The 57,671-nt window shown below is 69.8% G+C and carries 32 protein-coding genes, 1 tRNA gene and 1 pseudogene (1 of these 34 only partly in view); 16 read left to right on the plus strand and 18 right to left on the minus strand.

The window, feature by feature from the left end; all coding sequences use genetic code 11:
• Positions 1–102: 102 nt before the first annotated feature.
• From ACFV0T_RS20540 to ACFV0T_RS20550, 3 genes are read right to left on the minus strand one after another with little or no spacing between them, the layout of a single operon-like run.
• A complete protein-coding gene (locus ACFV0T_RS20540) occupies positions 103–2,247 on the minus strand; it encodes an acetate--CoA ligase family protein (RefSeq protein ID WP_385781080.1) in 2,145 nt (714 codons plus the stop codon).
• 4 nt (positions 2,248–2,251) lie between these two features.
• A complete protein-coding gene (gene frc, locus ACFV0T_RS20545; protein WP_385780836.1) occupies positions 2,252–3,502 on the minus strand; it encodes a formyl-CoA transferase in 1,251 nt (416 codons plus the stop codon).
• A gap of 10 nt (positions 3,503–3,512) precedes the next feature.
• On the minus strand, positions 3,513–5,195 hold the full coding sequence (locus tag ACFV0T_RS20550) for a thiamine pyrophosphate-binding protein (protein ID WP_385780840.1): 1,683 nt from the start codon (positions 5,193–5,195) through the stop codon (positions 3,513–3,515).
• 142 nt (positions 5,196–5,337) lie between these two features.
• Between ACFV0T_RS20550 and sucC the strand changes: the two genes are divergently transcribed.
• The 5 genes from sucC (at position 5,338) to ACFV0T_RS20575 (ending at position 10,367) form a co-directional block, all read left to right on the plus strand.
• Positions 5,338–6,468, plus strand: a complete 1,131-nt coding sequence (sucC, locus tag ACFV0T_RS20555) for an ADP-forming succinate--CoA ligase subunit beta (RefSeq protein WP_385780843.1) — start codon at positions 5,338–5,340, stop codon at positions 6,466–6,468.
• Positions 6,469–6,482: 14 nt separating this feature from the next.
• Positions 6,483–7,424: a succinate--CoA ligase subunit alpha gene (gene sucD / locus ACFV0T_RS20560; protein WP_385780846.1), complete on the plus strand. Its 942-nt coding sequence runs from the start codon at positions 6,483–6,485 to the stop codon at positions 7,422–7,424.
• 294 nt (positions 7,425–7,718) lie between these two features.
• Positions 7,719–9,311 (plus strand): aldehyde dehydrogenase family protein, encoded by a 1,593-nt coding sequence (locus tag ACFV0T_RS20565; protein ID WP_385780849.1) that lies wholly within the window; start codon positions 7,719–7,721, stop codon positions 9,309–9,311.
• 282 nt (positions 9,312–9,593) lie between these two features.
• Positions 9,594–10,049, plus strand: a complete 456-nt coding sequence (locus ACFV0T_RS20570; RefSeq protein ID WP_385780853.1) for a MarR family winged helix-turn-helix transcriptional regulator — start codon at positions 9,594–9,596, stop codon at positions 10,047–10,049.
• Positions 10,050–10,279: 230 nt separating this feature from the next.
• Positions 10,280–10,367 (plus strand) — tRNA-Leu (locus ACFV0T_RS20575).
• Between the two features lie 344 nt (positions 10,368–10,711).
• Here the strand turns inward: ACFV0T_RS20575 and ACFV0T_RS20580 are convergent.
• On the minus strand, positions 10,712–11,443 hold the full coding sequence (locus ACFV0T_RS20580) for an EcsC family protein (protein WP_385780856.1): 732 nt from the start codon (positions 11,441–11,443) through the stop codon (positions 10,712–10,714).
• An 897-nt stretch (positions 11,444–12,340) separates the two neighbouring features.
• Between ACFV0T_RS20580 and ACFV0T_RS20585 the strand changes: the two genes are divergently transcribed.
• Together ACFV0T_RS20585 and ACFV0T_RS20590 are read left to right on the plus strand one after the other, a co-directional pair.
• Complete coding sequence (locus tag ACFV0T_RS20585; protein ID WP_385780859.1) at positions 12,341–14,266, plus strand: DUF262 domain-containing protein; 1,926 nt, start codon at positions 12,341–12,343, stop codon at positions 14,264–14,266.
• Between the two features lie 88 nt (positions 14,267–14,354).
• The gene (locus ACFV0T_RS20590) at positions 14,355–15,407 is read left to right on the plus strand and encodes a serine/threonine-protein kinase (protein ID WP_385780862.1); all 1,053 of its coding nucleotides are present in this window, start codon (positions 14,355–14,357) and stop codon (positions 15,405–15,407) included.
• A gap of 33 nt (positions 15,408–15,440) precedes the next feature.
• On the opposite strand, the gene ACFV0T_RS20595 is transcribed toward ACFV0T_RS20590, so the two are convergent.
• From ACFV0T_RS20595 to ACFV0T_RS20610, 4 genes are all read right to left on the minus strand, one after another.
• Positions 15,441–17,699 (minus strand): UvrD-helicase domain-containing protein, encoded by a 2,259-nt coding sequence (locus ACFV0T_RS20595; RefSeq protein WP_385780865.1) that lies wholly within the window; start codon positions 17,697–17,699, stop codon positions 15,441–15,443.
• Positions 17,696–24,580 (minus strand): DEAD/DEAH box helicase, encoded by a 6,885-nt coding sequence (locus tag ACFV0T_RS20600; protein WP_385780867.1) that lies wholly within the window; start codon positions 24,578–24,580, stop codon positions 17,696–17,698. Before ACFV0T_RS20600 ends, ACFV0T_RS20595 begins: the two co-directional genes overlap by 4 nt.
• Before the next feature lie 249 nt (positions 24,581–24,829).
• Complete coding sequence (locus ACFV0T_RS20605; RefSeq protein WP_385780869.1) at positions 24,830–25,501, minus strand: hypothetical protein; 672 nt, start codon at positions 25,499–25,501, stop codon at positions 24,830–24,832.
• Positions 25,498–26,733 carry an AAA family ATPase gene (locus tag ACFV0T_RS20610; RefSeq protein ID WP_385780871.1) on the minus strand — a complete coding sequence of 412 codons (1,236 nt, stop codon included), beginning with the start codon at positions 26,731–26,733 and terminating at the stop codon, positions 25,498–25,500. Before ACFV0T_RS20610 ends, ACFV0T_RS20605 begins: the two co-directional genes overlap by 4 nt.
• Positions 26,734–27,071: 338 nt before the next feature.
• Here ACFV0T_RS20610 and ACFV0T_RS20615 point away from each other — a divergent pair, with 338 nt between their 5' ends.
• Positions 27,072–29,336 (plus strand): hypothetical protein, encoded by a 2,265-nt coding sequence (locus ACFV0T_RS20615; RefSeq protein WP_385780874.1) that lies wholly within the window; start codon positions 27,072–27,074, stop codon positions 29,334–29,336.
• Between the two features lie 112 nt (positions 29,337–29,448).
• Here the strand turns inward: ACFV0T_RS20615 and ACFV0T_RS20620 are convergent, their stop codons facing one another.
• The 3 genes from ACFV0T_RS20620 to ACFV0T_RS20630 form a co-directional block, all read right to left on the minus strand.
• Positions 29,449–29,910 (minus strand): ATP-binding protein, encoded by a 462-nt coding sequence (locus ACFV0T_RS20620; RefSeq protein ID WP_385780877.1) that lies wholly within the window; start codon positions 29,908–29,910, stop codon positions 29,449–29,451.
• Between the two features lie 203 nt (positions 29,911–30,113).
• A complete protein-coding gene (locus ACFV0T_RS20625; protein WP_385780880.1) occupies positions 30,114–31,274 on the minus strand; it encodes a hypothetical protein in 1,161 nt (386 codons plus the stop codon).
• Between the two features lie 376 nt (positions 31,275–31,650).
• Positions 31,651–32,697 (minus strand): hypothetical protein, encoded by a 1,047-nt coding sequence (locus ACFV0T_RS20630; protein ID WP_385780883.1) that lies wholly within the window; start codon positions 32,695–32,697, stop codon positions 31,651–31,653.
• 352 nt (positions 32,698–33,049) lie between these two features.
• On the opposite strand from ACFV0T_RS20630, the gene ACFV0T_RS20635 reads away from it, so the two are divergent.
• Together ACFV0T_RS20635 and ACFV0T_RS20640 are read left to right on the plus strand one after the other, a co-directional pair.
• On the plus strand, positions 33,050–33,865 hold the full coding sequence (locus ACFV0T_RS20635; RefSeq protein WP_385780886.1) for a Scr1 family TA system antitoxin-like transcriptional regulator: 816 nt from the start codon (positions 33,050–33,052) through the stop codon (positions 33,863–33,865).
• On the plus strand, positions 33,862–34,068 hold the full coding sequence (locus ACFV0T_RS20640; RefSeq protein WP_385780889.1) for a DUF397 domain-containing protein: 207 nt from the start codon (positions 33,862–33,864) through the stop codon (positions 34,066–34,068). The genes ACFV0T_RS20635 and ACFV0T_RS20640 overlap by 4 nt, the downstream gene beginning before the upstream one ends.
• Before the next feature lie 117 nt (positions 34,069–34,185).
• On the opposite strand, the gene ACFV0T_RS20645 is transcribed toward ACFV0T_RS20640, so the two are convergent.
• From ACFV0T_RS20645 to ACFV0T_RS20660, 4 genes are all read right to left on the minus strand, one after another.
• Positions 34,186–39,273 (minus strand): class I SAM-dependent DNA methyltransferase, encoded by a 5,088-nt coding sequence (locus ACFV0T_RS20645; protein WP_385780891.1) that lies wholly within the window; start codon positions 39,271–39,273, stop codon positions 34,186–34,188.
• A gap of 22 nt (positions 39,274–39,295) precedes the next feature.
• Entirely contained in the window at positions 39,296–42,178 is a 2,883-nt protein-coding gene (locus tag ACFV0T_RS20650; RefSeq protein ID WP_385780894.1) for an SNF2-related protein, read from the minus strand.
• Positions 42,179–42,315: 137 nt separating this feature from the next.
• Entirely contained in the window at positions 42,316–43,569 is a 1,254-nt protein-coding gene (locus ACFV0T_RS20655) for a protein kinase (RefSeq protein WP_385780897.1), read from the minus strand.
• A gap of 233 nt (positions 43,570–43,802) precedes the next feature.
• Entirely contained in the window at positions 43,803–45,968 is a 2,166-nt protein-coding gene (locus tag ACFV0T_RS20660; protein WP_385780900.1) for an N-6 DNA methylase, read from the minus strand.
• Between the two features lie 272 nt (positions 45,969–46,240).
• Between ACFV0T_RS20660 and ACFV0T_RS20665 the strand changes: the two genes are divergently transcribed.
• From ACFV0T_RS20665 to ACFV0T_RS20690, 6 genes and pseudogenes are all read left to right on the plus strand, one after another.
• On the plus strand, positions 46,241–47,524 hold the full coding sequence (locus ACFV0T_RS20665) for a DNA sulfur modification protein DndB (RefSeq protein ID WP_385780903.1): 1,284 nt from the start codon (positions 46,241–46,243) through the stop codon (positions 47,522–47,524).
• A 158-nt stretch (positions 47,525–47,682) separates the two neighbouring features.
• Complete coding sequence (locus ACFV0T_RS20670) at positions 47,683–48,318, plus strand: ribonuclease HI (protein ID WP_385780906.1); 636 nt, start codon at positions 47,683–47,685, stop codon at positions 48,316–48,318.
• A 62-nt stretch (positions 48,319–48,380) separates the two neighbouring features.
• A complete protein-coding gene (locus tag ACFV0T_RS20675; protein WP_385780908.1) occupies positions 48,381–48,953 on the plus strand; it encodes a hypothetical protein in 573 nt (190 codons plus the stop codon).
• A 197-nt stretch (positions 48,954–49,150) separates the two neighbouring features.
• Positions 49,151–49,585: a hypothetical protein gene (locus ACFV0T_RS20680; protein ID WP_340370623.1), complete on the plus strand. Its 435-nt coding sequence runs from the start codon at positions 49,151–49,153 to the stop codon at positions 49,583–49,585.
• A 274-nt stretch (positions 49,586–49,859) separates the two neighbouring features.
• Positions 49,860–50,324: a hypothetical protein gene (locus ACFV0T_RS20685; protein WP_385780911.1), complete on the plus strand. Its 465-nt coding sequence runs from the start codon at positions 49,860–49,862 to the stop codon at positions 50,322–50,324.
• 170 nt (positions 50,325–50,494) lie between these two features.
• A pseudogene (locus ACFV0T_RS20690) lies at positions 50,495–50,632 on the plus strand (transposase); the annotation flags it as partial.
• A 1,236-nt stretch (positions 50,633–51,868) separates the two neighbouring features.
• Here the strand turns inward: ACFV0T_RS20690 and ACFV0T_RS20695 are convergent.
• The 3 genes from ACFV0T_RS20695 to ACFV0T_RS20705 all read right to left on the minus strand — a co-directional run.
• On the minus strand, positions 51,869–52,018 hold the full coding sequence (locus ACFV0T_RS20695) for a hypothetical protein (protein WP_385780914.1): 150 nt from the start codon (positions 52,016–52,018) through the stop codon (positions 51,869–51,871).
• Between the two features lie 227 nt (positions 52,019–52,245).
• Positions 52,246–56,916, minus strand: coding sequence for a PQQ-binding-like beta-propeller repeat protein (locus ACFV0T_RS20700; RefSeq protein WP_385780917.1), 4,671 nt, complete (start codon positions 56,914–56,916; stop codon positions 52,246–52,248).
• Between the two features lie 61 nt (positions 56,917–56,977).
• Positions 56,978–57,671 carry the 3' portion of a HupE/UreJ family protein gene (locus ACFV0T_RS20705; protein WP_385780920.1) on the minus strand. 437 nt of this gene lie beyond the right edge of the window, so only the last 694 of its 1,131 coding nucleotides appear in the window; its start codon lies off the right edge, out of view; it ends in the stop codon at positions 56,978–56,980.

A 57,671-nucleotide genomic window follows, 5' to 3' on the forward strand; every position in this document is an offset into this window, starting at 1 on the left:
CGAAAGTCCGGCCCACCCCCCCGTGTCCACGCCTCTCGGGGGCCGCACGGGCCCCGGGGGGGGGCCGCCGCGCCCCGTCGCCCGCCCCCGCGTCCAGTCACCTCATGACTCGCCCCCCAACAGGCCCGCGGCCCGCGCCCACCGGTACTTCGCGCCCAGTACCGCGACCGGCTTCTCGGTCGTGTACGGGTACGCCACGACCCCGCGCTCGTAGAGGTACTGGCAGGCCTCCTCGACCTCGACGTCGCCGGCGAGCGAGGCCACCACCGGCTTCTCGATGCCGCGTTCGCGGAATTCGGCCACCACGCGCGCGGTGAGTTCGGCGAAGACCATCGGAGGAGTGACGATGGTGTGCCAGTAGCCGAGCACGAGCGCGTGGATGCGCGGGTCCTCCAGACCCAGCCGGATCGTCGCCTCGTACGTCGACGGCGGCTCGCCGCCGGTGATGTCGACCGGGTTGCCCGCGGCCCCGAACGGCGGGATGAACTCCCGGAAGGACGCGTCCAGATCGGGCGGGATCTCCATCAGCGACAGACCGTTGTCGGTCACCGCGTCCGAGAGCAGTACGCCGCTGCCGCCGGCCCCCGTGATGATCACGACGTTGTCGCCCCTGGGGGTGGGCAGCACCGGCAGCCCGCGCGCGTACTCCAGCATGTCGTTGAGCCCCGGCGCCCGGATGACCCCCGCCTGCCGGAGGATGTCGTCGTACACGGCGTCGTCGCCCGCGAGCGCGCCCGTGTGCGAGCCGGCCGCCTTCGCGCCGGCCGCCGTACGGCCCGCCTTGAGGACGACGACGGGCTTCTTGGTGATGGTCTCGCGCGCCGCCCGGACGAAGGCGCGCCCGTCCTTGAGGTCCTCCAGGTGCATCGCGATGCACTCGGTGTGCGGGTCCTCGCCGAACCAGGTCAGCAGGTCGTCCTCGTCCAGGTCCGCCTTGTTGCCCAGGCCGACGATCGCCGACACGCCCGTCTTCGTGGTGCGGGCGAAGCCCAGGATGGCCATCCCGATGCCACCGGACTGCGAGGTGAGTGCCACCCCGCCCTTGACGTCGTACGGCGTGCAGAACGTGGCGCACAGGTCCTGCCACGTGGAGTAGTAGCCGTAGATGTTCGGGCCGAGCAGCCGGACGCCGTGCCGTTCGGCGATCGCCACGATCTCGTCCTGGAGTTCGTGCTCGCCGGTCTCGGCGAACCCGGAGGGGATCAGCACGGCGTTGGGGATCCCCTTGCGTCCCACCTCCTCCAGGGCCGAGGCCACGAACTTGGCGGGGATCGCGAAGACCGCCACATCCACCTCACCGGGAACGTCGGTGACACTCTTGTACGCCTTGCGGCCCAGAATGTCATCGGCCCGGGGGTTCACCGGATGGATCTCTCCGGCGAAGCCGCCGTCGACCAGGTTGCGCATCACCGAGTTGCCGATCTTGCCCTGCTCGTTGGAGGCGCCGATCACGGCCACGGAGGCCGGCTGCATCAGCCGGCGCATGCTGGTCAGGATCTCCTCGCGGGTGTAGCGCCGGCGAGGCGGCGGCTGCGACTCGGCGAGGATCACCCGGATGTCGGCGGCGACCGCGCCCTGGGGGGTCGCGATCACCGGGTTGAGGTCCACCTCCGCGATCTCCGGGAAGTCCGCCACCAGTCGGGACACCCGGCGGATCTGCTCGGCGACCGCCCACCGGTCCACGGCCGGGGCGCCGCGCACCCCGCGCAGGATCTCCGCCGCGCGGATCGAGTCCAGCATGGACAGCGCCTCGTCGGCGTCCACCGGCGCCAGCCGGAACGTCACGTCCTTGAGCACCTCGACGAGCACCCCGCCGAGCCCGAACGCCACGACCTTCCCGAACGTCGGATCGGTCACCGCGCCGACGATGACCTCCTGCCCCTGCGGAAGCAGTTCCTGCACCTGAACGCCCTCGATACGCGCCTGGGGCGCGTACGCCCGCGCGTTCTCGACGATCCGGTGGAACGCCGCCCGTACGTCCGCCGCCCCCTCCACCCCGACGACCACACCGCCGGCGTCGGTCTTGTGCAGGATGTCCGGGGAGACGATCTTCATCACGACGGGCCCGCCGAAGCGTGCCGCGAACGCCACCGCCTCGTCCACGTCGGTCGCCAGCTCCTCGCCCGGTACGGCGATCCCGTACGCGTCGGCGATCACCTTGCCCTCGGGCGCGGTGAGCGCGGTGCGCCCCTGCGCCCGCACGGACTCCAGGAGCGTGCGTACCCTGAGCAGCCGGTCCTCGGCCATCACGTCAGATCACTCCGTTCGACTTGAGCAGCCGCAGCTCCTCGTCACCGAGCCCGAGCTCGCCGACGTAGACCTCTTCGTTGTGCTCCCCGAGCAGGGGTGAACTCCGCACGTCCACAGGGGAGTCGGAGAGCTTGAGCGGGCTTCCGACGGTCACGAACTCGCCGCGCTCGGGATGGGGCACGGTGACCACCATCTCGTTGGCGACCAGCGAGTCGTCCTCGATGATCTCCCGGGTGGACAGGATCGGCCCGCACGGGATGTTGTGGGCGTTGAGCCGCTCCAGCACCTCCCACTTGGGCAGGGTCGAGGACCACTCCTCGATCAGCTGGAACATCTTGCCCAGCTTCGGCAGCCGGGCCTGAGGCGTCGCCCACTCGGGGTCGTCGGCGAGTTCGGGCCGGCCGACGAGCTCGCTGAGCGGACGCCAGCCGACGGGCTGCACGATGACGTACACGTAGTCGTTCGGGCCGCCCGGCGCGCACTTGACCGCCCAGCCGGGCTGGCCGCCGCCGGACGCGTTCCCGGACCGGGGAACCTCGGTGCCGAAGTCGTCGTTGGGATATTCGGCGAGCGGCCCGTGTGCCAGGCGTTGCTGGTCCCGAAGCTTCACCCGGCACAGGTTGAGTACGGCGTGCTGCATGGCCACGTTGACCCGCTGCCCACGCCCGGTGTGCTCCCGCTGGTACAGGGCGGCGAGTATCCCCGCCACGGCGTGCACACCCGTTCCCGAGTCCCCGATCTGGGCTCCCGTCGCGAGCGGCGGCCCGTCCTCGAAACCGGTGGTCGACATCGACCCGCCCATGGCCTGCGCCACGACCTCGTACGCCTTGAAATCGGTGTACGGGCCGTCGCCGAACCCCTTGATGGAGGCATAGACGATCCGCGGGTTGATCTCCTTGACGCGGTCCCAGGTGAAGCCCATCCGGTCGACCGCGCCGGGGCCGAAGTTCTCGACCATGACGTCGGAGCGCCGGATCAGCTCGGTGAGGATCTCCTTGCCGCGCTCGGTCTTGGTGTTGAGGGTGATGCTCCGCTTGTTGCAGTTGAGCATCGTGAAGTAGAGGGAGTCGACGTCCGGGAGGTCGCGCAGCTGCCCGCGCGTGATGTCCCCGGTCGGGGCCTCCAGTTTGACGACGTCCGCGCCGAGCCAGGCGAGCAGCTGGGTCGCGGAGGGCCCGGACTGCACATGGGTCATGTCCAGGACGCGGATGCCGTCGAGGGCCTTGGGCGGCGTTCCGGTCGTTGCGGTCATGAAGGCCACCTCACTTGTACATGGTCTGGTTCATGGTTCCGGGGGCGTACGCGTCCGGGTCGACCCAGACGTTGACCAGCGACGGCTTGCCGGACTCGCGGGCCCGGCGCAGCGCCGGCCCGATGTCGGCGGGGTCGCGGACCTCCTCGCCGTGACCGCCGAGCATCCGGGCGAACTCGTCGTAACGGACGTCGCCGAGGGTGTTGCCGATCCGCTCCCGCTCCAGGCCGTACTTCTGGGCCTGGCCGTAACGGATCTGGTTCATGGAGGAGTTGTTGCCGACGATGCCGACGAAGGGCAGGTCGTAGCGGACGAGGGTCTCGAAGTCCCAGCCGGTCAGGGAGAACGCGCCGTCGCCGAACAGCGCCACCACTTCCTTGTCGGGCCGTGCCTGCTTCGCGGCGAGCACGAAGGGGACGCCGACGCCGAGGGTGCCGAGCGGACCCGGGTCCATCCAGTGCCCCGGCGACTTGGGCTGCACGACCTGCCCGGAGAAGGTGACGATGTCGCCGCCGTCGCCGATGTAGATCGAGTCCTCGGTGAGAAAGTCGTTGATCTCGCTCACCAGGCGGTACGGGTGGATCGGTGAGGCGTCCGAACGCAGGCTGGGCAGCCGCTTGTCGAGGGCGGTCTGCTCGGCGGCGCGCAGCTCGTCGAGCCACTCCTTGCGCCTGGACGCGCCCCCGTCGACGCGCCCGGACGCGGCCTCCGTCACCGACTTCAGCACCAGGCCCGCGTCGCCGACGATCCCGAGGTCGATGTCCCGGTTCTTGCCGACGGTGCGGTAGTCGAGGTCGATCTGGACGACGGTCGCCTCCGGCGAGAGACGCTTGCCGTAGCCCATGCGGAAGTCGAAGGGCGTGCCGACGATCACGATGACGTCGGCGTGGGAGAACGCGTACCGGCGTGAGAGCTGGAAGTGGTGCGGGTCGCCGGGCGGCAGGGTGCCGCGTCCCGCGCCGTTCATGTACGCGGGGATGTTGAGGGTGCGCACGAGGTCGACGGCCGCCTCGGTGCCGCGGGTGGTCCACACCTGGCTGCCCAGCAGGATCGCCGGCTTCTCGGCGTGCACCAGCAGGTCGGCGAGCTTCTCGATCGCCTCGGGGTCGCCGGCCGAGCGGGTCGAGGCGCGGTAGGCGCCCGGCTGGGGCACGCGTGCCTTCGCCACGGGCACCTTGGCGTCGAGGACGTCGCGCGGGATCTCCAGGAAGGAGGGACCGGGCGCGCCGTGGTAGCACTCGCGAAACGCCATCGACACCATGTCCGCCGCGCGCGCCGTGTCCGGCACGGTCGCCGCGAACTTGGTGATCGGCGTCATCATGTCGACGTGCGGCAGGTCCTGGAGGGACCCCATCTTGTGCTGGGTGAGGGCCCCCTGGCCGCCGATCAGCAGCATGGGGGACTCGGCGCGGAAAGCGTTGGCGACGCCGGTGACGGCGTCCGTGGTGCCGGGGCCGGCGGTGACGACCGCGCAGCCGGGCCTGCCGGTGATGCGTGCGTAGCCGTCGGCCGCGTGGGCCGCGACCTGCTCATGGCGTACGTCGACGACTTCTATGCCCTCGTCGACGCAGCCGTCGTAGATGTCGATGATGTGGCCGCCGCACAGCGTGTAGATGCGGTCGACCCCCTCGGCCTTGAGCGCTTTGGCAACGAGATGGCCGCCGGAAATCACGTCCTGCGTGTCGTCGGGCATGGCGAAGTCCTGTCCCTTCGTAGGGGTGGAACGCTCTCGCGGTACATTGCATACAGTCGACGAATACTGTATGAAGCTTGTTATCCCGCATCCGGTGGGTGGTGTCCAGGGGGCGTGCGGCACTTTCCAGACAGGAGCCGAGATGGACCTGTACGAACACCAGGCAAGGCAACTCTTCGAGGAACACGGCATCTTGGTGCCGCGGGCCGAGGTCACCGACTCGCCCAAGGAAGCACGGGAGATCGCCCGCCGACTGGGCGGTCGGGTCGTCGTCAAGGCGCAGGTCAAGACGGGCGGCCGCGGCAAGGCCGGCGGGGTCAAGCTCGCCGCCGACCCGGCCGCCGCCGAGCTGACGGCCCGCCAGATCCTGGGCATGGACATCAAGGGCCACCAGGTCGGCACGGTGATGCTGGCCCAACCCGTGTACATCGAGACCGAGTTCTACGTCTCCTACGTCCTCGACCGCTCGGCCGGGCGCTTCCTCGCGATCGCCTCCGCCGAGGGCGGCATGGACATCGAGGAGGTCGCCGCCACCCGGCCCGAGGCCGTCGCGCGCGTCCCGGTCGACCCGGCCGAGGGCGTCACCTCGGCCAAGGCCGGCGAGATCGCCGCGGCGGCCGGCCTGCCGCCGCAGACCGTCGACGTCCTGGTCCGGCTCTGGGAGGTACTGGTCGCGCAGGACGCCCTACTCGTCGAGGTCAACCCGCTCGTCCGCACCCGGCAGGGCCGGATCCTCGCCCTCGACGGCAAGGTCACGCTCGACGACAACGCCCGCTTCCGGCAGCAGCGTTGGGGCGCCGACACCACCGCACACGACAACCCGCTGGAGGAGGAGGCCGCCGCGAAGGGCCTCAACTACGTCAAGCTCGACGGCGAGGTCGGCGTCATCGGCAACGGCGCGGGCCTGGTCATGTCGACGCTCGACGTGGTCGCGGGCTGCGGCGCGCGGCCCGCCAACTTCCTCGACATCGGCGGCGGAGCGTCCGCCCGGACCATGGCCGACGGCCTGTCCGTCATCCTGTCCGACCCGGCGGTGAAGTCCGTCCTCGTCAACGTCTTCGGCGGCATCACCGCGTGCGACGCGGTCGCCGAGGGCATCGTGCGGGCCCTGGACACCGTCCGGTTGACCAAACCGCTGGTCGTCCGCCTCGACGGCAACAACGCGGCCCGCGGCCGCGCCATCCTCGACGAGCGCTCCCACCCCCGGGTCCAGCAGGCCACCACCATGGACGGCGCGGCCCGCCGAGCCGCCCAACTCGCCACCGAAGCCTGAGGAGACGGGACGACATGGCCATTTACCTGACCAAGGAGAGCAAGGTCCTCGTCCAGGGCATGACCGGCGGCGAGGGAATGAAGCACACCCGGCGCATGCTGGCGGCCGGCACGAACGTGGTCGGCGGCGTCAACCCGCGCAAGGCGGGCCGCACCGTCGACTTCGACGTCCCGCAGTCCCCGGCGGGCCTGGGAAGCACCTCCGTCGCCGTCCCCGTCTTCGGCTCGGTCGCCGAGGGCATGGCGGCGACGGGCGCCGACGTCACCGTCGTGTTCGTGCCGCCCGCGTTCGCCCGGGCCGCCGTCGTCGAGGCCGCCGACGCGGGCATCGCGCTGGCCGTCGTCATCACCGAGGGCATCCCGGTACACGACTCCGTCGCCTTCACCGCGTACGCGCGGGGCAAGGGAACCAGGATCGTCGGCCCCAACTGCCCCGGCCTGATCACCCCCGGCCAGTCCAACGCGGGCATCATCCCCGCCGACATCGCCAAGCCCGGCCGCATCGGCCTGGTGTCCAAGTCCGGCACCCTGACCTACCAACTCATGTACGAACTGCGCGACATCGGCTTCTCGACGTGTGTCGGCATCGGCGGCGACCCCGTCGTCGGCACCACCCACATCGACTGCCTGGCCGCCTTCCAGGACGACCCCGACACCGAACTGATCGTCCTCATCGGGGAGATCGGCGGCGACGCGGAGGAACGCGCGGCGGCCTACATCCGCGCCCACGTCACCAAACCCGTCGTCGGCTACATCGCGGGCTTCACCGCGCCCGAGGGCAGGACCATGGGCCACGCGGGCGCGATCGTGTCCGGCTCCTCCGGCACGGCGCAGGCGAAGAAGCGGGCCCTGGAGGCGGTCGGGGTGAGCGTGGGCAGCACGCCGACGGAGACCGCGCGGCTGGTCCTGTCCGTACTGTCCCGGATCGAGGACGACCAGGGCGGCACGCGAGGCTGACGTGGGGTGACTGCCCGCCGCCGGGCGGTGGCACCAAGTGCATTCGCCGGGCGGTGGCACCAAGTACACCCGCCGGGCGGTGGCACTGCGCCCCTTCGTACGAGACGCTCATATGTGCGACGGTGTGCGAGACGCTCATATGTGCGACGGCACGACAGCACTAACCACGACGGCACGACAGCGCGATGGCACGACAGCGCGACCGTACGACGCCCGCGCGCGGCGGTGCGAACCCGTGCGCGGCGAGCCGATCATCTCCCGCCCCCGACTGTGCACCGAGAGCGGAGTTCCCTCATGGCCCCCACTCCCGACCCCACGAACGATCCCGGTCCCACCCCCGGTCGAACACCCCGCATCCTCACCCTCAAGTCAGGTACGTCCTGGTCGGACGCCTGGCAGCGCTGCCTGACGGTCGCCCCCGAGGCCTTCCGGGACGACCGCGTCCTCAACCTCTGGGACGCCTCCTGGCAGGCGGACGGCAGGCCCCTGCCCGCCACCAGCCCGGTCGACGGCAGCCCCATCGCGGGCCCGCCGCGCCTGGACCGGGACACCGCCCGGCAGGCCGTCCGCGCCGCGCTCGACCAGCACCGGGCCTGGCGGCACATCCCGCTCGACGAACGGCGCGCCCGCGTCGCCGCCACCCTCGACGCCCTCACCGAGCACCGCGAACTCCTCGCCCTGCTGCTCGTCTGGGAGATCGGCAAACCCTGGCGGCTGGCCCAGGCGGACGTCGACCGGGCCATCGACGGGGTGCGCTGGTACGTCGACGGCATCGAACCGATGGTCGCCGGACGGGCCCCGCTGCAGGGGCCGGTCTCCAACATCGCGAGCTGGAACTATCCGATGAGCGTGCTCGTCCACGCCCTGCTGGTACAGGCGCTCGCGGGCAACGCGGTGATCGCCAAGACCCCGACCGACGGCGGTGTCGCCTGTCTGACCCTGGCCTGCGCGCTCGCGGCCCGCGAGGGAATCCCCGTCACCCTCGTCAGCGGCAGCGGAGGAGAACTGTCCGAGGCGCTGGTGCGGGCGCCCGAGATCGGCTGCGTCTCCTTCGTCGGCGGCCGTGACACCGGCGCCGCGGTGGCCACGGCCGTCGCCGACCTCGGCAAGCGGCACGTACTCGAACAGGAGGGCCTCAACACCTGGGGCATCTGGAACCACTCGGACTGGGACGCGCTCGCGGCCGTCGTCCCCAAGCTCTTCGACTACGGAAAGCAGCGCTGCACGGCGTACCCGCGCTTCGTCGTCCAGCGTGAGCTGTTCGACGCGTTCCTGGCGGCGTACCTCCCGGCGGTCCGCACCCTCCGGGTGGGACACCCGCTGGCCGTCGACCGGCGCGACGACCCCTACCCCGACCTGGACTTCGGCCCCGTGATCAACGCGGCCAAGGCGAAGGAACTGCACGACCAGGTCGCCGAGGCCATCGACCGCGGCGCCGTACCGCTGCACCGGGGCAAGCTGTCCGACGCCGCCTTCCTGCCCGGCCAGGACACCTCGGCGTACGTCCAGCCGGTCACGCTGCTCAACCCGCCCCCGTCGTCGCCCCTGCACCACGCGGAACCGTTCGGCCCGGTCGACACCATCGTCCTGGTCGACACGGAGGCCGAGCTGCTCGCGGCGATGAACGCGTCCAACGGCGCGCTGGTCGCCACGCTCTCCACGGACGACCGGGCCACCTACGAGCGACTGGCCCCGCAGATCCGCGCGTTCAAGGTCGGCCACGGCAAGCCCCGCTCCCGCGGCGACCGGGACGAACTGTTCGGCGGCTTCGGCGCGTCCTGGAGCGGCGCGTTCGTCGGCGGCGAGCTGCTGGTGCGCGCGGTGACCGAGGGCCCGGCGGGGGAGCGGCTGCCGGGGAACTTCCCGGAGTACCACCTCATGCCGTGACGGGTGGCCGGGCAGCGGCCTCCGGCGGCGGCGTCCGCGTACCGCACGCGGCGCCGACCTCCGGTGACCGCGCGCGGCGCGAGTGTCGGACGGCTGCACGCGGCGTCGGTGTCCGAAGACCGCACGCGGCGCCGCTGTCCGAAGACCGCACGCGGCGTCGGTGTCCGGTGACCGCACGGGACGCCGGCGTCCGGAGACCGTCGGAGGCAACCGTCCGCAGTCCCACGCCACCCCTTCCAGAACACCCGCAGAAGCCGCGATCCGCCCCTTACAGTCGTGGCCATGGCCAGTGACCACGACCAGTCCCACGGGCCGCTGGAACCCCGGCTCGGTCACCTCCTCCGGCAGGCCCACGCGCGGCTGACGAGGGCCGCCGCGGAGGCCCTCGCGCCGCACGGCGTGGGCGGACCCGACCTGGCAGTCCTGGCGGTCCTGGCCGACGCCGAGCCGTTGTCGCAGGTGGAGCTCGCGACGCGGCTCGGTGTGGACCGGACCACTACGGTGGCGCTGATCGACGGTCTGGAGGACCACGGCCTGGTGCGCCGCCGCCGCAGCCCCCGGGACCGGCGCAAGAACCTCGTCGAGCTGACGCCTGTCGGCGGGGACTGTCTGCGCCGGGCCGAGTGCGCCCGCCGGGCCGCGGAGCGCCGCTTCCTCGCCCCGCTCGGAGAGGAGACGGCGGCTCTGCTCGTACGGGCCCTGGAGACCCTGGTGGCAGGGGAGCACGTGCGGGAGTGAGCGGGCGGGGCGGCTCCACGCGAGGCCGTTCCTGCTGTCCGGCCGACGCCCACGTCCGTGTTCATGCGATCACCGGCGGTGACGTTGAGCGCCCCTTGATCGCCCTCGCTCCACGGGCGTCACCCGGGGCCGTCGGCAGGGCGGATATGCAGGTGAAACGCACTCCGAAACCTTGGTATTGTTGTCCATGTCGCCGCGCGGAACACACCCCGCAAGGCGGCATACACCTGGTCCGGGTGGCGGAATGGCAGACGCGCTAGCTTGAGGTGCTAGTGCCCTTTATCGGGCGTGGGGGTTCAAGTCCCCCCTCGGACACCAGCAAAGACGATGCGTAGACGAGGGCCTCGACCTGACGGTCGCGGTCCTCGTGGCATGTTCTTCGCGATCTTGAGGATCCCCTTCTCCGTAGTGGCTTCTCCTGCTTCGGCTCGGTGGTCGGCTGCGCCTCGGCTTGAAGCTGGTCGAGGACTTCGACCTCTGGGGTGACGTTGAACAAGCCCGGCGGCAGCTTCCGCAGTGCGTGCATGCACCGTTGGTCTTACGGCCTCGACGAGGTCTGGCAAGGTCGTGCGGCGACGAGCCCAGGTAGTGCTGGCAGTCCTCCCGCTGCTCCTCCATCCGCAGCGAGGAATGGGCGAGCGCTCGTCCAGTTCGCTTCATCGTCACCTCGGTTCCTCTGCCCGCAGAGTTTCGTCGCGCAACGCCTTGTCCGTGGCCCGTCCGATGACAGCAGTTGCCCCTGCGTCCACAGCCCCTCCGACGAGGCCTCCCAGGATCGGGACCCCCTTGGCCAGCGTGATCGCAGCGCGCTGGGTTCCATACTTCGAGAAGAGGAAGAACCCGACCTTCTTGTTGATCACCCGGAGCATCGCGATCGGGATCTTTTTGATCATCTGCTCGCCGATCTTCTGACCGACCTTCACTCCGAACGCGGCCAGGACGCTCTGCGTGCTCATCCCGATTGCGAGCATCATCACGACGGTCCGCACGTGCGGATCACGTATGTCCCATCCCCGAAGGTGGGCAATGGAACCAGCCATTCGCATGTTGATTGCGACGGATGCGGCCACGTTCGCCGGTATCGTCACGCCTGCAGTGAGCACACCTCCGAGCCCGGTGACGAACCCCTGAGTCCCGGCCGCAGCCACGGACTCCCTGATGAGCCGGGCTATGACCGCATCGATGTCCTCCTTTATGTCCTCAGGAGAACGGCGCTCATCGTCTCCAGGTGCCCTGTAATCGACGCCTTGCCGGCGCGAAAGACGGTCCTCGGCCCAGGTCGCCGACCCTGTGATCGGCCCTACACCGTTCACCATGACCTTCTCCGCGAGATCGGCAACCCACTGCCCGGTCTTCGCGACCGTTCCCTCATCAGCCTTCTTCTTGTCAGCCATCACACACCCCTTCCGCGAGCGCCCCCACCGAAGGGCATCCCACACGGTCGCGGGCAGAAGGCGGATTCCGGTCACAGACATCCCCGGCAAGCCTGCGGCGGCTGAAGTCGCATCCCCCTCGCTACCGCCCGTCCACCCCTCACGCCCCGATGTTGTATGCCGCGTCGCCTTCACGAGCTAAAGCGACCACACCCTCTCATGCAATTGAAAGCACCGTCAAATCGCTTGTGTCTGCTGGGGTCTGTTCGCTTGCGGGGTGGCGAGCTGACTGTGTCGGCCACGGTGACCCGCAGCCGGCCTCCACCAGGAACCGGCTCGGCTGTCCGGTCCGTGAGATGTACAGTCCGTCCCGGGCCCGGTGCAGGGCGACGGACAGCAGCCCGCGTTCCGTGGCGAGGTTGGCCTCGTGCTGGAGCCGGTCGATCTCTTCCGGTGCTAAGAGCCGAAGGGTTCGGCAGGGCGCGCTCGTTGACATCGAAGACCGCGGTGTAGCGGTACTCGTGCCCCTTGAAGGTGTGCACGGCGCCCACGTTGACCGCGTCGTTGGTGCAGGCGGCTCCCGCGGACCCGGCTGGCGGGGATCCCGGCCGCGATCAGGCGGTCCTTCGCCTTCTCACGGAGCGTGGCCTCGGGCATTGTCCGCCGGCGCCGGTCCGCTTCGGCCGCGTCACCGCCTACTCATCGGCAAGTCGTCGTGGCGGTGTCCCGGCGCGTTGGGGCGGAGTGTGCGTACGGGGTTCGGACGAGCCGGAGCGGAGTGTGCGTACGGGGTCCGGACGGCCGGAGCGGGGTACGCAACAACCCCGGCAAGCGATGCTGGGGCCGTTCGGCCGCAGTCGGCCTTACTCAGCGGTTGATACCGTGTCTGCGGCGGAGCATCGCAGGCTGGGGGGCAGCATGGGGCTGGCAAACGAAAAGATCATTTCTCAGGTCGAGGACCTGCTGCAGGGCAGGGTTGTCATTCCCTCCATCCAGCGGGATTTCGTCTGGATGAGGCCCGATGTACGCGACCTCTTCGATTCCCTCTACCGGGGCTATCCGGTCGGCGCTCTGCTGCTGTGGAAGACCGATCTGACCGTCCCCTTCAAGACGGCCGCTGTCGTCCAGACCGACAAGTCGGTGCACCACCCCCTCTATCTGCTGGACGGGCAACAGCGGTTGACCTCCCTTGCCTGGGTGTACCGGCCCGAGTCCAAGGCCGACGGCCGTTTCATCGACCTGCGCTTCGACGTGCGCACCGAGGAGTTCGTCAACCCGAGCGCGGTCCAGCGCAAGGATCCACTGCTGATCCCGGTGTCGACGCTGTTGCAGGAGAACGTGCAGTTCTACCAAGTCCTGCACAAGGCCGGTGTGCCGTTTGACGATCCGGATTTCGACACGTGGACCCAGCGGCTGCAGAAGGTGAACAACGTTCGGCACCACCAAATCGCCGTCATCACCTACGAGTCCGACGACTACGAGGAGGTCGCCGAACTTTTCGCCCGGCTGAACAAGGGCGGTCGGCGGCTGTCCAAAGGCGATCTCGTGTATAGCGCCATTGCGGCCCGCTGGTCCGACGGCCTGGACACCATGGACGCCTTCCACCAGGAACTGCAGGACAGCAACTTCGCCCTGAACAGGGAAGCCGTCCTGCGTCTCATGAGCCTCCTCGCGGGAACCGGCGCCCATCACATCAAGCTCATCGGGGCGGATGTCGACGAAGCCGCGCTGAAGGAGGCCTGGCAGGCCACCGAGAGGGCTCTGCGCTTCGCGATTGACTTCCTGAAGGGCGAGTGCTCGATCCCTCGGTCCGAGGTTCTCTCGTCGCCGAACGTCACCATCGTGCCCGCCCTGCTGCTGCACCACCGGGACGGCAAACTGCGTCCGGGGGAGGCTCAGCTACTGCGCCGCTGGGCGTACACAGCGATGGCGTTCAGTCACTACTCGCTGCAGGTCGAGGGCAAGCTCGACGCGGAGGCCAGGCTGATCAAGGCGCGTGAGGGAGAGGGCCTGTTCGCCGAGCTCATCCGCAGGGCCTCCGGCACTCGGTCCCTGGACAGCGCCCTCCACCCGAGGGACCTGGAGCAGAAGTACTCCACACACCCCTTCTTCAAACTGCTGTACATCGCCGCGTTGCGGGGCACGGCGAGGGACTGGGCGACCAACATCGCCATCAGCGACCAGCCCATGAACAGCGGTGCCAAGATCGAATTCCACCATGTGTTCCCGCGCGCCCGGGTCCAGACGACTTACGCGAAGGAGGAGTGGAACAGCCTCGCCAACTTGGCCTTCATCACCGGCCAGACGAACAAGATGATCTCCTCCAGGCTGCCCGCCGAATACATGGCGGGGATCGCGCCGGAGCGTCTGGCCGAGCAGTGGATTCCCGACGAGCCTGAGCTGAGGTCCCTCGACCGGTTCCCTGACTTCCTAGCTGCCCGCAGGCGCTTGCTGGCCAACGTCCTCAACGAGCTTCTGGGCCTGCCCACCTACGACGGGCAGGCCGCCCACCGGGACACCGACGAGTTGCCAGCCGATGAGGAAGTGATCGCAGAGGACCCCGCCGCACCTACGCTCGTCGGAGCGGAAGTCCAAAAACTCCGCACGGATCAGGGTGTCGAGGTTCACGTCATCTACGAAGGCCGACGTATCCCTGCCTACTACGACCCTTCGTCCCGCATCGTGACGATTCCTTCCGGCCCTGGCCGTGGCGAGTACGAGACCCCCAGCGGGGCGGCACTGGCCGTGGTGCGGGCCCTCAAACCACACGTCAACCCGAATCGCAACGGATGGTCGTTCTGGACCGTCACTGCCACAGGGCAGCTCTTGCAGAGCATCCGGTAGCGGATAGCGTGCCATCTCGGTTCGGGCTACCTGGCGTCATGTTCGTGGGGTCCGTGCGGGATCCTTTGGTCCTTGAGGGTTTTCGGGTGTGCGCACGGGGTTGGTTGACTTGTTCCATGTGGGTTGTCGACGGCGGCCCTCCGGCCAGGCAGTCCGTGCACCGACATACCGCTGGGGCTCACCGAAGGAAGAGAAAGTGGAGCAGTTTGCCGCGGGCAAGGTTCTGCGCAGCAGGTACCGGCTGGACCGGATTCTGGGCAGAGGGGCAATGGGGCACGTCTGGCAGGGGATGGACGTGTATCTGGAGCGCCCTGTCGCGGTCAAGACCGTCGCCGCGGATCTTCTGGCCCTGCCCGACTGGCGCCGCACCGCCTTGGCGCGCTTCGAGAGGGAGGCCAAGGCCGCCGCTCGTCTGGACCATGTCAACATCACCACCGTGTACGACGCGGCCGTCACCGAGGACGTCTGCTGCCTGGTGATGCAGCTCGTCGACGGGACGACCCTCGACAACGTCATCGACGGCGCCGACGGCGGACGCCTGCTCGTGCCCGTTGCCGTCTCCGCCGCCACACAGCTGTGCTCGGGACTATCAGCCGCGCATGCAGCCGGCCTCGTGCACCGAGATCTCAAACCTCAGAACATCATGGTCTGTGGCAGTGGTCTGGTGAAGATCCTCGATTTCGGTCTCGTGAAAGTTCTCTCGGACACCGACCCGCGGCTCACCATGACGGGCGAAACGCTCGGTAACGTGTCCTACGCCTCACCCGAACTTCTGGCCGGCGAAAAGCCGTTGGACGGTCGCAGCGACCTGTACGCGGTGGGATGCCTGCTGCACCACATGCTCACCGGTCGGCCCCCCTTCTTGAGCGAGGGTCCCGCCGAGCTGGTGACTCAGCACCTCACCGCGGCCCCGCCCCGGCTGGCCGACTGCGGTGTCGAAGCCCCGACCGCGCTCCAGGACCTGCTGGACGTACTGCTCGCCAAGCGTCCCGAGGATCGTCCAGGCGATGCGGCGGAAGTCTATGTGGCCCTCGCCCCGTATCTACCGGCACCCGATCCCGCACTTGCGACCCGCAGGATGCCGCCGGAGGATCCCCGGCGGCCCTTCATCGTGCCCCAGGGACCGGTCGCGCCGCGTTAGCCGAGGCGAACCGCGGCACGATCCCGGGTCAGGTCATGCCGCGGCCGGCGGCCGCACCCTGATCAGCTCTTGGAGGAACGGGCTCGGCTCCCCGTGCCAGAAGACGTCCAGGCTGTCTCGGGCGCGCGTGGCAGCCACGAAGAGCAGGGACCGGGCGCGCTGCATCTCCGCCCGGTATCGTGCCGGATCAGTGGTCCGCCGCTGCCTGACGCTCGAGCGTGGCACCAGCCCGTCGGCCACCCCGGCGATGATCATGCGTTGGTACTCGAGCCCCTTGAACCGGAACATCGTGCCGATGTGGACGCCGCTGTCGCCCCGGGGCCCGTCCGGGCCGATCTCCAGCGCTCGGATGCCGTGTTGGGCCAGCGTGTATGCGGCTTCGCTCGCCATCTCGTTGGTCGGGACGGCGATGGCGATCTGCTCGTGCGGCACCTGGCCCCAGGATTCGATCAGTGCGGCGATCGCCTCCCGCTCATCGGCCCAGTCACCCAATTTGTGCAGGTCGGGCACGGCTCCGCTGAGCACGGACCGATACCCGGCCAGCGTCTCGCTGCCGCCATCGAGGTCGTCGTACGTCTCGTCGCCGAGCACGTTCAGCGCGGAGCGCAGGATCTGCCTGGTGGTGCGGTAGCTCAACGACAGCTTCGACGACCGGCCGCGGATGTTGATGCCGAGGCTGCCGAGCGTCACCTGGTTCTTGTAGATGCGCTGGTGGGTGTCACCGACCATGAAAAGGTCGTTGCGATCCGGAGCGGTCATCGCACGCAGCATCTTCCAGTGCGCGGGCCGTAGGTCCTGGGCCTCGTCGACCACGATGTGCCGGTATCGGTAGCGCAGCCAGCCGCCCGAACCATCGGCGACGTGCACGTTGTCGAGGCCGCCAGCTTCCTCGCGCTGCCGGTCGATGGCCTGGATGCGCCGGGCACGTTCCGTTTCCAGATGGGCCGCCCGTTCCGCGATCTGGTCCCAGGTCTGGACCTCGAGCCGGTCCAGACGCTGGACGAACCGCTCGGCGAGCTGCCAGATCTCGGCACGCTCGGACCGGCTGACCGTGCGGCCACGTCCGGCGCGGCGTGCCCGGAAGTAGTCGGTGCGGGAGGTCACGGCCTGACCGAGGATCACCTGGGTCCATTCGTCGTGCAGGAACTCCGCGTCCCAGCCGTCCTCGCCGAGCTCGTCCAGGAGGGAGCGCCACTCGCGGACCGCCTGCGCTTCGTCGATGATCCGCTTGCGGTTGCCGGGATCCGCCTCCCGTACGGTGCGCAGCGCGAGCTGGTCGACGTGGCTGATCTCGACCCGAGACAGCAGCGCCTCGCCGCCCAGGGCGAGCAGCCGTGAACGTAGGTCCGCCGCGAGGTTCTTGTTGTACGTGGTCAGCAGGACCGGTTTGTTCCGGCCGGCCGGGAGCCGCTCGACCAGGTGCTTGACCCGGTGCAGAGCCACGATCGTCTTGCCGGTGCCGGGCCCGCCGCCCACACGGGCCGGACCGCTGTAGTCCCGCGAGACGAGCTTGGCCTGCGTAGGGTGCAGGAACACCTTCCAGCGCCCGAAGTCCTCGCCCTCCAGCGCCTCCCGCAGCGCGTCGTCGGTCGTGGTGACGATGGTGGCAGGACGTTCGGCGGCGGCCCGGAAGTCCTCGGGGTCCACGAGATCCGGTGCTGCGACGGGAGCGGTGACCTGCTCCAGGACGTCGTCGTACTCCTTGCCGTCGTACAGCGCCAGCAGCACCTCGCCGGTGAGCTGCGGCGCGTACTCGACGAGGCCGAGGAGTTGGTCCTCGGTGGTCAGGGCGGCGACGACCGGGACGAGGGAAGGGGCCACACCCAGATCGGTGAGCTGCTCTTCCGACCACTTCGCGAACAGCGGCCGCGGAGCCGCCGGCTCGGCGGGTGTGGCAGGTACAGCGGGTTCGACGGTCCGCGGGGCCGGGGGACTTAGTACCTCCTCCTGCACGACCTGCAGGTCTACGTACTCGATGCCGCCGGTGATGCGGTTCACCGAGTAGGTCAGCCGGTCCAGATGCGCGTACACGTCCTTGCGGTGCTTCACCGAGACGATCAGCCAGTCGTCGTCGGCCAGGCGCAGCAGCAGCGCGCGGTACTCGTCGTTGACGCGTGCTGAATGCAGCTTGTCGTGGCCCTGCAACTGCTTGAGGCGCAGCCCCGCGGAGTCGGGGTTGGTCTTGAACTTGTGCTGGAAGTCGTAGATCGCGCCCTTGACCGGGCGGGGGAGCTTGAGGATCTCCCGGTCCGCCTTGTCGAGCAGGCGCAGTGTCACGTTCTTGCCGGTCACGGTTGTCCGTTCTCCCCGTTCTCTGTGGTGGTGCCGTCAAGCGGGTCACGATGTCCCCGGCCGTCGGACGGTGGTGCGTTGTCGAGGCGGTCCGCGATGTCGTGGGCGGTCCAGTCGGCGGCGAGCCGCACCTCCCATCCGGCCGCGGCGAACGCTCGGTCGCGGTCGACGGCCTCCGGATCCTCGTCCTCGCCCTCCGGCGGCCGCGGGGCCAGGACGACACCGACGCGTGCGGCGGGCCAGGCCAGCTCGGCCAGCCAGCCGTTCTCGTCGAGCTCGTAGCCGTCCTCGGGAACCGCGACGCCGCGCGAGGCGAGGGCCTCGGCGAGTGCGAGCAGGCCCGGTTCGTCCGGGTCGAGGTATTCGACGACCTGATCCCATGCCGCGTCCCGGGCGCCCGCGGCGGGCGTCTTCGTCGCGGCCGGGGCCGGGTCCTGCGACGAGGGCCTGGCGTCGACGGTCGGGACGGGGGCGAGTACGGCGCGGACACTGTCCAGGACGCCGCTGCCGCCCGTGACCGCCAGGGTCTCGACGGGGAACCCGTCGAGGAGGGAGGTCGTGAGCTGGACGGCGTCGCCGCCACCGTTGTCCAAGAACTGGAGCAGGTTGGACCAGTACAGCCAGCCCCGCCAGCGGCGCTTGTGGGCGTCCTCCTGGGCGTGCACGCCCGGTGTGTCGTCGAGGAGGGAGATACCGGTCCACGCGGGGGGTTTCACCCGGCTGTCCGCGGCGAGGACCAGGGGCAGTCCCGAGCGGTCGGTGACCGTGAACAGCTGCACCGGGCCGCGTGGCCCCGTGGGCGTTTCACCGTGCAGCGCCGCCGTGATCTGCTCGCCGAGCACGTCCGGCGGCAACGCGACGGGCCGCGCCCCGTCGCCCATGAAGCCCGCCAGGGCCGCCTCCGCCCGCCACTGCCAGCGCTCGGCGTCCGGTCGGCGCAGATACTCCACTAGCTGCACGGCGGGGTTGACCCACACGGTCTCCGCGAGTTCACCGGGCAGCCCGCCCCACACCCTGGCGTAGTAGTCGCGGGCCTTGCCGCGGGCCTGATCGCCGTACGGCTCCCACACGGGGTCGGCCGGGCCGGCGCCCGCGTAGCCGGTGTCCCGGACACGGCGCTGCCACTCCGTGACGTCGCCGTAGGTGAGCTGGAAGACCCTGAGTCCCTCCGCACGCAGCCGTGTGCGCTTGTCCGCGTCGTCGCCGACCCGGTTGTGCTCCCGGCCGGCGTGGAACTCGTAGCCGTCCAGGTAGAGCGCCACGCGCGGACCGGGCGCGTCGACCCGTTCGAACAGGACGTCGGGGCGGGTGCCGTCGAGGACGCGCTGCTGCGACACCCGCCAGCTCAGCGTGGTGCCGTCGGCCGCGGTCAGCCGCAGGTCCAGTGCGTGGGTGCCGGCCGGTGTTATGTAGGCGTCACCGCTCGCACGGCTCTCGGGAAGCCCGGCCCACTCTCGCAAGGTGTCGATGAACAGGACTTCCAGATCGCTCTCGGCCTGGCGGTGCATCGGGATGTGCTGAGTGGTGGCGACGGGCGAGGTGCGCCAGCGCTCGCCGTCCGCACCGAGCAGCTCGTCCAGCATCTGCCGGACCTCGTTGCGGCTGACCTTGTCGTAGTCGGCCGGTGGCACGCGGCGCAGCAGGCAGCGGTGACAGCCGTCGAGCCCCTTCTCCAGGCAGCCGCAGCCCTCGATCACCTCACGGGCCTTCAGCAGAACCTCGCGGAAGCCGTCGGAGGTGGCCAGGCGGTGCAGGTAGCCGGTGCCACCGGGCAGCCGGTCGTACACCACCAGGAACCGGCGCGGCCAGTCGCGGTCCTCGCCGTCCGGCATGGACGCGGCGGTGATGTCGATGTGGTCGGGGTCGCCGCCGTAGCGGGCCGCTATGCCCACGAACAGCGCGGCGGTGAACGAGGCGAGCCGCTCCTTGGCCCGCGCCACGGACGCCGGCAGCAGGATGCGGACGGCCTCCGTCGACAGCTCGTGCGCCAGCAGCAGCGGCACGTCCGTCCCGGCGCCCTGCTCCTCCCCGCTGCCGAGCAGCCGTCGGCGCGGGCACCACAGCTGGTGGTGGGCGCTCGCACGGGTGGAGCGGGCGAGGGACGCGGTGAGCGCGTGCTGCGACTGGTCGACGACCGGCCGCCCGTCGGCCGTCGCCCCACCACAACTCGTGCATACGTAGAACGGGTTCAGACGCACGTCGTCACCGGCCAGCGGAACCGTGCTGCTGCCGTCCTGCCGGTCGACCCCCAGGTTCAGGGTGCGGACGACGGCCTTGCGCGTGAAGTCGGCGCCGAAGACGGCGGTGTCGTGCCGCCACGATCCGGCCGTCAGATGCGCGGGGTCGATGTCGACCGTGGTGAGGACCGCGTACCGCCTCCGGTCCCGCTCGTCACGGTCGTCCCGCACCCGGGCGTCGTCGCGCTTGTCCCGGGACATCACGCGCCGGGGCTCCAGCACGTGGTGCACGCATCCCGCGTCGGCGATCTCGCGGGAACCGCACCGGGGGCACGGCGAGGTGTCGTTCTTCGGGTCACCGTGCGTGCGTGCGTACCCACAGGCCGGGCATAGGCGCCACACCGCCCAGGCACGCCGCTCGGGGCTGCCGATGTCGAGGGCGCGCACGACGTGCCGGTAGCCGTTGACGTAGAAGCTGTTGCCGGGCGCGAGTTCGGTCAGGGCCAGTTTGCGGGAGCGCTCGTAGTCGCGCACCTCGCTGCGGTACACCCACTCCCGGCGCTCGTCGGCGCCCTCCGGGGCCTCCGTGCCCTCGTCGTCCCCGGCGGCCTCCTTCCAGTAGAGCGTGGCCTCCAGCGACGTCGTCGTGTCGGTGAGGCTGTAGTTGGGCAGCAGACCCAGTTCGACGAGGGTGCCGTGCGCGCTGGTCTGGCTCAGCTCGCGGAGCAGCTCGCCCGTGGCGCGCCGTTCCGCGAGCAGCTCACGCCGCTCGGCGCCCTGTTCACGGTCCTCGGCGAGCAGCCCGTCCACGGCGGTGTCGATGGCGGCGATGCGGCGGCGCAGTTCCTCGCGGCGCACCGTCCACTCCTCCTCGGCCTCCTGCAGGGCGCGCGCGATGCCTCCGGTGGCGTAGGCGCGCAGTTCGTCCGCCGCGTGCGCGGACACCCCCAGGTCGTCGTCCGGACCGCCGGGCGCCTGCGGGAACAGCGCCAGGAACTCCTCCACCAGCCGCGCCCCGTGGGTGAGCGCCGCGTCCGACAGGTCCTGGCACCAGCCGGTGGTGCCGAACAGCGCCGACGACAGGCGCGGCACCGGCATGAGCGGCTCGCCGTCCGCCGTGGTCAGCTCGCCGCGCGCCGCCCGGTCAAGCAGGTGTGCCGTGTACTGGCGGCGCAGGATCTCGACGGCCGACAGATAGCAGCCTGGCGGCACGATGTCACCGGCGATCATCTCGGTCGGGTCGTCCAGGTAGTACCGGTCGCGGGCCCGGCGTCCGCCGAAGGCGACCACCAGGGCGTTGCCGGTACGGCGTCCGGCGCGTCCGGCACGCTGCACGTAGTTCGCCGGGCCGCCCGGCAGCGAGCCGAGCAGCACCGCCGACAGGTCGCCGATGTCGATGCCCAGTTCCAGGGTGGGCGTGCAGGAGAGCATGTTGGGGTCGGTGTAGTGGGTGCCCAGCCGGAACGTCCGCTCCACGCGCTCCCGTTCGGGTCGGGTCAGCATACCGGTGTGCTCGGCCGTGACGACCCGGTAGGTGCCGCCGGTCAGGTACAGGCGGCGGTAGTAGTCGGCCCGGTAGTCACGCTCCAGTTTCCTGCCGAAGCCGCCGCTGCCCGCCCCGGTCGACGACATGCCGTACTGGGGAGGGGTGAGGAGGCCGGTGCAGCGCCAGCGTGGGCAGGGGTGCCCGTACCAGCGGGTGCGCCGCTCGGGCGGCACCACCTGCTGCCACCCGCACTCCTCGCAGGAGACGAAGGCCTTGTTGACCAGGTCGTCCGCCAGCAGCCGTACGTGGATGTGGCCCGGCTGCAGTCCGTAGACACGGGTCGTGCGGTCCTTGGCGGTGCGTGCCGACAGCACGCCCTCGTCCGCGAGGACCGGCAGCAGCCTGCGCAGGTACTCGGTCGCCTGTGCCGCGTCCAGGCCGAGGCAGCGCAGTGTCCAGTCCTGGTACCAGTTGCCGCGACCGGTGATCGTGTCGAACTTCGTCTTCTCCTTGGGGCCGGCGAGCAGGAACCTCGGCGGTGCCACGTATCCCTCGGGGAAGGCGGGCATGCCTTCCGGCCGCTGCCCGGAGATGAGGTACTGGTTGACGCCCGCTTCCTTGATCCAGGTGTCCAGCCACCGGTGCCGCACGCCGCCGCGCAGCCGTACTCGCTCCAGCAGTCCCCGCACATACGCCAGGTACCGCTCGGGCGTGGGCAGGCCGCCGTCCAGCCCCAGCTGTCCCGGCAGCGTGAGGTGCAGGTCACGGGCGAGCGCGACGATCCGGTCCGGTTCGGCGATCATCACCTCCGCGGCCGTGGTCCGGGTCAGCTCCAGGGTGCGCCCGAGCCGCGAGCGCAGCCCGAACTCCATGACGGTCGCGAAGGCGAGCCGTTCACCGATGAGCTTCCAGGTCCGCGCGTCCCCGGTGCCGCGCCCCGACAGGAGCCGGTCCACGCCGGGTTCGTCGTGCAGGTCCGGCGGGACGACCGCGGCCAGCGTCTGCGGGTCGTCCACGGAGTCCAGGACGTCGCCGATGAGGTCGTTGAGCGGGAGCGGCGCACCGGCGTCGTCCAGTTGGTGCGCCAGCAGCGAGCGCAGCGAGAACTTGTACGAGGCGTTGGCGACGTATCCGGCGCGGTGCGCCGCGTCCTGCGTGGAGTCGTTGAACAGCAGCGTCTTGCGCTCTTCCGGCGCCAGCGCGATCTCCTGGCCGCCGGTGAACAGCTGGGTGACCGTGGCGGAGGCCAGCGCGGCGAGCGCGGTGCCGAGGAACCTGATGCCGTTGTCGGTGTTGCACGCCGGGCAGGTGTCGTCCTTGGCGGCCTGGTCGGCGGTCTTCTTGTCCAGGACGGCCCGCGCGAACCACGCGTCCTGCAGTCCCTCCCCGTCCTCGGCGACGGGCAGGCGGTAGGTGCTCTGCGCCCCGTCCAGCACCACCACGGACTGCGGGTCGACACCACCGACCTGCTTCGGCGCCGCGCCGGTGAGCGCCGCGAGGGCGTCCCGTGCTTCGGCCGGCGTTGCCGAGATGAAGTACCGCAGCCGCCGCTTGTCCCGCCCGATGGACGCCGACCAGATCCGCTGCGGGCTCGTCTCGAGCTTCTGAGGATCGGCCTCCGGGGAAAGCGCCGCCCAGCCCGAGCGGCCGCACACGCGGCAGTAGACCGCGGGCAGGTGGGCCTGAGCCGGCTGCTGCACGGTGTCCGAACCCGGCAGCGCCTGCGGCCGCCGCGAGTCCGCCATCGGCCACTCATCGCCGTCGGACGAGTCCTCGGACGCGGACGCCGCGGTGAGCGCGGAACGCCGCGCGACGGTCCGCTCGTCCTCGTACCAGCGGAACTCCGGCCGGGCGCCCACTCCGCTGAGCACCCGGCTCACCGGCCGGACCCACAGATGCGCCTCGATGTGCAGCAGCGGACGCGGCCTGCGCTCGTCGGACCCGGGGTCCCGCGCGGACGACAGCAGCGCCACGAACCGCGACAGCGCCTCCAGCGCGAGCCGCGGGTTCTCGCGCGCGGTGCGCGCCCACGCGTACCCGAAGCGGGCCATGCGGTCCCGCAGCCCCCACTCGTCGAGCGGCTCGCCGTTCAACAGCGCGAGCACGCCGTGGGTGAAGTCGTGTTTCCTCAGCAGCCGCCCGATCTGGAAGGGGTCCAGGCCGCGCCGCCCCAGCAGCCGCTCGACGAGACCGTCCAGGTCGAGGCGGTCCGGGTCGGACTCGATGCCCGGTCCGCCCGACACGTCGATGACCTCCTTGGGGCTGGGAGGCTCGGGCAGCTCGTAGTCGATGTCGCCGACGAAGTCGTCGGCGCTCAGCCGCTCCTCGCCGATCACCGCGTCCGGACCGAACGGCACACCGAACACCTGCTCGGCGACGGCGAGGATGCCGCCGGTGTCGCCCCCGCCCTCGCCGAGGGTCGCCGAGGTCGCCACCGGGCAGATCGCCCCGAGCGGCCGCTCCGGCTTCGAGGCGCCCACGGCCGCCGCCAGCCGCCGCAGCAGCATCGCCACGTCGGTGCCCTGCGCGCCGTCGTAGGTGTGGAACTCATCCAGCACCACGTACGCCGGGTCGGCCCCCTCCCACAGCGGCCGGTCCTCGGCCCGCTGCAGCAGCAGGTCCAGCATCTTGTAGTTGGTGATCAGCACGTCGGGCGGCGACTGGCGCATCTCCTCGCGCCGCGTCATCACCCGCCGGAAGTCCGTGTCCGGCTTGTCCCCGATGTAGAGACCGGCCGTCACCTGGGCCAATTCCGGCTGCGCCAGGTAGTCGCCGATACGGCCGGCCTGGTCGGTGGCGAGCGCGTTCATCGGGTACAGCAGCACGGCCTTCACCCCGCGCCGGCCCAGCGCCTTCTGCCGTCGGCAGTGGTCGAGCACGGGGATCAGGAACGACTCGGTCTTGCCGGACCCGGTGCCGGTCGTCACGAGCGTGGGCTCGGCCGCCCCCCGGTACGTGCTCAGCCGCTCCCACGCCTTCGCCTGGTGCCGCCACGGCGTGAAGGCCGGCTGCCATTCGAGCGCCGACCTCCACTCGTCGTCGGCGGGGTGGAACGGCGTCCTGATCCGCAGGTACGGCCCCCGGAAGATGCCCGTCTCCGGGTCCCCGAGGAACCGCTCCAGCGCGAGCCGCGTGTCCTCGTCGGCCAGCGCGTACGTCGTCGTGAGGTACTGCGTCAGACTGCCACGGAGCTGCGCGGCGGCCAGGGTGGGCTTCACGAGGACCTTTCGGACAGGACGGTTACCGGGATCGCCCGGTACGCAGCGCCGGGGCAGCCGGTGAAGGTGTCGTGACGATCAGCGTCAAAAATAACGCCCACCTCGGACAACGGTACCCACCTGGTCGAATCCCGGACCTTCACGAAAAGCGCAAAAAGCGTTTACGCGGCATATGTTCGCGGCTGACGGCCGCATCCGGGCGGCCGAGGCCCTGCCGTGCCCTGCCCTCTGGCACGCGTGGCCCGGTGGTCAGGTCCAGCCCGTGAGGTCTCCGACGAAGTCCGCGTACGAGCGGTTGCCGCCGCGCGGGGAGGGGATCAGCCGGTGCTCCAGCGCCTCGCGGGCGACCGCGGGGCCGTCGCTCTCCCGGAAGATCGGCAGCCCGAGCCCCCGCTTGAGCTCCTCCTTGGCGTCCTTGACTCGGCCGGTGTCCTTGTCGAGCAGACGGTCGGGGACCTTCCAGCGCGGACGGACGTGGGGGAATGCGTCCGGGAAGAGCAGCAGCCAGCCCTCGCTCTCCCAGGCGGCGAGCGCGAGGGCCGTCCGGAACTCCTGGCACTGGCGCGCGAACTCGTCTGTCAGCGTCTTGCGGATCCGGTCGTACCGGGAGTCGGCGTAGCCGTCCAGGTCCTCGTGGACGACGAACCCGAGCAACTCGGCGCGCTGCTGGAGCGCCTTGGCCCGCGCCTTGCCGGCCAGTGTCTTTACCGCGGCGGCGAGGTCCGCGTCGGACTTCCTGCGCAGCCGCACCGGGTCGTTGATGCGGACGAGCTTGGCCGCAGCGCTCAAGTCGGGCCGGTGCGCACGTATCAGCGAGGCCATGATCTCGCAGTCGTTCCGGTCCTCACCGGCCAGCACGATGACGCCCCGTTCCTGCTCCCGGGACGCCCGCCCGCCGCCCTGCCGCCCCTTCGGGGTCACAGCTCGCCCCCGGTGAGGTCGCCGCCCAGCACCCCGGAGAACCACAGCTCGCCGAGCGGCTGTTCACCGGACTCCTCGACGATGTCCTTCACCTCGTCGACCGTGAGGGCCGGGATGATCGACGCCCCGTCCTCGTCGCGGTCGCACACGACGAACTCCTCCGGGCGCAGCCGGTTGACGAGCGCGGGCGAGTGGGTGGCCACGATGAACTGCGTCCGCTCGGCGGCCTCGCGCAGCCGCTGCACGACGAGTTCCAGGGCCTGCGGATGCAGCCCGTGGTCGATCTCCTCGATGCAGGTGAACGCCGGGGGGTTGGGGTCGTACAGCAGGGCGAGCAGCCCCAGGAGGCGGACCGTCCCGTAGGAGGCGTAGGCGAGCGGAGTCAGGCGGCGTAGACCGCGCTCGCGCAGCACGACGGTCAGCTGGTCGGTCGACCCGCCGACCTCCTCGAACTCGATGTTCTCCAGATGCGGCAGGACCGTGCGGGCATCGGCGACCAGGTCGTTCCAGGTCGCCTCGTCGCCGCTGAGATGGATCAGGAACCCGGCCAGGTTCTCGGCATGCGGCGCGAGGGTCGCGAAGTCCGTTCCTCGTAGACGGGTCGGCTGCCGGGCCGCCGCCACGTCGACGTCGAAGACCCGGAACGACGACAGCCGGTCGGCCACCCGCGTCACCTCGTCGCCGCCGTCGGAGGGACCGAGCCGGGGAAGCGTGGACAGCCCGCTGCTCAGCCTGCGGATGCCGAAGCTGCCACTGTCCTTGCTCTCGCCCGCCCGCACGTCGAGGATGCGTGCCTCCTCACCCGAGATGGTGATGCGCCGGCCGCGCCCCTGCCTGCGTTTGAACGCGAAGCTCTCCTCGCGGGAAAGGGCGTAGGCGACCGGTTCACCGGTCCGCTTCGAGCGCAGGGAGCGGCGCCGGATGGTGAGGCTGTACTCGTCCGGCGCGTTGAGGGTGGAGTTGGTCGTCCAGGTCGCCTTGAGGTGGATGCGCATGGACGTCGGAGGTTTGGTCCCGCCCCAGAAGGCCACCTCGTCGAACCCGCCGCGTGTGTCGAGCGCCGGCTGGAGGTCGGTGCGGATGATGTCGGCGAGGAAGTCGAACACCTCCAGCACGTTGGACTTGCCCGCGCCGTTCGGGCCCACTAACACCGTGAGCGGACCGAGCGGCACGGTCACGTCACGCAGGCTGCGGAAGTGCTCGACGTGCAGTTCGAGGAGACGGCCAGGCATGGGACGAAACCTATCGGGTCGGTGATCGCGGTGCGGGGGAGTGGGCCGAATGCGTTGCTCGCGCCGGTGTGTTCTCCGTGTTCTCCGTCCTGTCCGTGCGCGGCCCGAACGGCGACGAAGGTGCGGTCCGGGACGAGGTGATTCGGCACGGGGCGCAGATTAGGACGGGTCACCGACAGCGTGCATATGGTTCGCGGAGTCCGGTGCGTCGTCGGCCAGGAGGGCTGCTTGCGACGCCGGGCGCTGGGACCAGGCCCGGCGCCCACGGTGGGCTGGGCAGTGGGGCACAGGCACCCCCTTCCTCACTGTCGCTCATATGTCATTGGCATAATCCACACATGTCGAGTCGAGAGACGATCCAGCACGCGCCTGACGAGGGCATGCTCATGATTCCCGGTGATCCGACGCAGGATTTCGCCCCGGCCTTCGCCGTCTTCGACGACTCGGTACCCGCCCTGCGCGCCTTCGTCCTCCGCCATCTACGGAAGGACAGCGTTGTGCCCGCCCCACCGCGGGCGAAGTGCGACATCGTCATACCCGTACGCGTCGGCCTCGTCCCGCGGCCGGACAACGACTACGACTCCCGCGCCGTCTCCGTCGCCTCCCCGCCGCACCACGGCGGATCCGTACTCGACCGGCACATGGGCTACCTGTACAGCAGCAGTCTCCACATCACGAGCGAGAGCATCCACAGGCTCACCGAGGAGGCCGGGACGCCCGTGGGCTGCCACGGCTGGATCGAACTCCATGAACTCGAGGACGACAGCTACTTCTACGAGGAGGAGGACGGGCAGGACGTCGACGAAGGGTGGGAGCCCGACCGCGAGCGGCCGTTCTCATGGGCGGAGCAGAAGGAGTTCGGCTACGGCATCGGGTCCGTGCGGATCCTCCTGCCCGGCCGGGAGACCGTCCGCACGCTCGTGGACGACTACCTGGAGGACCGTCGACGGACGAAGGCCACCGGAGCCACCGAGGAACCTTCCGGCACGGACTCCACGCCCCCGTCCGTCGTCGAGCAGGGGCTGCGCCGCGCGCTCTCGGAACGGCTGGTCATCCTCATGAGGACGGGCCTGCACCACAGGGCCACCGACGGGACATGGGGCCGGGAGACCGACCGGGACCGGGCGCGTCAGCGCCGGGACGCCGAGGCCCTGCCCCTGCTGCGGGCCTGGGACGAGTTCCGGGAGAGGCCGCACGGGTTCCGGGGGCTGCGCGCCACGACCCGGTCCGTCTACCAGCACACCAGGATCCTCGTCCTCGACGAGGCCGGGGTGGAGGTCGGCCGGTACCACCACCCAGACGGCCCGCTCACCCTCGTCGACGAGCGCACGCGCGCCGAGGCGCTGGAGGCCCTGCGTACGCACGGCGTGGACGTGGACACACCCGAGCGGCTGGAGGCGCTGGGCGAGTTCCCCGACGCCACGGTCGTCGCCGGGAACGGCATCTGGTCGATCCGGCTGTCCAAGGACGGGTTGCCGCTTTCCGCGCTGCCCGAAGCCGGCTGGTACGACCCGGACTCGGGAACCCTCACCGTGTACGCCGGTCCGTTCACCAAGCCGATGACGGTTCTGCTCCGCCGACACGGCGTCAGCCCGCTGCTCGTCACCCGGGGTGCACCGCGCGAGGACGTGGAGAGGCACAACCGCCGGGCCGCGTTCGCCACGTCGGAGATCAGCCCCTTCAGCAGATTCAGCCGGGTGACGGAGGCCGTACGGCGTCTGATTCCCGAGCGGCACCGCCGATGGCTCAACGTGAAGCCGGCGGAGCCGGCGCCATCGCCGGATGGCTTCCTGCCCCCGCTCGTCGACGACGCGGCCGACAACCCCTACTACCGGCGTGCACTGGAGTCGCTCTTCGGAGCGCCCGTCGACCTGGAACACCGAGGGCCGTGCCGACTGTGCGGACGCTCGGCCCAGTCGGCCCGCCCGGGCCTTTACTACTGCCATGGCTGCTGCGGACTCGCGCACGGGGGAGTGCTGCGGGACAACGGCGCGGACGGCGAGTGGACCGAGGCGATCCTGTACGCCGTCCGGAGGCTCGCCGAGATCGAGTTCTCCGGGCCGCCGTCCCTGGCCCAACTGGACCGGATCTCGGTCCCGTTCACCGACGCGGCCCTCGTGGACGAGGCTTTGCTCTGCCGCTTCCTCGTCCCTCGGCCCAGTTCCACGCTGCTGAGCACTCGTCCGGCGCGCCCGGCCCGCACCTGGACGGAGTGGCTCCAGCTCGCGGACCTGCTCAAGGACGGGGTCCGCTCGTCGATGGGCACCGTCACCGTGGCCACGGACGGCCACCTGTGCCGCTCACTCTTCGAACGGCACGTGGACGACTTCCTGCACCACTGGGGCGTGGTGCACGAACCGGAGCCGCACTACCCGCGCCATCCGGAACTCAACACCACAGGGCTGCGCGCCGACTGGCGCCTCGCCGACGGCACGTTCGTCGAGGCGCTGGGCTTGATGGAACGCCAGGCGTACGCGGCCAAGGTCGCACGCAAGCGCGAACTGGCCCGCCTCGCCGGCCTGCGTCTCGTCACGGTGACGGCCCAGGACCTGCACCGCCTTCCGGAGGTCTTCGCCGACTGGCTTCCGTCGACCACGCAGTGAAGGACGGCGCTTCGCCGTGTGACAGAGGGCGTCCCGAACGTCTCCCTGATCGCCGTAGGGGCTTGGCGAACTGCTCACGTGCGGCTGTGTCCGGTTCCTCTCGTCCTCGGACTCAACCGACGTCGACGACCGCCCACACCGTCTTGCCAGGGCCGGGCAGGCGGTCTGTGACGCCCCAGTCGTCGGCCAGGGCGGATACGAGGAGGAGGCCGCGACCGGACTCGGACTCGGGCTCGGGGACCGTGGGGTCGGTGACGGCGGGCCGGCGTTCCGCACGGGTGTCGGAGACTTCCAGGCGCAGCCGCCCGCCGTCCGCCTCGGCGGCCAGCCGGACGTGGAAGTCGCGGCCGGGCACCCGCCCGTGCCGTACGGCGTTGGCGCACAGCTCGGCGGTGATCAGGGTCAGCGTCTCGTTGACGCCGCCGTCGTAGGGGTGCCCCCAGGAGTCCAGGCAGTGCGCGACGAACAGCCGGGCGAGGCGGGCGCCTCGCGGGGTGGAGGTGAAGGCCATGGCGAACTCGGTGGGGATCTTGGGGTTGAGGGGTAAGTGCCGCTGGGAGAAAGGGCTGTGCATGTGGTCAGCGTGGCGGTCGGCTCGCGCTTCTCACCAGGGGCGACGCCTGTACGGCGGTGTGTTGTACATGAGGCTCTGGCCACTCTCCGGAAAGCCGTGGGCGGCGGCCTGACACCGTGTCCGCTCGGTGCTTCGCCGCCGCGCCCACCCATGCGCGACTCTCCGGAGCCGTGAGACTGCCGCAAGGTCCCCCAACCCGTGCGTCAGACCTCCGCATCCGCGGAAGGTGGCGAATGCTGTTGTCCGACTCGGTGGCAGCGATCACGAAGCTCGGAGAGGACGGCCTTCTCGCGTGCGCTGACGTCACCGTCCACTGTGGCCGCCCGCTCGGCCGCGTCGAGGATGTCGCTCAGATCCCCCGGCTCGGCGTCTACGCGCTCCCACACCTCGGCGGGGTCGATGTCGACGACGTCGGAGAGTTCTCTGTCGACCACCTGATGCCGTTCCCGTACCAGCCTCACCAGGTGCCGCATCAACAGCGCCTCGTCGTCGGCTATCTTCTGGTCCGCCCTGATGACGAACCACGCGACCCACAGCATCAACCGCGGGTGCCGACTCCGCCTGCTCATGCCCTCGGCGAGTTCGATCACCCGCGCCTCGTTCCGGAAGACGGCCTGCGCGTGCCGCCCGGCTAGCAGCGTCGTGTAGCGGTTCAGCACCACGGCGAGGGGAACGCCGACGACGGGGATACCGATCTTGATGACGTTGCGTTGCAGGAGGTACTTCCCGACGACGGGAAGCCCCTTCGCGGCGCTCAGTACCGCCTTGGAGTAGAAACGCTTGATCACGGGCCGCATCATGACCGGGACCGATTTGATCACGCCTTGCCGGGCGACCTCCCCGCTCTTGATCGTGAAGGCCACCCGGATGAGCTTCCACATGTCATCGGGGTCGTCGAGGTCGAGCGGGACCCGGTAGAGGACCGAGATGTCGTAGGCCAGGCGGAGTTGGAGCCGGGTGGTGTACGCGACGTCGACCATCATGGTCGTGACGGCGGCCGGGACGGTCGCGGGCGAGGCACCTCCGAGGCTTCCGATGGTGGCGGCGACCGCCGCCGTGTAGGCCCCGGCGGAGAGGCCGCCTTCGAGCGCGGCGTACCGGGACGCCATCTTGATCCGCTGGTCGACGATGCCATCGGCGGGTACGCCCTCGTACCGCTCCTGGAAGTACTGCCAGTCGACCTTCTCGGTGTAGGAATTCATCGCCTGGGCGCAGAGCTTGGTGAACCAGTTGCCCGACTTGATGTCGTCCGCGCTGAGCCCCTTGATGAACTGCTTCAGCTCGGCCCGCTCCTGCTCGACGACCTTCCGGTCGGCGTCGTCGTCCCCGTCGGTGCCGGCAGCGTCCATCGGAGCTTCGGTCATGGCGAGTTCCCCCCAGGCGGTTCGGCGAAGAGCCGGGTCGCGAGGTTCGGACGACCCCGCTGACGTCCCGGCACGGTGACTCGGTGAGCGGCACATGGGCCGACGGACGTCCCGTTGAGCTGCAACCCTAGTGCTTTACCGCGCTGCTAGTGCCGGTACTTCGATCTCCGTCATGATCGCCGTCACCGCGGCGAATCACGTCTCCTTCCAAGCAACCCCGAGTCGGTTCGACACCGCGAGCAGCAGCGTGCCGCTCGCCGTCACCGCCTCGTCCGCCGCTGGGGCCGTCGTTTGGATTCTCTGGTAGTTGGACGAGTCTGCTGACTGGCGAGGCGGTCGCGGTGCACATGGCGGCACGGAGGACTTCCGCGAGGGCTCACTGGAGCAGTTCGATGTGGGGATGGTCCGGAGACACCGGACAGGCGTGGAGTTGCAGGTTGTTGCCGCCGGTGATGTCGATCTCGGTGAAGTTGCCGTCCTGGGCGCTCAGGGGAGGCGGGGCCCCGGCTGTCCGTTCCTCCTCGGGGATCCAGGTCTCGCCGCCGCCGTCCCATTCCCAGGAGGCGATGGTGAGGAGCGGGACCTGCTCGGTGCCGCATTCGGGGCAGGGGCGGGGCTTGGGGTCGGTGGGGCTCCAGCGGGTCCAGCCGCCGGTCTTCCAGCCGGGGGCGGTGGAGAGGTTGCACAGGTAGAGCTCGCCCGGGTCGTCCGCGTAGGCGCTGTACCGCGCGGGGTCGATCGCCTCCCAGCGGCTCTCGTCGTCCAGCTGATCGCGCAGTTCCTTGTCCAGCTCGCTGGGGTGGGGGTACTCGGTGACCTGCTCCGGTGAGAACAGGCACGGCTCCGGGAGGTAGCAGCCGTGCTGGACGATCGGCGGCTCGGGCGGTGCGTCGAGGACGTCGGTGACGGTGGCGGAGGAGCGCCAGAAGAGCGCGGTCTTGGGGTGGGCCATCTCGTGGTCGAAGGGGCACCACAGGACCTGGAGGAGGTCCGCGTCGGGCGGGCACGGGAAGGGGACGTCGCGCGCGTAGAGCTGAGCGACGGGGAGAAGGGGGATCGGGCCGTCGAACCACGGGCGGCCCGCCCTGAGCCGCTGCCAGGTCGCCAGTTCCTCGGGGGTCCGCGCGGGTGCCTGAGGGTCGTGCCGCAGCCGCTCGGCCGCTGAGGCACGGTCGCGGCGCAGGAGCCGGACGTCGTCCGGGGAGAGGATCCACAGCGACGCGTGCCTGTCGTGCGGCTCGTCGCAGTACGGCCACGGCTCGTCGGCGGGCCACAGCAGCGGCCCGCCGACCGAGCTGTCGTGCACGGACGGAGCCCCGGGGCGCGGGTGCAGCCGGGTCGCCGTGCGCGCCAGCGGGGCCAGTTGAGGGAAGAGAGCGGTGACGTCGAAAGGCCGCGGTGGGGTGGTGCGGATGGCGTTCATGGCGGTGATGCTGCCAGCGGCGTCTGACAACGGGTGTACCGATGCCAGTTGTCACCACGCGGCTTTCCTGCGCCATCGGGCGGACCGGAGGACGAACGCGAGGGGACGACAGCGGCCGTCGGCAGCAAGATGGATCTTCGAGCGGTGGTGAACCGCGCGGGTGCGTGTGTACAGGCGGGTGTTGTACGTGGGGAGGGCGGGCGCTCGTACGCGGTACGGGGGAAGCAGGGCCAAGTGACGCGAAAGCCACGATGCGTGTCTTTACAGTGAGCTGTGAGTGACGGACGGGTGCGGTGCCTGCCGCGGGTCGAGGGGCGGGTGCCGCTGTGCGGGTGGGCGAGATGAGGTCACCATGACGGCACACGGTGAGAGCGAGACGGGCATCATCCGGTGCTTCGGTCAGCAGGTACGGCTGCTGCGGACGAGCCGGGGGCTGACACGGGCGGAGCTGGGCGCGAAGCTCGGCTACGGCGAGGACATGGTCGCCTCGGTGGAACTGGGGCGGCGCATCCCGAAGCCGGACTTCATCGACCGGGCGGACGCGGTGCTGGAGGCCGGCGGGCTGCTGGCGGTGATGAAGGAGGAGGTGGGGCGGGCGCGGTACCCGGCGTTCTTCCGGGATGCGGCGAAGTTGGAGGCGGAGGCGGTTGAGCTGCATGTTTATGCCAACCAAGCCGTGCCGGGGTTGTTGCAGACGGAGGAGTACGCGCGAGCGGTGTTCGGGGTGTTGCGGCCTCCACTGGACGACGTGGTTGTCGATGAGCGGGTTGCCGCAAGGCTGGCACGGCAGGAGATCTTTCACCGTAAGCCGTCTCCGCTGATGAGCTTCGTCATCGACGAGTCCGTGCTGCGCCGTCCTGTTGGTGGATGGGACGTACTGCGCAGACAGTTGGAGCAGGTGTTGCTCGTTAGTCACATGCGGCACGTCGAAGTGCAGGTCATGCCGCTGGATCGTGAGGAGAACGCCGGGATGGCCGGTCCGTTCACCTTGATCGAGACGGACGAAGGGCGCAGGATCGCGTACGTGGAGGTACAGAACGTCAGCCGGGTGCACAGTGATCGGGAGCCGGTCCGGGCCCTGGAGGCCAAATACGGGACGCTGCGTGCCCAGGCGCTGACGCCTCGCGAATCAATCGCGTACGTCGAGAAGTTGTTGGGAGAGCTGTGAGCACCGACAAGGCAATGCCGGGGCCGGGTACCCCCCTGCGCTGGTTCAAGAGCAGCTACAGCAGTGAGGAAGGCGGGGAGTGCGTCGAAGTCGCCATCGATGCTGTTGCCGTCCACGTGCGCGACTCGAAGCAAGCGTTGGAACGTGGGCCTGTGCTGAGGGTCGGCTCGGCGGCGTGGTCGGCGCTGCTTGAGGCGATGTGAGCTTGTTGTCGCTGTGAACCAACCGTTTGATGGCCGGTCGCGTGATGTGTACAGCGGCTTGTGACGGTCGGCGCTTCTCTTGTCGAAGTGCCGACCGTCATCTATGAGGAGCGGAACTCAGGCCTCGCGGCTCCCAGGCGGAGTCCAGCGGTCAGTGGCGATCTCCTTGTCCAAGCGAGCTTGGAAGTGCGCATGAGCGGCACGCATCTCGGCCTCGCGGTCCGCCTTGTAGAAGGGGGTGGTGTAGCCAGCGGGAGGTGGGGTGGTCTCTGGGCTCTCCAGATGGGTCAAAAGGTCGATATAGTCCTGTTTGGTCTGGCCGTGGCCGAAGGTGTTGAAGTCGCCCGCGATCTTACGGCCGTTGGCGTCGAAGTAGCTCGCCGACTCATAGTCGTGCAACTGCGGGAAACGGGACTTGAAGATTGCAACGAGCTGGTCGGCGGTGATGCCGAGCCATACGGCGACGAGGGCGTCGAGCTCGACGAGCGCGGCGCGGCGCTCGTGCTCGGTGCGGAGGGGGGTTGAGAACTCCCAGGTTGGCTTGAGGCCAGCGGCCAGGGGCTTCAGGTGGGGCCAGCGGGGGTCTGCCCAGTCCTCGTATCCCGCCCAGAGGGGGTCGAATAGCTCCGCCCAGAGCGGTGCGTAGTGGGAAGTAAGGGCATTTAGGCGGAGGGTGCGGAGGAGGAGGGCAGAGGCGAGAGGATGCTTGGGCTCAGGGGCTGGCATCCTCATGGCGTCTGCTGGGTGAAGATTGGCCTTGCCCACGATGCGTAGCATGTAATCGAGCGGGAGTGTGGCCCAGAAACCTGCAGCTAGGGCAGTCAGTCGATCGTTCGCCATAGCCATGCTGTACACCCCGTCGATATGGGCGGGGCCAGGCGGGACGAGGGAAGCCACCAGGCTGCGACTGTTGGCGAACGGAATCATTTTCCGCCATGCCAGCCGGAAATATGAGGTGGAAGGTCTTCCCTGCCATGAATCTTGGGCCGCGAGGTGGGTTGATTCTTCAACAGCTCGCACATAGTTGGTCACGGGAACATACGTCTCTGGCAACTCAGTCGGGATAACTGAGTCCCAGTCCCTGTTGTTTCGGCAGGGAATTCGCGGCTCTTTAGAGAAGGGCAGTGCAGGCGCAAAGTGAGGCCCTTGCAGTATGACGTCTGCGAGATCGGGTACAGCCTGATTGCTCCATCGAATTAGTCCCTCCTTTTTGGCGCTGGCTTCTTCATACCCCCTCGTGATCATTGGTCCATAGTTCGCAAGAGTGCTGTGGTAGGCGGCGAGTGCTTCGATGGCTGCCTCTTCGCCACGCAGAAGCGGGTATAGGAGAGGTGCCTCCGTGGCTGAGCCGGTAGATCCTGTCATTGCCTGCCAGCTGGCGAGCAAAGCAGGATTGACGTGGATCACACGCTCACGGTGCGGCCGGACGTCCCAGGTGCCGTTGTGCTTGATGCCTGGCGTAGCGCCTTGCCCATCATGGGCCAGTGAGGCGGGCAAGACCTCGGCACCCCGCAGTTCACTGACGTGAAGAAAGTTGGGCTCCTGTGGCGTGCTGTAAATATGCATGCCAAATTCCCAGGAACGGTGGAGGTCGTCGAATGCCCAGTTTGCTGAATTCACAAAGTGTGCGTGTACGCGGAGATGTCGGTACGCGGATGCTCGAATGGCGCCTTCATGTACACCGCCGAGGTGGGTGTCCGGGTGAATCATGCCCGCGCTGCCGTGCAGGCCGGTATGCTGCCACACCTGCGCCATGAAGGCTCGGTAGAGATCGCCCTGTGTGCCGGCGAGGAGCGGATACGTAGCCGAGCTGATTAGTGCAGCCACAGACCCTGCGTGAGCGGCCAGCTCGTTGAGAATGAATTCCTTGCCGCGCACACGCGTATCTAGCACCTCGTTCTTTCGGAGGCGCCATTCCGCCGCACTCGGCTTCTCTGCCAGTGCGAACCACGGTTCCAGCTCTGCCAGAACCGCGTCTTCCTGCCACCGAGGTCGAACCCAAGGCGGATTTCCCACCTGTAGATCAAACCCGCCCCTCGCACCAAATACTTGACCGAACTCCAACTGCCAGTGAAAGAACCCCTGCCGCTCAGCCACATCCCGCGCGACCGCCGCCCACGGATACCGTGACTCCAGCGAGTAGAACCGCTCCATGCCCATCCACTCGGGCAGCTCGTCCTCGTACCGCTCGAGCTCATCCAGCGTGTTGAACTGGGCCACCAGCGAGTCCGCAGCCACGTCCTGCGTGCCCAGCAGCGACTCGGCGAAGGCCAGCCAGTCGTCAAGCGAGGCGAGCGCGATCACCGGACGACGCTCACCCCGGATCTGTTCCTTGCGGCTGCCGCCCCGCGCGCCTTTGGACTTGACCTCGACGACCTCAACCCCGCCGAAGAGGTCCTCCTTCTCGTACATCTCCCGCACCGGCGCACCCGACTGGGCCGGGACCGGGGCCGCCGACACGGTCCACCCCCCCGACTGCGAAGCGACCTCCGCCGCCCGCGCGTACGACTCGTGCGAACCGTCCAGCAGCGCGGCCTCCTGCACCGGCCAGAACCACAGTGCGCACCACGCGTCCATCAGCGTCTTCAGCCGCCAGTACGGGGTGTCGACGGCCTCCAGGTCGGCCTTGACCTTCTCCCTCGGGACCGCGACCTCGGGCGAGCGCAGCCAGCCGTCCTCCGCGCCCCAGACGTCGATCCGCCGCGAGATCTCCCGCTCGGAGATCTCCAGCCGGCGTACGACCAGTCCCCACAGGTACTCCGCCCGCCGCGCCAGACCCTGCAAACGCTTGGTCTGCGTGGCACTCGGCGACTTGGTGATGGCCTTGCGCCAGGCCGTCAGCGCCTTCGCCTCCTCCGGCGCCAGCGCCTTGGCCTCCTTCTCGGCCGCGACCGCGCCCCACTCCTTCGCCGGGAGGAGGAAGTGGTGGACGGCGCCTTCGGGCAGCGGGGCGCCCGCCAAGGCCTCCGACAGCGGGTAGCGTTCCGGGGTCGTGCCCAGCCAGCCGCCCTTCTTCAGGCGCTCGGCGGAGTAGACCTCCCTACGGCCGCCGATCAGCGAGTTGCCGCGCCGCAGGTGCAGGCCGAACCACGGGGCCTCCATGCCGGGGTGCATGGTGTTCAGCCACAGCGACACCTCCGCCAGCTCCACCGCCGTGTTGTTGAGGTCCACGCCGTAGGAGTTGTGCAGAGCGATGTACGCCTTGGCCTTCTGGAGCTCGACCGCGTACTTCTCCGTGTCGACGGCGACGCCCAGCTCGTCCTGGCGGCGCCGCAAGTACTCCGCCGCGACCTGGTTGATCGCCTCGTTGAGGAACGCGCCCGAGCCGAGCGCCGGCTCGCAGATCTTCCAGTCGAGGAGTTCGCGGGCCTCGGTGACCGTGTCGTCCTGGTCCAGGCGGTGCTGCAGAGCCAGTTGGACCGTCACGCGGGTCAGCGACTCGGGCGTGTAGTACGAGGCCGAGGTCTGGCGGTCGCGGCCCGACAGGCGGTAAACGAACGCGCCCGGCGCGTACCGCACGCGCTCCTCCACGCCGGTGTCCTCGTCCTTCTGGCGGACGAACACCTCGTCCGGGTACTCGTCGGCCTTCGTCGCCGGGACCAGCCAGGAGCCGTCCTTCGGGTCGCCGTTCTTCGCGACCTCGTACAGCTCCTCGCCCGCGACGAAGCCCGAGTAGGACATCAGGCCCTCGTACACGGCGCCGAGCTGGTTGATGCCGAGCTGGGCGTAGGAGATGAAGCCGCCGCGCTCGCGCCTCTTGCCGCGGGTCAGCATCAGCAGGCGCAGCACCCGGTACAGCGTTTCGTTGCGCAGGCGGGTGTCGACGAAGCGTTCCCCGCCCGGCTCGCCCTCGCCGCCGGCCTCCGTGTCGACGCGCGGGTCGGGGACGGTGTCGCGGCCGATCAGCCGGATCGCGTCCGACTCGAACAACTTCGAGTGCAGCGGCTCGAAGCGCAGACCCATGTCCTCCGACGTCTTCGCGGTCACGGCCTCGGCGGACTCCGCGTCCGCGCCGTGGGTGCGGCGCGGGCGGTGGCCCTCCTGGACCTTGCGGAAGAGCAGGTCCAGCGACTCGTACAGGTAGAAGCCTTTGCGGGACTTCTCGTCGACCAGGTCGCGCTCGGCGATCAGCTCGCCGAGGCGGCCGAGGCCGTAGCCCAGCTGGTACTCGGGGTAGTCCGAGGGCAGGATGCCCAGCTCGGGGCGGGCCTCCGCGTACAGCAGGAACAGGACGCGGTACAGGTAGCGCAACGACTCGCGGGTCAACTGGCGGCCCAGTTCGGGGAGTTCCCTGACCTCGTCCGGGCGGACGCCGGCCTCGCGCAGCCGGTCCAGGACCTCGTTGGCGATCAGCTCGACGCTCAGCCGCAGGCCGTCGCGGAGCTCGCTGGAGACGCCCACCGCGTGCTTGGTCGACTTGTCGAGGAGGGACGCGAGGGGGTTCTCGCCGCCCTCCTCCGGGGTGCGCAGCGAGTCGGCGCCGAACAGGGCGGCCACCGTGTCGAGTTCGCCGCCCGCCTTAATGTCGTTGCGCTCCAGCGCCGCGTCCAGCGAGACGGCCAGGTAGCGGCCCTCGCCCCACGCGGCCCGGTCGGCGAGCACGACCACGCCGCCGACCAGCAGCAGGACGTAACGGGGGGCGTCCTCGCAGGCGAACAGGAAGGAGGCGAGCTTGGAGCCGGTGGTGATCGTGTGCTGGCCGTCCAGGCGCAGTTCGTCCAGGAGGCGTCCGGCGCCGTCGGGGTCCAGGGCGTCGTCGGGCTCGGCGGACCAGCCGCAGTCCAGGGCGACGAGGTCCTTCTCCGCGTGCGCGACCTTCACTTCGTGGGACTGGTCGGCGCGGACGACGGTGAGCGTGCCCGGCTTCGCGTCGAAGCCGAGGGCGTGCAGCACCTCCGCGTTGAGCGTGCGGACGCGGTCGCGCCAGTCGGGGGCGTCGTACGTCACGGCGTCGTCGCCGGTCGCCGCCCGCTCCTCGTCCATCGTGAAGTAGGAGCGCGCCGCGAAGTAGGGGCGGCGCAGCGCCCGCAGGCCCGCGCGCGGGGTGACGGGCAGGGCGCCCTCGGGCCGCTCGGTGCCGGCGGCGTCCTCCTCGCGCTGCTTCCACTCGGCGAGCAGGCCGGACTTGAGGTCCTTGGGGAGGATCTCGGCGAGGTAGTGCGCGGAGAAGTAGTCGCCGCGGTTGACCAGGCTGTCGTACGTCATCTTCGTGTACCTCTGCGGTCGGTCAGGCGGCGTGGGCGGTGGCGGGGGCCAGGACGGCGAGCACCCGCAGCATCGGGCGGCCGGTGGTGAGGAGGGAGTCCGCGAGGGAGGCGAGGCGTTCGCGGGTGCCGGTGGGCGCGGTGGCGCCGCCCGTCAGCGTCGGCTGCTCCCAGGAGCCCAGGCGGGTCTTGTACTCCTCGATGGGGGCCCTGAGCGGTTCGTTCCACGCGGCGCGGTGCCGTTCCAGGAACGCCTCGGCGGTGTCCAGGACGCCGGGGATGGCCTCGGCGAGGTGGGCCGGGTCGTGGGCGAGGCCCGGGTTCGCCATCGTCGGGCCGACCTGGGCGCGGCGCAGTACGGCCACCATGTCGTCGTCGACCTCGCCGTCGGTGGTGACGGCCATCCACTTGACGACGGTCGGGCGGCCGAGCGCGTTGGAGTAGATGCCCTGGACGAGGTACGTGGGCCGCGGCACGTCGGCCGTCAGCACCGGAGCCTCCTGGCGGTCCAGGCGGACCAGCACCTTGTCGGTGAGCCACTCCATGACCGGGTGCAGGTCGGTCAGTAGGGAGATGTCGGGCCAGCTTGAGGTCGCCGAGGCGCGGGCGCGCGTCAGGCTGTGGTCGGCGAGCCGCCGGTTGAAGGTGACCTTCAGACGCTCGCGCAGGCCCTGCTCGCGGATGTAGTCCGGGGGCAGCGCCTTGAGGCGGTGTACCAGGTCGGAGGGCGGGACGAAGGACAGCAGGCCGGTCTCGGGGTCGGCGGACAGGTCCAGCCGGTCGTGGGCGTCCGGGTAGACCTCGCGCAGCGCCTCGTCGAGGAACTCGCGGGCGGAGGCGAACAGTCGGGGCACGTGCGCCCGGGGTACTGCTCCGGTGCTTTCGCCGCCCGCGTCGGTGGTGGCCGCGTCCTCCTCCGGTTCGTCGTTCACGGCGCCGAAGAAGTCGGCGAGGAAGTCGTCCACGCCGTCGTCGGTCTCGGAGGCGCGGTCGGCGTCCAGGGACTCGTCCACGGTGCGGCCCCGCAGCAGGTCCTGGATGAGGGACTTCTCCTCGGCCTCCGCCCGGTAGAGGCCGGACACCGCCTCCGCCGTGCCCAGCGACTGGTGGGCCTGGGCCTCGCGCTCCAGGAGGCGTTCCGCGACGAGCGTGTCGTCCTTGGCACCGTCGACGGAGCTGGTGAGGATCAGCGCCCTGAACTGCGGCTGGTGCGGCTGCCCGTAGCGGTCGATACGGCCGTTGCGCTGCTCGATGCGGATGAGTGACCAGGGCACGTCGTAGTGAATGAGCTGGTGGCACTGGCGGTGCAGGTTGACGCCCTCGGAGGCGACGTCGCCGGTGAACAGGATCCGTACGGGCGTGTCCGCGAGGCCGAAGTCCTCCACGCACTGCATCTGCTGCTCGTCCGACAGCCCGCCGTGCATGACCCGGGCCGCCTCCTTCGCGGCCGTCCCCTTGAAGCCGAGGGCCCCCGGCACGGTCCGCGCCAGCCACTCCAGGGTCTGCACCCGCTCGGAGAAGACCACGACTCGCTTGTCGGACCTCGGCCCGACCCCGATCTCCCGCAACTGCTCCAGCAGGGCCCCGAACTTGCCCGAGTCCTCCTCCTCCATGCCCGACGCCAGCTCCAACAGCCGGTGCAGGGCCGCGCGTTCGGCGGCCGTCACCTCCGGGTCGTCCTTCTTCTCCAGCGTCTTGATGCGCGTGCTGACCGTGGACTTCAGCGCCGCGTGGGAGGAGAGGAAGGACTTCAGCAGCGTGTACGGGAAGAGGGGGACGTCACTGACCGACTTCGAACCGTCGGACGGCAGCCAGACGGCGGCCAGTTCCTCGAAGACCTTCTCCTCGGCGGGCGTGGCCGTCACCCGGACCGAACGGGAGGGGCCGCGGTCCGCCCACTGGCCCTTCATCTGCTCGCGCACCTCGGGGCTGACCTTGGTGCGCCGGATGAACAGGTGCTTGATGTCCTCGGCGCGGTAGTGCTCGGGGTCGCGGATCGCGGCCGGGTCGAGCAGGGAGATCAACTCGGCGAAGGAGCGGGCGTCGCCGTTGTGCGGGGTCGCCGAGGCCAGCAGCAGGGCGTCGGTGTGCGGGGCCAGCGTTCGGGCCAACTGGTTGCGCAGGGAGCCCTTGTTGATGAGGTTGTGCGACTCGTCGATGACGACCGCGTCCCAGGTGATCCGCTCCAGGTGGTGCTTGTACTGGTCGGTGTTCTTCAGGGTGTCGATGGAGACGATGACCCGCTTGAAGTAGGTGAAGGGGTTGCGGCCCGCGGGGATCTCCCGCTGGATCCGCTCGATGCCCACCGAGTCCAGGCGCACCAGCGGGATCGCGAACCGCGTCCACAGCTCGTGCTGGAACTGCTCCAGGACGTGCTGCGGGGTGACGACGAGGATGCGCTCGCCGCGGCCGCGGCGGATCAGCTCGGCGAGGGTGAGGCCGATCTCCAGGGTCTTGCCGAGACCGACGACGTCCGCGATGAGCACGCGGGGGCGCAGGTTGCGGCCCGACAGGGCGAGCTGCGCGGGACGCTGCTGATAGGGGAGCGGGTCTAGGAGGAAGGAGTCCGCGAGCGCGAGGCCGCGCTCGGCCTGCGGCAGCGGAGTCTTGCGCAGGACCGCCTCCAGGAACAGGCGCGAGCGGCGGAAGTTCGGCGAGTCGTCCCGCACCAGACGGGTCTGCCGCGGGTCGAGCAGTTCGATCCGGTCCAGCCCAGTGAAGAACACCGCTTCCTGGTCGCGCACGAAGTCCGAGGCGCCGACGGCCTCGATCCGGGCTCCGTCGTGCTCCGTCCGCGTCGCGTTGCGGACCAGCCACACCTCGTCCCGTACGAGAATCTGGGCGCCCGGCGGGAACTGGGCGTCCTCGCCGCTCGTCGAGGGAGCGGTGCTCAAGTCGGCGGTCACGCGGTTGCCTCCTGGGCGGTCGTGTCGGTGGGTTGGTGCGTTCTGTCAGGGGCGGCCGATGGCCTCACCGCCGAAGCGGTGGGACGCGCGGTCGAGGGAGCGGTCACACGGCTCGGTGCGTTACGCCGGGTGCGGTCTCAGAAGGGAGCGCTTGCCGCGTACGCGGCTCGGAGGCGCTCCGCCGTCCTGCGAGCCTGCACGGAGTGCCGCGGCGTGTGTGTGCCTTGCCGGGGCCGCCTGGACATCGTGGGCGGGCGGTCCGGTGCCGGCTGCTCGCGGCGGGGTTCGCAAGAGGGACCCCCCGTGGTGGGAGGCGTGGCGTCGGGGGAGTCCTGAACCGGCGGGTCGGTGAGGTCGGGGACGGTCTCGACCACGGTGGGGGAGGGAGCGGGTGAGTCGGGGAGAGGCGGGGCCGGCACATCCTGAGTGGCGGGAGCGGTCTTTGTGTCCGTGTCACTCGCAGGTGCGGGCAGAGGGAGGCCGGGGGCATCGGCGGGCGCGACCTGGTGCCGCTGTCCCGCGGTGTGCGCGGTGAGCCTGCGACGCGCCTGGGCGATCTTCATGCCATTTCCCTCGATCACCGAGCGGCACTGTTGCACCACCTCGGTCAGCGAAGGCCGGTCCTTTGCGCCGTGGGCGAGCATGCCGGTCAGCAGCGGCAGCAGTTCGCCGGGCGCATCGGACAGGTCCGGGGCCGTGTCGGGGTCGGTGACCAGGTGGAACACCATGTACGGGGTCACTGCCTCGTGCGGATAGTGACCGGTCGCGGCGAAAAGAAGCAGCGCACCGAGTGCGTACACGTCCACGGCCGATGTCAGGGGTTTCACGCCGGCGGCCTGCTCGGGGGCCATGCAGATGGGAGTGCCGACGACCTGGTGGGGAGCGGTGAGGGAGACGTGCGACTCGGTGAAGGCGGCCAGGCCGAAGTCGATGATCTTCGGGCCGTTCGGTCCGAGCAGGATGTTGGCGGGCTTGAGGTCGCGGTGGAGCAGGCCCTGCGTGTGCACGGCCGACAGCGCCTCGGCGAGGACCGCCCCGAGCGCGGCGGTGAGGACGGAGGGAAGCGGTCCGTGCGTCTTGACGTGCCGGGCGAGGTCGGGACCGTCCACGTACTCGGTGGCCAGCCAGGGCTGCTCCGCCTCCGCGTCGGCGCCCAGGAACGCCGCTATGCGCGGGCCCCAGATGGTCTTGAGTACCTCGATCTCCTGCGCGAACCTCCCACGGGACTCCGAGTCCACGATCGAGGGCTTGATCACCTTCACCGCGGCGGGCTCACCGCCGAGCGACTCTCCCAGAAAAACCTGACCCATGCCGCCCTGGCCGATCCGGCCGAGGAGCTCGAAGTCGCCCAGCGAGGGCGGGTCCTCGGGGTTCAGGGGCGTGATCTGCACGTGTGTCCTCGGAATTCGGTCGTGGCGGGCGTCTGATCAGCTGCGATGCACGCCTGGAGACACGGTAGTGGATGCGGTCGGGGCCGGGAACGGGTATTGCCGGATAGGTATGTCAACCACTCGGGGTGGAGAATGTGTGGAGGGTTTCGGCTGGATGCGGGCCGGCCGCAGTCAGGCCGCCCATCCTGTGTCCGCTGCCCATCGAAGCGACTCTCCGCGCGATGAGCGCGCGGTCACGTTCCGCGCGGCAGCAGCTGGCCGCCCGTGAGTCCGCCCGACAACAGCCGGGCCGTCTCCTCCGCCAGCCTGGTCGCCCGCTGTGCCTCCGCCCGGAGGGCGTGCACGTGCCGGAACGCCTCCCCGTACCGCCGCTGCTCTTCCAGCGGCAGCAGCGGCACGCGCAGCCGGCCCGGGCTGACCGTCAGTACCGTACTGCCCGTCGACGCGCCGGCGATGTTCTCCTCCGCGCCCAGGAACCCGGCGAGGAACCAGGCGTCCAGGCGTGCCGGGTCCGGCCGGAAGAGATGGACCTGAGGGCCGGGCAGCGCGCCGGCGTCCTCCTCGCCCGCGACCCGCGCCATGAGGCCGTCCGTGCCTGCGACCGCTCGTACGAGGACGTCCCCGACCTCGATCACGAGTACCGTCGCGTCGTAGATCCCCGTCAGAGCCTGCGAGGGGCCCGACCCGGTCGCGATGTCCGAACCGGTGAGCACCGCCCGCGTCTCGGGCCGCCCGTGTCCGCCGCTCGCGGCGTCTGCCCTGCCGCGCCCGCCGTCGGGCTGCGTGCGCAGCACGCTGAGCGCTCCGCCGCGCGACAGGTCGGACACCGTGGCCGTCCGCCACTCGCGGGCCGAGGCGCCCGCCGCGCTCCAGCCCTCCTGGGCCGCCGTCCGCGCGAGGGAACTCGCGGCCTCGGCGAGGTCGCGGCGAGTGGCGTCGGCCTCCACCGACAGCTCGGCCGGGTCGACCTCGGACCGTGACGCCCGTACGAGCCGCGCCGGGGTCAGATCCACCACGTCGTCCAGCAGGTCCACCACGCTGGCCGCGTGCGCGACACCGGGTTCGCCCTCGTACGCGTCCGGACTCTCGGTGAACGCCCGCCACGCACCCAGGGTCCGCGCGGTGATCCCCTCCCAGTTCGGGGTGGCGGACCGGTTCGCGCCCCGCGCCCGGGCGGTGACGGCCGCTCCACCCCGCCCGGCCGTCGCCGTGTCCGCCGCCGTGTCCACGAACAGCACCGACTTGCGCTCCGGGCCGCCCGGTTCGGGCCGTTGCAGCACCCAGATCTGCAGACCCACGTGCAGTGGTACCGCTGCGCCGGCCGGGAGCGCGATCACCGCGCGCAGGGCCCCGGCGCGCACCAGTTCCGCCCGTACCCGACGGCCCGACGCGCGGCCGGCCGTGGCGGGCGGCAGGAGCAGGGCCGCGTAGCCGCCGGGTGTCAGGTGGGCGAGCGCATGCTGCACCCAGGCCAGCTCCGATTCGGCGCGCGGCGGCACGCCGTACGCCCAGCGCGGGTCGTACGCGAGCTCGTCGTGACCCCAGTCCCGGACGCCGAACGGCGGGTTGCACAGCACCGCGTCGGCGACCAGGCCGGGGAAGGCGTCCGCGCGGAGACTGTCGCCGGCGTGCACGGCGACCGTGGCCTCCGGGGCCGCCAGCATCAGGCTCACGGCGCTGCGTCGGGCTTGCACCGGAAGCGTGTCCTGGCCGTAGAGCTCGCGTGCGCCCCGGAGGGCGGCGGCCGCCAGGAGGGTGCCGCTGCCGCACGCCGGGTCCAGGACACGGGCCGGGGATCCGGGGATCAGACGGGCGAGCAGGGCCGCGAGCGGCGCGGGGGTCCGATACGCGCCGGACGCGGCGCTGTCCTCAAGTTCTCGCTCCGCCAGCACGCCCAGCGCGGCCTGACCGCCCTCGTCGCGTACACACGTGTACAGCGCGCGCAGCACCGCAGCGTCACCTGTCTCGAAACGGACCTTTTCCGCGTCCGGCACGGCGGCGGCCGTGGACGCCGCGTCGCGCTGTGCCTGGGTGGCGAGATCGGCGTCCGGCAACTGTGCGGCGGCCATCAGCTCCTTCGGTGAGCGGGCCGCCACCGCGAGAACCAGAAGCAGCAGATCCGAGGTGTCGCCGCTGCCTTGCGCATGCAGGCGGAGGGTCGTCCGCAGTTCCTCCGACGGGGTTGCCGCCGAGGTATGACCGCGCGAGGCGAGCCAGGCGCGAACCGACTCCAGGTCGTACAGCGGACTGCTCTCCGTGCCGCCGGACGGCTCGGGGAAGTCCTCGTGCCGGCGACGCCAGTTGCTGACCGTGGCCCGTGTGACCCCTGCGATGCGGGAGATCTCGGCGGCGGTCACGTGCGCTGAGGGCGCCAGTTGGGCTGGTGGCTGCTGGGGCATGGCGTGGGGTTCCGCACCTCTCGGGCCAGTCGGATAGTGGACGGTTAACACACTACAGCGGTCGTCAAATCCGGCAAGCTGTTTGACGATGCTTTCACTGTCGTGCTTATCTAGTTCTGCTTCCGAGTGGAAGCGGTGGCCCGAGGCGCTCTGCTGAGTCCGTGCCGCGCATCCGATCTCTGCAGCCCTGCCGATCCCAGCGGGCGTCACGCACCGCCTGGTCCTCTCTCCCACTGCCCCCGAGCGCTACCTGCTCGGAAAGGAAGTCAGCCATGAGCATCACTGTCGACTCCTCGCGTCTCTCCCTGGTGCGGGAGGAGTCCACTTACCTGGCGATCCGCACCAGCCAGGGCGGCCGGACCGTCTACACGACGCGCATTCCGCTCGCCGACCTCTCGGTCATCCTCACCATCCCCGACCCGGCCAAGCCGGACCCGGACAACCGCAAGGTGGACATCACCCACGCCAAGGGCTTCGGCCAGTACCTCGCCGACAACCCCAAGTGGGTGGCTCCGGCCCTCCTCATCCGCGACACCGGCGGCTGCCGCTTCGAGCCGATCAGCGAAGACGGCTCGGTCGGCTACCTCACCGTCCCGTGGTCCATCGGCGGCATCGGACGCCTGATCACGATCGACGGCCAGCACCGCATCCTCGGGGTCCACCTGGAGAAGAAGCGCATCACGGACGAGGTCTCCCGCATCGACCGGGAGATCCACCGCGCCAACGAGGCCAAGAAGGCGAAGCTGGAGCAGGACCGCGAGGCGCTGATCGGCCGAATGCAGCGACTCAAGGACGAGTTCGTCGGCATCGACATCTACGTGGAGCCCGACGGCGTCAGCGGCCAGCAGATGTTCGTCGATGTCGCGGACAACGCCAAGGGCATCTCCGGTGCCGTCCGGGCCCGCTTCGACACCTCGCGCATCGCCAACCGCACGCTCAGCGACATCGTCGTCCACCCCCTCTTCCTGAGCAAGGTCGACATCGAGCGGGACCGGATGACCCTGACCAACCGCAACCTGATGGGCGCCAAGCACGTCGCCGACATCACGCGCGCCGTCATCGCCGGTCCCGGCGGCCGCGTCAGCAAGAAGGTCGAGTCGCTGACCGACAACGAGGTCATCGAGAGCGTCCGCAGTTTCCTGGACGTCATCTCCATCGCTTTCACCGCGCTCGCGGAGATCACCGAGGAGGACGTGGACAACTACGACCCCTCGCTCTCCGAGAAGAAGAAGAACGAACCGTCGGCGCCCCCCACCAAGGCCATGAGGCTGCGCGAGTCCTCGCTCCTGGGCTCGGTGGGCATGCTCCGCGTCCTGGGTGGCGTCTACCGCAACCTGAAGGAGGACGGAGCCGAGGACGGTGACATCCAGGAGTTCTTCAAGCGGCTCGACCGGCACATGACGGCCCCCGTCACCGAGGACAGCATCTGGCGCACCACGGACGCGAACGAGGACTTCGAGCCGAACGCCTCCGCCCCGATCATGCGTCAGCAGAACGTTGTGCACCTGACCAAGGTGATCACGGACTGGTACAAGAAGGCCCCGGCTGCCATCTGACCCACCGGCAACACCGGAGCCCGTCCACATCTGGCGGATTCCAGGGGTCATCGCAACACCGTGATGACGCCTGACCCACACGACCAAGTTCAACGGGCGTCACGCGCGCCCGCCCTCTCCCGCGGCTCCGTTGCATAGACAAGGAGGCAACAACTGTCATGGGTCGTCGTTCTCCGCTCGCCCACGCGCCCCGCCCCGCCACCTCCACTCTCCGCCAGGTGCGCGTGAACGACAAGGTCAAGGCCGTCGCCGGGCCGATCGTGCTGGCCACGGATGCCTCGGTCAGCCCGGACCGGGTGGCCTCCGGCTACCTTTCCACCACCGGCCACACCGGTCTGCGCGCACACCTCTACCCGAAATACCTCGTACGCTCCTGCTCCCGGGTGGTCGTCACCGAACTGCGCGCCGTGTACGGGGGCCTCAAAGCGGTCCTCCACACGCACCCCGGCCAGCTCATCGAGGTCCGCGTGGACAACCTGCAGGCGCTGCGGCACCTGCACAGCTGGCAGCAGGGCGGGACGGACATGCCCGAGGGCTACGACACCCACCTGCGCGCCCAGGGCCGCCGGCCCAGCCTGGTCAAGCTGCAGTTGCTCGCCGAGTACACCCCGCACCTGACCTTCGTCCACGAGAAGGCCCACGCCGGCCATCCCCTCAACGAGGCCGCGGACTCCCTCGCCAAGCTCGGCCTTCGCTGCGTGCGCGGAGCCGTCCCGCGCACTGAACTCCCGCGGCTGGTCCCGTTGTGGGCCGCCGGCGCCCTCGCCGACTACCGGCGCTCCCTGGCCGCCTGACGCACATTCCAGCTTCACACGACACGCACCCGCAAGGTGCATCTACATCCCCTGGGGGGACCATGAGTCAGCAGCAGTACCCGCAGCAGCCCCAGCCCGGTTGGGGCGGCCCTCAGCAGCAGGGTTACGGCACTCCGCCGTTCCAGCCGCAGCCGCCGAAGAAGTCGAAGGCGGGGAAGATCGTCGGCCTCGGCTGCCTCGGCGTCGTCGCCCTCTTCGTCCTGATCGGCGTCGTCGCCGCGGCCGGCGGCGGAAACGGCGACTCCATCGACACCGGCACCAAGGACAAGGCCGTCGCCGCCGGCCGCACGCCGGAGTCCGACAAGGCCGAGGCGACGCCCGCGCAGAAGACGAAGACGCAGGCGGAGCAGTTCAAGGCCTGCGTCGCCAAGTCCGGTACGGCCACGGAGAAGAAGGCCGTCCAGCACGTGACGAAGGTGACCGGCGCGGACAAGCGGAACGACATCCTGGACTCGGCTGAGATCTACACCGACTTCACCGGCGGGCTTATGAGCGACAACCAGGGGGACGCGAAGCTCATCGCCTCTGCGTTCACGTCCTGCTACGAGTCCGATAACGGGCTCGTCAGCGTCTACGGCCAGGACGGCGACCTCATCGCCAACGCCAACTACTGATCTCTTCGGCCAAGGCCGTGAGGTGGCGCGGCGGCAGCTCATTCGGCAGAGGCAAGGGGACTGACACCAAGCCGGCTGACCGGCTGCCCGAGCGTGTCAGTACGCCTCGAGTGCGGCGGCGAGGCGATGCTTCGCCGCCCCCGGCCACGACCTGCCGCGTGGTTTTCACCCTCCGATTCCTCACCTGAAGGACAACCGTGAACCGAGCCAACGTCATTGCCATCGCTGCCTGCGGGTTGACAGCCCTGTCCGTCACCGCGGCCACGGTGGACCACGTCAGTACACACTCCGCGCTCGCCGCCGCCCGCCGTCAGGCGGCTACGGCCGACCACCGCGCCCGTCAAGCCGAGTCCCGCCCGCCCAAGGTCGTCACCCATACGGTCACCAAGACCGTGGACAAGCCCGTCTTCGGTCGCTCGACGCTCCTCGGCGCCTACGCGGCCGGCGTCATATCGGGGGGCGTGTACGCCGACGACGGCAGCATGACCTACACCGCGAGCGACAGCACCTGCTCGCAGGAGTACGCCCAGATCTCCCAGGAGCCCACCGGCGGTACCGTCCACCGCGACGACTTCATGAAGACCTGCCTGACCAACGTCAACGACACCGCCAAGACCGACCCCGCGCCCTGACCGGCGGCGCTTGACGCTGACTGGCAGGTCACATGGGCGCGTGGGCGCAGCACCGGATCACCGACCCCTTTGCGCACCCTGCGCGGCAGTGGCGAAGTCGGTCTCCGCACGGCCTCGTTCGCTTCGACGGACTCGCCACCGTCACCGACCCCACGGCGCTAGCGCGCTTTCACCTGCGCGGGGGCGATGCGCGGCTGGGATCACAGCCACATCGGAAATCTCTACCACGCAAACGAATGCCCGTCATACGCCGCACACCTGGAGAGGATCACACGTGACCAGTCGTCAGTTGCTCGCCGCTATAGCCCTGATAGCCCTCCCCCTTGTTACCTCCTGCACCGCCGCCCCGCATGCCGCTGCCCCGTCTCCGTCCGCCCCGGCGTCAACCGTCTCCGCGGAGCCGGTGTCGGACCCGACCACGGAGACCCCGGCGTACGCCGACCCGAGTCCCTCCGACTTCACGATGAGGCTCAGGATCAAGCGGAAGCACTGCTTCGGCTCGGCCGGATGCAACGTGGACGTGGAGCCGGATCTGTCTTACGAGGGCATCCTGCCTATCGACCCGGACAAGACTTACGAAATCACGTACCGGATCAACGGTGATGAGAGTGGGCCGGTCATCGAGACGGTCACCTTGACCAACGGAACGTCGATGGAGTACTACCCCTCGTCTTTGTCCACCGCGAGTTCCGGTACCAAGATCACCAGCAAGGTCACGGACGTGGCAGAGGCGAACTGACGCCCCTGCTCCCCACCGGCACGGGGGTCACCTTCACTTGGACGGTGGCGAGATGCGTCATGGCTGGCGGTGCTTGGCGCCGGTCTGCGGGTCAAGCGCCGTGGTCGCGCGAACACTACTGAGGTTGAACTCGTGGAGTCGTAAGGGCTGACGGGCGTGGTCCGCTGTGCCTGGACGGCCCGATCGTGCTCATCTTGGACAATCTCAGGATTCACAAGGGTGCCGAACTGCGGGAGTTCGCCGACTCACGGGACTGGCTGAACGTCTACTACCTACCGCCCTACGCACCCGATCTCAACCCCGTGGACTGTGCGTTTCCTCTTGAGTGAGCGCCATGTACCTGCCCATCTCCTCGATGCCGGTACTTCGGGCGCCGGAGAGCTCAGCCCTGGCGGACGGGCAGGTCGTCCGTCGATCTGCTCCGTCGTGCCTGGTGGGGGCGGTGGTCACTCCAAAGGAAGCGCACCCACCCCATCATCGCGTCTGAAGGGCCCTGATGCAGTGGTGGGACCCGATGCCGATCAACTGTTGTTGCAAGGCGCTCAGTGGAATCAGCGCAACCAAGGAGGTGCCTGTGGGCGGCGGAAGGCCCATCCGCACGTGTTTGAAGTGCCGCAGCTCCATCGAGGTCGACCAGGACGGCCGCGTGGTCGCCCATGACAGGCTGCTAAGTCGTCTCCCCTGCCATGCCTCCGGTCAGCTCGCCGCACTCGTGTCGGTCGAGTGGGGGCCCGGTCCTCGACGTAGCCAGCAGATTGCGGGTGGGGGCAAAAGACGCGGGCGTGATCGGCGGAAGCAGCCCGAGTACCTCAAGCCCCCTGAGTGGATACCGAATTATCAGGGTGAGCACCTGCCGACAATCGGCTTGCCCGCCGATGGGTGGTTCGGTGTCTGGTTCCCGGCTCACACGATGTGGGAGCACGAGCGGAAACTCTCCGGCTGGCTCGGAAGCGATCGATCGTTCCGGTGGGACGGCCACGAGGGGTGTTGGACGGTTGCCAGCGCTCACTTCCCCCGCATAAGCCGGGAGCTGCTCCGCAGGTACCCGAGCGTGCTCATCGGCCGTGAGTACAACCCGCGTGAAAGGTGCAACTCGTCCTGCCAGAACGCCCAGGGCTTTTTGTGCACCTGCTCCTGCCGTGCCAAATACCACGGCCGTGGGAAATGGCGAAGTGGGTGGAGGACCCTGGGCGAGTTCAGCGGTCGGCGCGCGGGGAGGCCTTGGCACTGGATGGCCGTTGCCGTTGCTAGCTGATTGCCCGGCACCCGCTCGCGGAGTAAGCCTGCGCAGGGGCGGAGCCCCGCGCCCCGCTCCAGCCGATGGAGCCTAGGACAGCCGCTCGCCGCCGGGGCCGCTGATCTCGTGCGGTTGCCGTCCTGGCGCAGGGCGCCCGCCCACACGCTGTTGGGCAGGCGGGGGATGGCCTGCTCGTCGGCGGTGTGGATGGCCCAACCGGTCACCCATCGCGCCCGACGGCGACTCGTAATCAACGACTGAAGGTGGTCGAGGAGGGCGTGGCTGAAGGCCGCGCCGTCGATTCTGATCAGCGCGCGACCCGCTCGGCGACGGTGAGCTCCTCCGGCTCGTCGCGTACCTCCTGGAGCTGCTGGCCCAACTTCGGCGCCTGCGCCTCCAGTTCGGCCCTGCGGGCCGTGATCAGCTCACGAAGGTCCGGTTTCGCATCCCTGGCCACCTGACGGACCTCCCGCCCGGATGCGAACCGGAGCAATCCCCATCACGCAACGCCCCTGAGGACGTCCACCGAGTGACCCGCGCGAGCGGCGACCTCCGGCGCCGGCACACCGGAGGTCGTGGTGATGCAGGCCATCTGACGCGACCCTCCGCGTGGTTGGCGGATCGGCGCACGGGGCCGGCCCGGTTGGAGTCCGGGCCGGCCCCGTGTGGTGGGGTGGGTGGGCGTTACGGCGCGGGGACCTCGTCGAGGATGCCCACCGCGTCGGTGCCCGGGGTGACGACGAGCTTGCGGGTGAGGGTGTAGGAACCGCCCGCCGGCACGTCGACGTTGAATCGGCTCATCACCCAGTTGCCCGCGGCGTAGACGTCGAAGGCGCCGGCCGGCGTGCCGTAGACGAGACCGAACACCTGCGGGTCGGTCCCGGTCATACCGATGTACGGCTTGGTCGGGGTGTACGCCGTCGTCGCACCCGGCGCGACGATGCCGGTGCCCGGGATGACACTGGCCTGGCCGGCCGCGTCGTGGTCCATCGCGTCACCGGTCCACACGCTGAGGGGAGCCGAGCCGGAGTTTTTCAACTCCGTCGAGACCGTGGCGAAGTCGTCGCCCGGCTTCAGCGTGTACGTCGTCGTCGCCGTCAGACCCGTGAAGCCGTTGACCGGCCCGGATACCCGGACGACGGCCTTGTCGCCGGCCGCCTGGACGATCTTGACGTCGGTCGCCGCCACCGTCCGGACGTCCCACGCGTTACCGCCGGTCGGCTGGGTCGCCGAGACGTAGGGCAGGTTGATCCAGTCGAACTGGTCGGCCATGCCGCGGACGGCGATGTCGACCGGCTTGCCGCGAGTGCTGCCGGAGAGCTGCGAGTCGTTGAAGGCATCGGCGATCGCCATCGAGAGCTTGTCGTTCTCGAGCATGACGTCGCCGTGGCCTGCCTCGACCAGACCCGAGCCGATCTGCTTGCCGTAGCTCGCCTCGACCTTCACCGGGCTCAGCGCGACGTCGGCGACGCCGCTGCCCGCCGCCGGCACGGTGACCTTGTCCGCGGCCGTCTGGTAGCCCAGCTTGGACACCCGGATGTCGTACTGACCGGCCGGGGCCTTGACGCGGTACTTGCCTTGGGCGTCGGTGCTCGTGGTCGCGACCACCTTGCCGTCCTGCTCGAGGGCGACCCGGGCACCGGAGACGGCGGCGCCGCCCGCGGTGATCGTGCCGGCCGCGCGAGCGGCGTCCGGGACGGCCGCGTCGTGCAGGTCGATCTCGTCGGCCCACCTCGCGATGGTGCGGGTGGGGTCGCCACCGGCGGTCGCGTAGTCGGTCAGGTGGTAGAAGCTGAACTGCTTGGTGGCACCGGGCGCCATCGTGGCGTCGTAGTAGAGACCCTCGACGTAGCCGTACGCACCGACCGCGGCCGGCGTGTCCTGTGCCCAGGCGAGACCGTGAGCGGCCTGGCCGTTCGTGGTGGCCGTGTCAGCACCGACGTAGACGTAGTTCCCGGTCCAGCCCGAGGTCTTCAGACCCGGGTTGGTGCCGCTGAACCCGGGGATCCGGCCGTTGTCGACCGAGCTGTCGGGGTCGATCATGTAGTTGAAGTAGCCCTGGTAGCCCGTCGTGCCGGTGTTGGTCAGTTTGACCGTCATCTTCACGATCGGAGCGTCGGGCAGGGTCTCGTAGCGGACCTGCGCCTTGATGGCCGGGTCCGCCCGGTACTGACCGTTGCCGACCACGGCAGCGCCGTCGACCGCTAGGTCGGGCAGGTCGAGTTGGTCGTTCGGCCGGTCCCACGAGTCGGGCGGCGTGAGGCTCGGACGCAGCAGCATCTCTGCCCAGTCGAGGGTCTCAGCGCCGCTGGCGTCGTTGAGCATGACGTCCGACAGCGCGCCCTGGCCCAGACCGCCGACGCCGTTGTTGCCGGCGGCGTACGGAGTCACCGACGCCCGCATCCTGTCGTTGGCCAGGTAGTAGTACTCCGTGCCCGTGACGACGTCGGTGCGCGTGCTGCCGTTGCCGTAGTCCGGCGCGTACGTCGACTTGCCGGCGACCGGGTGGATCACCTTGATCAGCTTCAGGTCGGCCTTCTCGTTGCCGGTGGTGCCGACCGTGACGCTGACCTCGGAGCGGTCGTCGGCGATCAGGCCGCGCTTGGCCGCCGTGACGGTCCAGGTCGACGCCGGCAGACCCATCAGGTAGCGGCCCTTGGCGTCGGTGCTGGTCACCGCGGTGTCCTGACCGGCGGCGACGGCGGTGACCTTCGCGCCGGCGATCGGAGCGCCCGTCTCCGGGTCGCTGACCGTGCCGGTCACGGTCGCCCAGCGCTTCGCGGCCTCGCCGCCCGGCACGTAGGCGTAGAGGTTGCCGTCCCAGGCGCCCGTCACGACGGTGTTGCCGCTGACGGCCGGGCCGGCGCCCACCCAGGTGCCGGTCTCGTGGCTCCACAGGATCTGGCCGGTGTCGGTGGCCAGGGTGTAGAACCTGCCGTTGTTGGCGCCGACGAAGAGCGTGCCGCCGGCCACGACCGGGCTGGACATGACGCCACCGTGATAGATGTCGCCGGGCAGCATCCGCTCCCAGATGACGTTGCCGGTCTGGGCGTCGAGGGCGACGACGGCGCCGCTCGGGAAGCCCATGTATACGACGCCGTCCTTGACGGCCGCGGCGCTCGGGGTCGAGCCGCTCGAGACGAGCGAGGAGCGCGAGCTCCGGTAGGTCCACAGCGTCGCGCCGGTCTTGGCGTCACGGGCGGCGATGCCGTTGTTGGCGCCGATGAAGACCTTGCCCTCGGCCGCGGTCGGTACGCCGTCCTGCCAGCTGCCGAGCGACTCGGCTCCGGTCCACTTGCGGGCGCCGGTGGCCAGGTCGTAGGCGAGCACGCGGTCGGCGGTCTCGTTGCCGACGTACACGGTGCCGTCCATGACGGCGGGCGTGCCGTCACTCATGGTCGCGCCGGACATCGGAGAGGCCCAGATCTGCTCGCCGGTGCGGGTGTCGAGCGCCTTGAGGACGCCCTGGCTGCCGATGCCGAAGCGGGTCTGGTAGGGCCAGAGCACGGTGTGGCCGGAGACGGCCGGCGAGTAGTAGCCATAGGTGCGCTGGTTGTTGGGGGCCGGCGCCTGCTCGGGCACGGCCTTCCAGCGCGGCTTGCCGCTCCTCGCGTCGACGGCGTAGAGCTCCGAGCCCAGGGTCGGCGCGAAGATCAGGCCGTCACCGTAGGCGAGGCTGCCGTGGATCGACTGCGGCACCTTGAAGTTCCACAGCTCCTTGCCGTCCTTGAGCCGGACGGCGTGGATCCGGCTGTTGCCGTCGCCGTTCTCGTCGCGGGTGCCCGCGTAGACGACGCCGTCGTGGATCACCGGCGACCCGGTGAGGAAGGTGCCGTCGGTGCGGAAGCTCCAGGCCAGACGGCGGCCGGCCTCCTGTGCCGGCGCGACACCGGAGTGGGCCTCGTTGCCGTGGTGCTGGTTCCAGTCACCGCCGGCGACCGGCTTGAGCGCCGGCTCGCGGGTGAGGGTGAAGTCCGCCGACTTGGTCCAGGTCTTGCCCGCCGCGTCGACCACCTGCACGTCGACGCGGTGCTTACCGGCCTTCTGCAGGTGGTTGGGCAGGTCGCGCTGCCAGGTGAACTCGCCGCTGTCGTGCAGCGGTATCCATTTCTTGTCGCCGTCGATCCGGTAGCGCGCCGAGACGACCTCGTCACCGGTGTCGTAGGCGTTGATCTGGATGCCCGGGAACTTCGCGGCCGGCACCTTGGAATCGGGCGCGGGACTGACGATGGTGAGGTGCTCGTTCTCGCCGTACATCCGGAACGGATTGTCGAAGCCCGCACCCGCCATGTGGATGTAGCGGAAGCCGCGGGGCGCGTTGTCGATGGTGTAGGAGCTCGACACGGTCTGGATGTGCTTGGCGGTAGAGGCGAACGCCGAGTGGTTCTCGACGTGGTTGGAGTGCTCGTGGCCGACGAGGATCAGCTGCGCCTTGTACTGCTCGAGCACGTCACCGAAGGCGTCGTACGTCGACGGCGAGCCGAACGGGACGTTCATCGGCTGGTGGGTGAGGACGACGAGCTCGATGTTGTCGGTCGGGTCGTCATCGAGCGGAACGCTCGCGGCCAGATCGTCCTTGAGCCAGTTCAACTCCTCGTCGAACGGCGCCGAGCCGTTGTTCTCGAGCACCACGAAGTGCCGGTTGCCGTAGTTGAACGAGTACCACTCCGGACCGACGTTCTTGCGATAGTTGTCGATCTTGTCCTCGTACGCCGACCCGCTCGCGTACTCGTGGTTGCCGACGGCCGGCCACACGCCGACGGCCGACTGCTGGGTGCCGAGACGATACGTGTCGAAGTGTCCCTGGCTGGCGTCGTTGGTGAGGTCGCCGCTGACCGCGATGAAGCGCAGGTCGGTGCCCGTGGAGTTGATCTCGCGGATCTGGTCGGGCAGCTGCGCGTTGACGTGCGGGTCGGCGATGTTGGCCCAGGAGAAGGTGTCGCCGTCGGAGATTTCGTCACGGACGAGCGCGAAGTCCGCGGTCGGCGTGGCGTCGTCGGCGAGCTGGCCGAGGTTCGCCCAGAACCTCGGCTCCTTGTACTCGTCCAGGCCGAACCGGTAGCCCCGCGGCTGACCGGCCCACACGATGTCCGTCTTGCGACGGTCGGTGGAGATCGTCAGCGAGTAGGAGCCGTCGGCGGCGGTCGTGGTGGTGGCCGTGCCGTCGGAGACGCGCACACCGGCCAGGCCGGCCTCGTCGGAGCTGCGTCGGCCGTCGCCGTTGGCGTCGACGTACGCGACGCCGCTGACGGTGGCCTCCGGCGGGTCGATGGCGGTCGCCGCGTACAGCGTGAGCGGGCCCGCCACCACAGTGGAGGCAAGCCCCAGCATGGTGGTGTACAGGACAGCGCGCATGTGTGCGCGTGTCCAGGTGAACACGGACATCGGGATCCTTGAGAGTGCGGGGAGGTGGGTGTCAGGTCAGGAGCGGGGAGCGTTCGCCGAACCAGACCAGACCGGCACCTGCGACGGCGATGGTCGCCGCGACGGTGCCGAGCGTGAGGGCGCGGGCGGCGACCGGCGTGGTCGCGGCCCTGCGCAGGAACAGCAGCGCCGGGAAGATGAGCGCGATGATCGTCAACTGGACGAGTTCGATGCCGACGTTGAAGGAGACCAGGTCGGCCAGCGTCGAGGCCGACAGCGGCCCGTCGACGCTGAGCGCGCCCGCGAAGCCGAGCCCGTGCAGCAGCCCGAAACCGAAGACCACGGGCAGCCGGTGACGCGTCTTCGGCGAGAGCAGGTTGTCGAGCGCGACGAACGCGATCGACAGCGCGATGAGCGGCTCGACGATCCACCCGGGCACGCTGACCCAGCCGATCGCGGCCAGCACCAGGGTCACCGAGTGGGCGATCGTGAAGGCCGTGGCGACCTCGACGACGTCGCGGAGGCGCTTCGCGCCCAGCAGCAGCGCCAGCAGGAACAGCACGTGGTCGAGCCCGAAGAGCAGGTGCTCCGCCCCGAGCCGGACGAACCGCGGGATCTCGCTGAGCAGGTCGGTGTGCCCCACCGTGACGCTGGTGCGGGCGGTGTCGAGCAACGTCGTACCGCGGCGGCCATCGATGTCGTAGGCCACCATCGTGGTGGTGTCGTCGATGACGCCGTCGGAGGCG

Origin of the sequence: Streptomyces sp. NPDC059582 (genome assembly GCF_042735715.1) — a bacterium.
Classification (GTDB): domain Bacteria; phylum Actinomycetota; class Actinomycetes; order Streptomycetales; family Streptomycetaceae; genus Streptomyces.

What these genes read in the sequence shown, in the direction of transcription:
- ACFV0T_RS20670 (WP_385780906.1), top strand. Translation starts at nt 47,683, where the DNA reads ATGGGTCGTCGTTCTCCGCTCGCCCACGCGCCCCGCCCCGCCACCTCC.
- ACFV0T_RS20665 (WP_385780903.1), top strand. Translation starts at nt 46,241, where the DNA reads ATGAGCATCACTGTCGACTCCTCGCGTCTCTCCCTGGTGCGGGAGGAG.
- ACFV0T_RS20675 (WP_385780908.1), top strand. Translation starts at nt 48,381, where the DNA reads ATGAGTCAGCAGCAGTACCCGCAGCAGCCCCAGCCCGGTTGGGGCGGC.
- ACFV0T_RS20580 (WP_385780856.1), bottom strand. Translation starts at nt 11,443, where the DNA reads ATGGCTGACAAGAAGAAGGCTGATGAGGGAACGGTCGCGAAGACCGGG.
- ACFV0T_RS20635 (WP_385780886.1), top strand. Translation starts at nt 33,050, where the DNA reads ATGACGGCACACGGTGAGAGCGAGACGGGCATCATCCGGTGCTTCGGT.
- ACFV0T_RS20700 (WP_385780917.1), bottom strand. Translation starts at nt 56,916, where the DNA reads ATGCGCGCTGTCCTGTACACCACCATGCTGGGGCTTGCCTCCACTGTG.
- ACFV0T_RS20615 (WP_385780874.1), top strand. Translation starts at nt 27,072, where the DNA reads ATGTCGAGTCGAGAGACGATCCAGCACGCGCCTGACGAGGGCATGCTC.
- ACFV0T_RS20625 (WP_385780880.1), bottom strand. Translation starts at nt 31,274, where the DNA reads ATGACCGAAGCTCCGATGGACGCTGCCGGCACCGACGGGGACGACGAC.
- sucC (WP_385780843.1), top strand. Translation starts at nt 5,338, where the DNA reads ATGGACCTGTACGAACACCAGGCAAGGCAACTCTTCGAGGAACACGGC.
- ACFV0T_RS20645 (WP_385780891.1), bottom strand. Translation starts at nt 39,273, where the DNA reads ATGACGTACGACAGCCTGGTCAACCGCGGCGACTACTTCTCCGCGCAC.
- ACFV0T_RS20630 (WP_385780883.1), bottom strand. Translation starts at nt 32,697, where the DNA reads ATGAACGCCATCCGCACCACCCCACCGCGGCCTTTCGACGTCACCGCT.
- ACFV0T_RS20620 (WP_385780877.1), bottom strand. Translation starts at nt 29,910, where the DNA reads ATGCACAGCCCTTTCTCCCAGCGGCACTTACCCCTCAACCCCAAGATC.
- ACFV0T_RS20550 (WP_385780840.1), bottom strand. Translation starts at nt 5,195, where the DNA reads ATGCCCGACGACACGCAGGACGTGATTTCCGGCGGCCATCTCGTTGCC.
- sucD (WP_385780846.1), top strand. Translation starts at nt 6,483, where the DNA reads ATGGCCATTTACCTGACCAAGGAGAGCAAGGTCCTCGTCCAGGGCATG.
- ACFV0T_RS20570 (WP_385780853.1), top strand. Translation starts at nt 9,594, where the DNA reads ATGGCCAGTGACCACGACCAGTCCCACGGGCCGCTGGAACCCCGGCTC.
- ACFV0T_RS20610 (WP_385780871.1), bottom strand. Translation starts at nt 26,733, where the DNA reads ATGCCTGGCCGTCTCCTCGAACTGCACGTCGAGCACTTCCGCAGCCTG.
- ACFV0T_RS20540 (WP_385781080.1), bottom strand. Translation starts at nt 2,247, where the DNA reads ATGGCCGAGGACCGGCTGCTCAGGGTACGCACGCTCCTGGAGTCCGTG.
- ACFV0T_RS20565 (WP_385780849.1), top strand. Translation starts at nt 7,719, where the DNA reads ATGGCCCCCACTCCCGACCCCACGAACGATCCCGGTCCCACCCCCGGT.
- ACFV0T_RS20585 (WP_385780859.1), top strand. Translation starts at nt 12,341, where the DNA reads ATGGGGCTGGCAAACGAAAAGATCATTTCTCAGGTCGAGGACCTGCTG.
- ACFV0T_RS20660 (WP_385780900.1), bottom strand. Translation starts at nt 45,968, where the DNA reads ATGCCCCAGCAGCCACCAGCCCAACTGGCGCCCTCAGCGCACGTGACC.
- frc (WP_385780836.1), bottom strand. Translation starts at nt 3,502, where the DNA reads ATGACCGCAACGACCGGAACGCCGCCCAAGGCCCTCGACGGCATCCGC.